Source organism: Sphingomonas yabuuchiae, from assembly GCF_001477495.1.
In the GTDB taxonomy this organism is placed as follows: Bacteria; Pseudomonadota; Alphaproteobacteria; order Sphingomonadales; family Sphingomonadaceae; genus Sphingomonas; species Sphingomonas yabuuchiae_A.
Map to the genome: position 1 here is coordinate 1 of NZ_LDTF01000008.1, position 50,243 is coordinate 50,243.

Annotated in this window: 38 protein-coding genes; 20 read left to right on the forward strand and 18 right to left on the reverse strand. The window is 65.9% G+C overall.

Annotated elements, in window-relative coordinates:
- The 3 genes from rpoB to NS355_RS02910 form a co-directional block, all read left to right on the forward strand.
- Positions 1 to 3,984 (forward strand): DNA-directed RNA polymerase subunit beta (gene rpoB, locus NS355_RS02900; protein ID WP_058744309.1); only part of this gene is annotated, 3,984 nt, incomplete at its 5' end.
- Positions 3,985 to 4,070: 86 nt separating this feature from the next.
- On the forward strand, positions 4,071 to 8,357 hold the full coding sequence (gene rpoC, locus NS355_RS02905) for a DNA-directed RNA polymerase subunit beta' (protein ID WP_058717489.1): 4,287 nt from the start codon (positions 4,071 to 4,073) through the stop codon (positions 8,355 to 8,357).
- 269 nt (positions 8,358 to 8,626) lie between these two features.
- Positions 8,627 to 8,809: a hypothetical protein gene (locus NS355_RS02910; RefSeq protein WP_058744310.1), complete on the forward strand. Its 183-nt coding sequence runs from the start codon at positions 8,627 to 8,629 to the stop codon at positions 8,807 to 8,809.
- A 62-nt stretch (positions 8,810 to 8,871) separates the two neighbouring features.
- Here NS355_RS02910 and NS355_RS02915 read toward each other — a convergent pair whose 3' ends face one another.
- Positions 8,872 to 9,876: a hypothetical protein gene (locus NS355_RS02915; RefSeq protein ID WP_058744311.1), complete on the reverse strand. Its 1,005-nt coding sequence runs from the start codon at positions 9,874 to 9,876 to the stop codon at positions 8,872 to 8,874.
- A 231-nt stretch (positions 9,877 to 10,107) separates the two neighbouring features.
- On the opposite strand from NS355_RS02915, the gene NS355_RS02920 reads away from it, so the two are divergent.
- Positions 10,108 to 11,790 (forward strand): hypothetical protein, encoded by a 1,683-nt coding sequence (locus NS355_RS02920; RefSeq protein WP_244489533.1) that lies wholly within the window; start codon positions 10,108 to 10,110, stop codon positions 11,788 to 11,790.
- A 3-nt stretch (positions 11,791 to 11,793) separates the two neighbouring features.
- On the opposite strand, the gene NS355_RS02925 is transcribed toward NS355_RS02920, so the two are convergent.
- From NS355_RS02925 to rplJ, 3 genes are all read right to left on the reverse strand, one after another.
- Positions 11,794 to 12,861, reverse strand: coding sequence for a DUF5694 domain-containing protein (locus NS355_RS02925; RefSeq protein WP_058744312.1), 1,068 nt, complete (start codon positions 12,859 to 12,861; stop codon positions 11,794 to 11,796).
- Between the two features lie 209 nt (positions 12,862 to 13,070).
- Complete coding sequence (rplL, locus tag NS355_RS02930) at positions 13,071 to 13,445, reverse strand: 50S ribosomal protein L7/L12 (protein WP_007403895.1); 375 nt, start codon at positions 13,443 to 13,445, stop codon at positions 13,071 to 13,073.
- Positions 13,446 to 13,514: 69 nt separating this feature from the next.
- Positions 13,515 to 14,036 (reverse strand): 50S ribosomal protein L10, encoded by a 522-nt coding sequence (gene rplJ, locus NS355_RS02935; protein WP_056437177.1) that lies wholly within the window; start codon positions 14,034 to 14,036, stop codon positions 13,515 to 13,517.
- A 440-nt stretch (positions 14,037 to 14,476) separates the two neighbouring features.
- Here rplJ and NS355_RS02940 point away from each other — a divergent pair, with 440 nt between their 5' ends.
- The 3 genes from NS355_RS02940 to NS355_RS02950 all read left to right on the forward strand — a co-directional run bounded on the left by NS355_RS02940 (position 14,477) and on the right by NS355_RS02950 (position 18,943).
- A complete protein-coding gene (locus NS355_RS02940; RefSeq protein WP_058744313.1) occupies positions 14,477 to 16,957 on the forward strand; it encodes a PhoX family protein in 2,481 nt (826 codons plus the stop codon).
- 95 nt (positions 16,958 to 17,052) lie between these two features.
- Positions 17,053 to 18,144: a lactonase family protein gene (locus NS355_RS02945; RefSeq protein ID WP_084787457.1), complete on the forward strand. Its 1,092-nt coding sequence runs from the start codon at positions 17,053 to 17,055 to the stop codon at positions 18,142 to 18,144.
- 100 nt (positions 18,145 to 18,244) lie between these two features.
- The gene (locus NS355_RS02950; RefSeq protein WP_058744315.1) at positions 18,245 to 18,943 is read left to right on the forward strand and encodes an HPP family protein; all 699 of its coding nucleotides are present in this window, start codon (positions 18,245 to 18,247) and stop codon (positions 18,941 to 18,943) included.
- A gap of 124 nt (positions 18,944 to 19,067) precedes the next feature.
- On the opposite strand, the gene NS355_RS02955 is transcribed toward NS355_RS02950, so the two are convergent.
- Positions 19,068 to 21,443 (reverse strand): TonB-dependent receptor, encoded by a 2,376-nt coding sequence (locus tag NS355_RS02955; protein WP_058744316.1) that lies wholly within the window; start codon positions 21,441 to 21,443, stop codon positions 19,068 to 19,070.
- A gap of 328 nt (positions 21,444 to 21,771) precedes the next feature.
- Here NS355_RS02955 and NS355_RS02960 point away from each other — a divergent pair, with 328 nt between their 5' ends.
- A complete protein-coding gene (locus NS355_RS02960) occupies positions 21,772 to 22,455 on the forward strand; it encodes a DUF47 domain-containing protein (protein ID WP_244489534.1) in 684 nt (227 codons plus the stop codon).
- Positions 22,456 to 22,465: 10 nt separating this feature from the next.
- Positions 22,466 to 23,479 (forward strand): inorganic phosphate transporter, encoded by a 1,014-nt coding sequence (locus NS355_RS02965; RefSeq protein WP_058744317.1) that lies wholly within the window; start codon positions 22,466 to 22,468, stop codon positions 23,477 to 23,479.
- Between the two features lie 356 nt (positions 23,480 to 23,835).
- On the opposite strand, the gene NS355_RS02970 is transcribed toward NS355_RS02965, so the two are convergent.
- The 3 genes from NS355_RS02970 to NS355_RS02980 are packed head-to-tail and all read right to left on the reverse strand — an operon-like array spanning position 23,836 to position 29,710.
- A complete protein-coding gene (locus NS355_RS02970; RefSeq protein WP_058744318.1) occupies positions 23,836 to 25,257 on the reverse strand; it encodes an efflux transporter outer membrane subunit in 1,422 nt (473 codons plus the stop codon).
- A complete protein-coding gene (locus NS355_RS02975; protein ID WP_058744319.1) occupies positions 25,254 to 28,448 on the reverse strand; it encodes an efflux RND transporter permease subunit in 3,195 nt (1,064 codons plus the stop codon). Before NS355_RS02975 ends, NS355_RS02970 begins: the two co-directional genes overlap by 4 nt.
- Positions 28,448 to 29,710 carry an efflux RND transporter periplasmic adaptor subunit gene (locus NS355_RS02980; protein ID WP_058744320.1) on the reverse strand — a complete coding sequence of 421 codons (1,263 nt, stop codon included), beginning with the start codon at positions 29,708 to 29,710 and terminating at the stop codon, positions 28,448 to 28,450. Before NS355_RS02980 ends, NS355_RS02975 begins: the two co-directional genes overlap by 1 nt.
- 260 nt (positions 29,711 to 29,970) lie before the next feature.
- On the opposite strand from NS355_RS02980, the gene NS355_RS18905 reads away from it, so the two are divergent.
- Entirely contained in the window at positions 29,971 to 30,129 is a 159-nt protein-coding gene (locus NS355_RS18905; protein WP_167345389.1) for a hypothetical protein, read from the forward strand.
- Positions 30,130 to 30,148: 19 nt separating this feature from the next.
- Here the strand turns inward: NS355_RS18905 and NS355_RS02985 are convergent, their stop codons facing one another.
- On the reverse strand, positions 30,149 to 30,418 hold the full coding sequence (locus NS355_RS02985; RefSeq protein WP_153008007.1) for a hypothetical protein: 270 nt from the start codon (positions 30,416 to 30,418) through the stop codon (positions 30,149 to 30,151).
- Here NS355_RS02985 and NS355_RS02990 point away from each other — a divergent pair.
- The 7 genes from NS355_RS02990 to alr all read left to right on the forward strand — a co-directional run bounded on the left by NS355_RS02990 (position 30,417) and on the right by alr (position 38,097).
- Positions 30,417 to 31,052 carry a YoaK family protein gene (locus tag NS355_RS02990; RefSeq protein WP_058744322.1) on the forward strand — a complete coding sequence of 212 codons (636 nt, stop codon included), beginning with the start codon at positions 30,417 to 30,419 and terminating at the stop codon, positions 31,050 to 31,052. The two genes, NS355_RS02985 and NS355_RS02990, sit on opposite strands and share 2 nt — an antisense overlap.
- Positions 31,053 to 31,165: 113 nt before the next feature.
- Positions 31,166 to 32,683, forward strand: coding sequence for a CoA-acylating methylmalonate-semialdehyde dehydrogenase (locus NS355_RS02995; RefSeq protein WP_058744323.1), 1,518 nt, complete (start codon positions 31,166 to 31,168; stop codon positions 32,681 to 32,683).
- 187 nt (positions 32,684 to 32,870) lie between these two features.
- Entirely contained in the window at positions 32,871 to 34,013 is a 1,143-nt protein-coding gene (locus NS355_RS03000) for an acyl-CoA dehydrogenase family protein (protein ID WP_058744324.1), read from the forward strand.
- 126 nt (positions 34,014 to 34,139) lie between these two features.
- Positions 34,140 to 35,189, forward strand: a complete 1,050-nt coding sequence (locus NS355_RS03005; protein WP_058744325.1) for an enoyl-CoA hydratase/isomerase family protein — start codon at positions 34,140 to 34,142, stop codon at positions 35,187 to 35,189.
- A gap of 10 nt (positions 35,190 to 35,199) precedes the next feature.
- Complete coding sequence (locus NS355_RS03010) at positions 35,200 to 35,976, forward strand: enoyl-CoA hydratase (protein ID WP_058744326.1); 777 nt, start codon at positions 35,200 to 35,202, stop codon at positions 35,974 to 35,976.
- Positions 35,977 to 36,009: 33 nt separating this feature from the next.
- Positions 36,010 to 36,996, forward strand: a complete 987-nt coding sequence (mmsB, locus tag NS355_RS03015) for a 3-hydroxyisobutyrate dehydrogenase (protein WP_275934707.1) — start codon at positions 36,010 to 36,012, stop codon at positions 36,994 to 36,996.
- A 72-nt stretch (positions 36,997 to 37,068) separates the two neighbouring features.
- The gene (alr, locus tag NS355_RS03020) at positions 37,069 to 38,097 is read left to right on the forward strand and encodes an alanine racemase (protein WP_058744328.1); all 1,029 of its coding nucleotides are present in this window, start codon (positions 37,069 to 37,071) and stop codon (positions 38,095 to 38,097) included.
- A gap of 50 nt (positions 38,098 to 38,147) precedes the next feature.
- Here the strand turns inward: alr and NS355_RS03025 are convergent, their stop codons facing one another.
- From NS355_RS03025 to NS355_RS03035, 3 genes are all read right to left on the reverse strand, one after another.
- Entirely contained in the window at positions 38,148 to 41,324 is a 3,177-nt protein-coding gene (locus NS355_RS03025) for a TonB-dependent receptor domain-containing protein (protein ID WP_244489535.1), read from the reverse strand.
- Between the two features lie 192 nt (positions 41,325 to 41,516).
- On the reverse strand, positions 41,517 to 42,689 hold the full coding sequence (locus NS355_RS03030) for an acetyl-CoA C-acetyltransferase (RefSeq protein WP_058744330.1): 1,173 nt from the start codon (positions 42,687 to 42,689) through the stop codon (positions 41,517 to 41,519).
- Positions 42,690 to 42,711: 22 nt separating this feature from the next.
- Positions 42,712 to 43,725: an alpha/beta fold hydrolase gene (locus NS355_RS03035; RefSeq protein WP_244489536.1), complete on the reverse strand. Its 1,014-nt coding sequence runs from the start codon at positions 43,723 to 43,725 to the stop codon at positions 42,712 to 42,714.
- A gap of 72 nt (positions 43,726 to 43,797) precedes the next feature.
- Here NS355_RS03035 and phaR point away from each other — a divergent pair, with 72 nt between their 5' ends.
- From phaR to hslU, 3 genes are all read left to right on the forward strand, one after another.
- Positions 43,798 to 44,361 (forward strand): polyhydroxyalkanoate synthesis repressor PhaR, encoded by a 564-nt coding sequence (gene phaR, locus NS355_RS03040; RefSeq protein WP_058744331.1) that lies wholly within the window; start codon positions 43,798 to 43,800, stop codon positions 44,359 to 44,361.
- A 242-nt stretch (positions 44,362 to 44,603) separates the two neighbouring features.
- Positions 44,604 to 45,146 carry an ATP-dependent protease subunit HslV gene (gene hslV, locus NS355_RS03045; protein WP_058744342.1) on the forward strand — a complete coding sequence of 181 codons (543 nt, stop codon included), beginning with the start codon at positions 44,604 to 44,606 and terminating at the stop codon, positions 45,144 to 45,146.
- Positions 45,147 to 45,158: 12 nt separating this feature from the next.
- Positions 45,159 to 46,454 (forward strand): ATP-dependent protease ATPase subunit HslU, encoded by a 1,296-nt coding sequence (gene hslU / locus NS355_RS03050; RefSeq protein ID WP_058744332.1) that lies wholly within the window; start codon positions 45,159 to 45,161, stop codon positions 46,452 to 46,454.
- A gap of 225 nt (positions 46,455 to 46,679) precedes the next feature.
- On the opposite strand, the gene NS355_RS03055 is transcribed toward hslU, so the two are convergent.
- The 6 genes from NS355_RS03055 to NS355_RS03080 all read right to left on the reverse strand — a co-directional run bounded on the left by NS355_RS03055 (position 46,680) and on the right by NS355_RS03080 (position 50,235).
- Positions 46,680 to 47,048, reverse strand: coding sequence for a hypothetical protein (locus NS355_RS03055; protein ID WP_058744333.1), 369 nt, complete (start codon positions 47,046 to 47,048; stop codon positions 46,680 to 46,682).
- Positions 47,048 to 47,476: a hypothetical protein gene (locus NS355_RS03060; RefSeq protein WP_153008008.1), complete on the reverse strand. Its 429-nt coding sequence runs from the start codon at positions 47,474 to 47,476 to the stop codon at positions 47,048 to 47,050. Before NS355_RS03060 ends, NS355_RS03055 begins: the two co-directional genes overlap by 1 nt.
- Positions 47,477 to 47,511: 35 nt before the next feature.
- Positions 47,512 to 48,228: a hydroxyacylglutathione hydrolase gene (gene gloB, locus NS355_RS03065; RefSeq protein WP_084787459.1), complete on the reverse strand. Its 717-nt coding sequence runs from the start codon at positions 48,226 to 48,228 to the stop codon at positions 47,512 to 47,514.
- A gap of 10 nt (positions 48,229 to 48,238) precedes the next feature.
- On the reverse strand, positions 48,239 to 48,655 hold the full coding sequence (locus NS355_RS03070; RefSeq protein ID WP_058744336.1) for a VOC family protein: 417 nt from the start codon (positions 48,653 to 48,655) through the stop codon (positions 48,239 to 48,241).
- Positions 48,656 to 48,745: 90 nt separating this feature from the next.
- Positions 48,746 to 49,510: a tetratricopeptide repeat protein gene (locus tag NS355_RS03075; protein ID WP_058744337.1), complete on the reverse strand. Its 765-nt coding sequence runs from the start codon at positions 49,508 to 49,510 to the stop codon at positions 48,746 to 48,748.
- Positions 49,507 to 50,235 (reverse strand): alpha/beta hydrolase, encoded by a 729-nt coding sequence (locus NS355_RS03080; RefSeq protein WP_058744338.1) that lies wholly within the window; start codon positions 50,233 to 50,235, stop codon positions 49,507 to 49,509. The genes NS355_RS03075 and NS355_RS03080 overlap by 4 nt, the downstream gene beginning before the upstream one ends.
- Positions 50,236 to 50,243 lie beyond the last annotated feature (8 nt).

The window sequence follows — 50,243 nt, forward strand, 5'->3', positions numbered from 1 at the left end:
AAGACGCTGCGCAGCGTCTTCCCGATCCAGGATTTCGCGGGCACCGCCTATCTCGACTTCGACGATTACGTCCTCGAGGACCCGAAGTTCGACGTCGAGGAATGCCGCCAGCGGGGCATCACCTATGCCGCGCCGATGCGCGTCACGCTGCGCCTGACCGCGTTCGAGGTCGACCCCGATACCGAAGCCAAGTCGGTCATCGATATCAAGGAGCAGGACGTCTACATGGGCGACATGCCCCTGATGACGGAGAACGGCACCTTCTTCATCAACGGCACCGAGCGCGTCATCGTCAGCCAGATGCACCGTTCGCCGGGCGTGCTGTTCGATCATGACCGCGGCAAGACCCATGCCTCGGGCAAGTATCTGTTCGCCGCGCGCGTGATCCCGTATCGCGGCTCGTGGCTGGACTTCGAGTTCGATGCCAAGGACATCGTCAACGTCCGTATCGACCGCAAGCGCAAGCTGCCAGTGACGGCGCTGCTCTATGCGCTGGGCATGAACTCGGAAGAAATCCTCAACTATTTCTACAACCGCCTGACCTTCGTGCGCGGCGACGGCGGCTGGAAAATCCCGTTCCAGGCCGAGAACTGGCGCGGCGCCAAGCCGATGTTCGACATCGTCGACGCCAGCTCGGGCGAGGTCGTGTTCCCGGCCGGTCAGAAGATCAGCCCGCGTGCCGCCAACAAGGCCGCGAAGGACGGCCTGTCGCAGCTGCTGATCCCGACCGAGGAAATCTTCGGTCGCTACTCGGCCTATGACCTCATCAACGAGCAGACCGGCGAAATCTACGTCGAAGCCGGTGACGAGATCAGCGCTGAAAACCTCGAAGCGCTGGACAAGGCGGGCGTCGACACGATCGAGCTGCTCGACATCGACCATGTCGCCACCGGCCCGTGGATCCGTAACACGCTGAAGGCCGACAAGGCCGAAGAGCGCGAGCAGGCGCTGTCGGACATCTACCGCGTGATGCGCCCCGGCGAGCCGCCGACGCTGGAGACGGCGGAGTCGCTGTTCGCGGGCCTGTTCTTCGATCCCGATCGCTACGACCTGTCGGCCGTGGGTCGCGTCAAGCTGAACATGCGCCTCGACCTCGATTGCCCGGACACGGTGACGACGCTGCGCACCGAGGACATCCTGGCGGTCGTCAAGACGCTGGTCGACCTGAAGGACGGCAAGGGCGAGATCGACGATATCGACAATCTCGGCAACCGCCGCGTGCGTTCGGTGGGCGAGCTGCTGGAGAACCAGTATCGCGTCGGCCTGCTGCGCATGGAGCGTGCGGTCAAGGAGCGCATGTCATCGGTCGACGTGTCGACCGTGATGCCGAACGACCTGATCAACGCCAAGCCCGCGGTCGCCGCGGTGCGTGAGTTCTTCGGTTCGTCGCAGCTGTCGCAGTTCATGGACCAGACCAACCCGCTGTCCGAAGTGACGCACAAGCGTCGCGTCTCGGCGCTCGGGCCGGGCGGTCTGACGCGTGAGCGCGCGGGCTTCGAAGTCCGCGACGTTCACCCGACGCACTATGGCCGTATCTGCCCGATCGAAACGCCGGAAGGCCCGAACATCGGTCTGATCAACTCGCTGTCGACCTTCGCCCGCGTCAACAAGTACGGCTTCATCGAGACGCCGTACCGCAAGGTGATCGACGGCAAGGTCACCGACGAGGTCGTGTACCTGTCGGCGATGGAAGAGCAGAAGCACACCGTCGCCCAGGCTTCGGCCGCGACGGATGCCGACAACCGCTTCACCGAGGACCTGGTCTCGGCACGTCAGGCGGGTGAATTCCTGATGGCGCTGCCCGATCAGATCACCCTGATGGACGTGTCGCCGAAGCAGCTCGTCTCGGTCGCCGCCTCGCTCATTCCGTTCCTGGAAAACGACGACGCCAACCGCGCGCTCATGGGCTCGAACATGCAGCGTCAGGCCGTGCCGCTGGTGAAGGCGGAAGCGCCCTTCGTCGGCACCGGCATGGAAGAGACCGTGGCCCGCGACTCGGGTGCGGCGATCGCGGCGAAGCGCGCCGGTATCGTCGACCAGGTCGATGCCAGCCGCATCGTGGTTCGTGCAACCGGAGAGGTCGATGCGGGCAAGTCGGGCGTCGACATCTACACGCTGATGAAGTTCCAGCGTTCGAACCAGTCGACCTGCATCAACCAGCGTCCGCTGGTGAAGGTGGGCGACGTCGTGAAGGCAGGCGACGTGATCGCCGACGGCCCCTCGACCGAGTTCGGCGAGCTGGCGCTGGGCCGCAACGCGCTCGTCGCGTTCATGCCCTGGAACGGCTACAACTATGAGGACTCGATCCTCATCTCCGAGCGGATCGTGAAGGACGACGTGTTCACGTCGATCCATATCGACGAGTTCGAAGTCATGGCGCGCGATACCAAGCTCGGGCCGGAAGACATCACCCGCGACATCCCGAACGTCGGCGAGGAAGCGCTGCGCAACCTCGACGAGGCGGGCATCGTCTATGTCGGCGCCGAGGTGGAGCCGGGCGACATCCTGGTCGGCAAGATCACGCCGAAGGGCGAATCGCCGATGACGCCGGAGGAAAAACTCCTCCGCGCGATCTTCGGTGAAAAGGCGAGCGACGTGCGCGACACCTCGCTCCGTCTGCCGCCGGGCGTGGCCGGTACGATCGTCGACGTGCGCGTCTTCAATCGTCACGGCATCGACAAGGACGAGCGCGCGATGGCGATCGAGCGCGAGGAGATCGAGCGTCTGAAGAAGGATGCCGACGACGAGCGCACGATCCTCAACCGGGCGACCTGGAGCCGCCTGCGCGAGATGCTGCTCGACCAGACCGCCACCGCCGCGCCGAAGGGCGTGAAGAAGGGCATCGTCATCGACGCCGAGGTGCTGGAATCGGTCGATCGTCACGAATGGTGGAAGTTCGCCGTCGCCGACGACGCGCGCCAGAGCGATCTGGAAGCGGTCAAGGCGCAATATGACGAAGCCGCCAAGCGGATCACGGACAAGTTCCATGACCGCCGCGACAAGCTGGAGCGTGGTGACGAGCTGCCGCCGGGCGTGCTGAAGATGGTCAAGGTCTTCGTCGCGGTGAAGCGCAAGCTGCAGCCGGGCGACAAGATGGCCGGCCGGCACGGCAACAAGGGCGTCATCAGCCGCATCCTGCCGCAGGAGGACATGCCCTTCCTCGCGGACGGTACGCCGGTCGATCTCGTGCTGAACCCGCTGGGCGTGCCGTCGCGCATGAACGTCGGTCAGATCTTCGAGACGCATCTGGGCTGGGCGGCGCGCAACCTGGGTATGCAGGTCGCGGCGCAACTCGAGGATTGGCGCGAAGCCAATCCCGACGCCAAGCCGGGCGCGGTGCCGGAAGCGGTTAAGTCGCGGCTCGTGGAAATCTACGGCGATCACTATGCCGAAGACATCCAGAACCGGGACGACGAGGAAGTGGCCGAGCTGGTCCAGAACATCCGCACCGGCGTGCCGATGGGGACCCCGGTGTTCGACGGCGCGCGTGAGAGCGACGTGTCGGAGATGCTGGAGCTGGCGGGTCTGCACACTTCGGGCCAGTCGGACCTGTTCGACGGGCGCACCGGCGATCAGTTCGACCGCAAGGTGACCGTGGGCATCATCTACATGCTGAAGCTCCACCACCTGGTCGACGACAAGATCCACGCGCGTTCGATCGGGCCGTACAGCCTCGTTACCCAGCAGCCGCTGGGTGGTAAGGCGCAGTTCGGTGGCCAGCGCTTCGGTGAGATGGAAGTGTGGGCGCTGCAGGCTTATGGCGCGGCGTACACGCTCCAGGAAATGCTGACGGTGAAGTCGGACGACGTAGTCGGCCGCACCAAGGTCTACGAAGCGATCGTCAAGGGCGACGACACCTTCGAGGCGGGCATCCCGGAGAGCTTCAACGTGCTGGTCAAGGAAATGCGCTCGCTGGGTCTCAACGTCGACCTCAAGTCGATGGAAGACGCCCAGGACGACGGTCTGGCCGAGGCGGCGGAGTAAGATCAGGGAAGCCGGTGAGGCCCATGCTCCACCGGCACCTTGTCTACCTCGCCCGATGAATTTTCCCTCCCTGTGAGGAAAGCAAGATGAACGAACTGACCAACTTCGCCAATCCGGTGGCCAAGCCGGAAACCTTCGACCAGATTCAGATCGGCATCGCGTCGCCCGACAAGATCCGTTCCTGGTCGTTCGGCGAAATCAAGAAGCCCGAGACGATCAACTACCGTACGTTCAAGCCGGAACGTGACGGCTTGTTCTGCGCGCGCATCTTCGGCCCGATCAAGGATTACGAATGCTTGTGCGGCAAGTACAAGCGCATGAAGTACAAGGGCATCGTCTGCGAAAAGTGCGGTGTCGAAGTTACGGTGTCGAAGGTCCGCCGCGAGCGGATGGGCCATATCGAACTGGCCGCGCCCGTCGCGCACATCTGGTTCCTGAAGTCGCTGCCGAGCCGCATCGGCCTGCTGCTCGACATGCAGCTCAAGCAGCTCGAGCGCGTGCTGTACTTCGAAGCCTATATCGTCATCGAGCCGGGCCTGACCCCGCTGGAGAAGTATCAGCTTCTCACCGAGGACGAACTGCTCGACGCGCAGGATGAATATGGCGAGGACGCCTTCTCGGCCGGCATCGGCGCCGAGGCGGTCCGCATCATGCTCGAGAATCTCGACCTGGAAGGCGAGAAGGTCGCGCTGCTCGAAGAGCTGGCGACGACCAAGTCGGAGCTGAAGCCCAAGAAGATCATCAAGCGCCTGAAGGTCGTCGAGAGCTTCCTGGAATCGGGCAACCGTCCCGAATGGATGATCCTGGAAGTCATTCCGGTCATCCCGCCCGAGCTGCGCCCGCTGGTGCCGCTGGACGGCGGTCGCTTCGCAACCTCGGACCTGAACGATCTGTATCGCCGCGTCATCAACCGCAACAACCGCCTGAAGCGCCTGATGGAACTGCGTGCGCCGGACATCATCGTCCGCAACGAAAAGCGCATGTTGCAGGAAGCGGTCGACGCGCTGTTCGACAATGGCCGTCGCGGCCGCACGATCACGGGCGCCAACAAGCGTCCGCTGAAGTCGCTGTCCGACATGCTGAAGGGCAAGCAGGGCCGCTTCCGTCAGAACCTGCTCGGCAAGCGCGTCGACTATTCGGGCCGTTCGGTCATCGTGACCGGCCCGGAGCTGAAGCTGCACCAGTGCGGCCTCCCGAAGAAGATGGCGCTCGAGCTGTTCAAGCCGTTCATCTACGCCCGTCTGGACGCCAAGGGTCTGTCGATGACCCTGAAGCAGGCCAAGAAGTGGGTCGAGAAGGAGCGCAAGGAAGTCTGGGACATCCTGGACGAGGTGATCCGCGAGCACCCGGTCATGCTGAACCGCGCGCCGACGCTTCACCGTCTGGGCATCCAGGCGTTCGAGCCGGTGCTGATCGAGGGCAAGGCGATCCAGCTTCACCCGCTGGTCTGCTCGGCGTTCAACGCCGACTTCGACGGCGACCAGATGGCCGTGCACGTTCCGCTGTCGCTCGAAGCGCAGCTGGAAGCGCGCGTCCTGATGATGTCGACCAACAACATCCTGTCGCCCGCCAACGGCAAGCCGATCATCGTGCCGTCGCAGGACATGGTGCTGGGACTGTATTACCTCTCGCTTGAGAAGCAGAAGGAACCGGGCGAGGGTATGATGCTGGCGGACATGGAGGAGGTCCATCAGGCCCTCTTCGCCGGTGCCGTCACGCTGCACACCAAGATCATCAGCCGCGTTCCGCAGACCGATGAGCAGGGCAACCAGTATCTCAAGCGCTATGAGACCACGCCGGGTCGCATGCTGCTGGGCGAGTGCCTGCCGAAGAGCCACAAGGTGCCCTTCGACATCGTCAACCGCGTCCTGACCAAGAAGGACGTCGGCGAGGTGATCGACGAGGTGTATCGCCACACCGGCCAGAAGGAGACCGTGCTGTTCGCCGACGCGATCATGGCGCTGGGCTTCCGTCACGCGTTCCGCGCCGGCATCTCGTTCGGCAAGGACGACATGATCATCGCGCCGGACAAGGATCGTCTGGTCGACGAGACGCGCGAGCAGGTGAAGGACTTCGAGCAGCAGTATCAGGACGGCCTGATCACGCAGCAGGAGAAGTACAACAAGGTGATCGACGCCTGGAGCCGTTGCGGCGACCAGGTGGCGAACTCGATGATGAACGAGATCAAGGCGGTTCGGCATTACGAGGACGGCCCGATGGAAGGCCGTGAGAAGCCGATCAACTCGATCTACATGATGGCCCACTCGGGCGCCCGTGGTAGCCCCGCCCAGATCAAGCAGCTGGCGGGTATGCGCGGCCTGATGGCCAAGCCGTCGGGCGAGATCATCGAAACGCCGATCATCTCGAACTTCAAGGAAGGTCTGACCGTTCTTGAATACTTCAACTCGACCCACGGCGCGCGTAAGGGCCTGGCCGACACGGCACTGAAGACGGCGAACTCGGGTTATCTGACCCGCCGTCTGGTGGACGTGTCGCAGGACTGCGTCATCATCGAAGAGGATTGCGGCACGACCCGCGCCCTGGAGATGAAGGCGATCGTGCAGGGCGGTTCGACCATCGCGTCGCTCGGTGAGCGTATCCTGGGCCGCACTACGGCCGAGGACATCGTCAACGCCAAGACCGGCGAAGTCATCATCGCATCGGGCGTCCTGCTCGACGAGCCGATGGTCGCGAAGATCGAGGCGGCGAACACCCAGTCGGTCAAGATTCGCAGCCCGCTGGTTTGCGAATCGAAGATCGGTGTCTGCGGTAAGTGCTATGGCCGTGACCTCGCCCGCGGTACGCCGGTGAACATCGGCGAAGCGGTCGGCGTCATCGCGGCGCAGTCGATCGGTGAGCCGGGTACGCAGCTGACCATGCGTACCTTCCACATCGGTGGTGCGGCGCAGCTGAACGAGCAGTCGAACCTGGAAGCGGCGGCCGATGGTACCGTCGAATTCCGCGACCTGCGCCTGATTACCGATCAGCGTGGCCGCCGCGTGGTTCTCAGCCGTTCGGGTGAGATCGCGATCGTCGACATGGACGGCCGCGAGCTCTCGGTCGACCGTATCCCCTATGGTGCGTATGTGCTGTTCGACGATGGCCACATCGTGTCCAAGGGCGACCGCATGGCCGAGTGGGATCCGTTCACCATGCCGGTGATCACGGAAAACCCCGGTACGGTGAAGTTCCAGGACCTGATCGAGGGCAAGACCCTGACCGAGCAGGTCGACGAAGCCACGGGTATCGCCCAGCGCGTCGTCACCGAGTACCGCGCCTCGACCAAGTCGAAGGAGGATCTGCGTCCGCGCATGACCCTGCTCGACGACAATTCGGGCGAGGCCGGTCGCTACATGCTGGCGCCGGGTGCGACGCTCTCGGTCGAGGACGGGGCGCAGGTGCAGGGCGGTGACGTTCTGGCCCGTGTCGCGCGTGAATCGGCCAAGACCCGCGACATCACCGGCGGTCTGCCGCGCGTCGCCGAGCTGTTCGAGGCACGCGTTCCGAAGGACTCGGCGATCATCGCCAAGGTCTCGGGCCGTGTCGTGTTCGGCAAGGACTACAAGGCGAAGCGCAAGATCGGCATCCAGCCCGAGGATGGCGGCGAGGTCGTCGAGTATCTGGTGCCGAAGTCGAAGGTGATCGACGTTCAGGAAGGCGACTACGTCAAGCGTGGCGACAACCTGATCGGCGGTTCGCCCGATCCGCACGACATTCTGGAGACGATGGGCGTGGAGCCGCTGGCCGAATATCTGGTCAGCGAAATCCAGGAAGTCTATCGACTCCAGGGCGTGAAGATCAATGACAAGCACATCGAGACGATCGTTCGTCAGATGCTGCAGAAGGTCGAGATCACCGACGGCGGCGACACCACGTTGCTGAAGGGCGAGCAGGTCGATCGCGAGGAAATGGACGCGATCAACGACAAGCTCGACGCGAACCAGGTCCGTGCGCAGGGCAAGCCCGTCCTGCTCGGCATCACCAAGGCGAGCTTGCAGACCCGCAGCTTCATCTCGGCGGCGTCGTTCCAGGAGACCACCCGCGTCCTCACCGAGGCGGCGGTCCAAGGCAAGCAGGACACGCTGATGGGCCTGAAGGAAAACGTCATCGTCGGCCGCCTGATCCCGGCGGGCACCGGTGCGGGCATGAACCGCCTGCGCGTGGCGGCCTCCAGCCGCGACGCCGCGCTCCGGGCGCAGCAGCGCAAGCTGGCCGAGGCGATTGTCGCACCGGTCAGTGCCGCCGAAGAACGGGCTGCCGAGCAGGCGCGTTCGGCGCGTGACGCTGGCGGCACCGGCAACGATCCGCTGGCTGAAGTCGCCCCCTCGGGTCACGGCACGGACGCTGATGCCGGTGAGTATCTGAACGACTGATCCGGCTAACGGATTGGAAATAAAGGGCCGCCGTCCGGGTAACTGGACGGCGGCTTTTTACCACCCGCCGAAGCGATCCTTGATCTGAAGCAGGCCGTCGGTTTCCGGCCATGATTTGTAACAGGAAAAACCGCGGTTTTGCGCCGAATGGAGGGCGCGCGAGGCCGGATGCAGGAACCGAAAGGCCCTCCCAACCATATACGAATATTGGAGAAGATCCCGGAGATGCGCGGGTTATTGGTGCATCGTCGGGACCCTGGAGACCTGAGATGACGTCGCCTGAGATTGACGAAGACTATTTTTACCAGCGTGCCGAAACCGAACTCGAACTGGCCCAGAAGGCGACCCACCCCGCTGCGGTGCGAGCACATTACATCATCGCCAACCACTATCTCGACCGGGTGTACAGCCAGCCGGACAGCGCACTGACCGCCGAGGTCGCCGCCGAATAGGCTGCTTAGACGTCAGGTTTTGCGGTCGGGCCTGTCGATCCCGATGCCCGGCCGCTCCTGCCTCACAAATCCGCAAAAGACCGGCGCGCCCGGTGCGCCGTAAGACCAGGAACGGTCGCTGCAAAAGCCAGCAGATCGCGTTCGAAAGAGGCGCGAGCGGCGATTGTTCTGCGGCCGTTTTCCATGAAGTCCGGTCGTTCCCGGTCATCCACATCCGCCAACCGCCTTTGCCACCGAGCCGCATCGGTGGCCGCATTGGCCCGGCGATTGACCGGCGGCACCGGCGGAGGCGCATTGCGGCCGAGTAAAGCACCGATCTTGGCGACGAAGCGGTCGAGATCCGTTTGCGTCCCATCGATGGTGCACTGTGCGGCCGCCGTTCCGCCATAGCAATCGAGATCATGCGCCGTCTCGGCATAGGTTGTCATACTGGCATAAGCATGGTCGAACGCTATCCGGCGCGCTGGGGGCCAGGCCCGTGCCCAGCCTGCGATCAGGCGTCGGCGGCTCTGATCTCGCAGCCTGGCGTGGTGGGCCGCGCATATCGCGCCACCTGCCCCACTCGAAATATCGTCGCAAATGGCGAAGGGCTTTTCCGCCATGGCTTGCAAATGCCCGATCCGGTCCTCGGTGGCGCTGGCCGCGTCGTCGATTCCACAAGCCATATGGATCGCCCGATCGATGTCGCGCGCGCCGCCCCAGCCATTGGCATAGGCGACGGCAAGGATGCCCGAGCCGGCGAAATAGGCGTCCGGCGTGTCGGCCTCTTCGTCCCGTTCCAGAATGGCGCAGCGCCGTGCCGCCACCGGATCAGCCTGGCGGCCGATACCATAGAGCAGCGCCTCGCTATTGCAGCCTTTCAGCGCCGCCGCTTGCGCCTTGTCAGGGCGTTCCGACGCGTCGGGTTCGCGATCGATCAAACGACGGCACAGCGCGCGCGACGGCGCAGCTTCGGCAAGATAGGGCGAATTCTTGAGATAGGATATGTCGGCGCTCGACCAGTCGTAGCGCGGTGTAGACGCTGCGATCAGCCAGGGCGTGCAGACGATCGCCAGCCAGCGCAGCATTCGGGTCGATGGAAAACAGGAAATATGGCGCATCGACACGAGGTAGGATCCGTGAACGATAGGGTGCCCGATATGTTCGCCCGCGCAGCCTTCGCGCACAAGGCCTTTCGCCTGAATCGATGCATATCCGTACCAACCCTCGACAGGGCCGCTTCGGGACCATAGGCGAGGGTAATGGCTGGACCTCTTTCCCCGCTTGCGCCGTCTTCATGGACAGGACGCGCCACCGGCATGGTGCCATTCGCGATCGCCTATGGATTGGCGATGCTGATATTCTTCCGCGTGCCGATCGCCAGCGGGTTCGACCTGGGTTTCGGAGAGCGCGGCGATGCGCTGATCGAGATGACGATCCTCGAACATTGGCGCAATGTCTGGTCGGGAGTGTCGTCGTGGAATAGCGGTTTCTATTTCCACCCTTATGGCGGCACGCTGGGCTATAATGACGGCTATTTCCTCTATGGCATCGTCTATAGCCTGTGGCGGCTGGTCGCGGACCCGTTCCACGCCGACACGCTGAACATCCTGACGTTCAAGACGATCGGCTTTTTCTCCGCTTATGCCCTGGTCGCGCGCACCCTGCGCTGGGGGCGGGGTGCGGCGGTTCTGGTCGCACTGCTGTGGACGATCGCCAGCAACATCCATCTCCAGGCGGTCCATGCCCAGTTGCAGAGTGTCGCGCTGCTGCCGCTCGCGATGATGCTGGCGATCGCTTGCGTCCGGGCGGAAGGGGCGGGGCGGCATGGTGCGGCGCGGGTCAGGGCAGTCGGGCTGGCCGCGCTGATGGCGGCGTGGCTGATGACGTCCTACTACATGGCCTGGTTCACCATCTTTTCGGTCTGTCTGTTCCTGTTGTGCTGGGGGGGGATGACCGGTCAGGCACGGCCCGCCGTCGCCTTTGGGCTGGTGCGCCGTCATGCGGGGACGATCGCGACCGGCTTCGCGGCCTTTGCCGTCCTGATCCTGCCCTTCCTGATCGTCTATCTGCCCAAGATGCGCGAGACGGGGGGCGAGGGGCTGGAGGACATGCTCGGCTATCTGGTCACGCCGGTCATTGACATGGTGAATGTGGGCCCGGGCAATTATATATGGGGCTGGCTGTTCGTGCCGCTCCACGCGCTGGTCCATCATCTGCTGCCCGACGATCCCGACCTGCCGCGCCGGGTGCTGGGCGGCGAGCATGAGGCGGGCTTTCCGCTGCTGATGGTCGCGCTGCTGCTGGTCGCGGCCTGGCGGATCGTCGTGCGGAAACGCGTGGGCCAGGCCGAGGCGCCAGTGACGTTGCGTGCCTTCACCCTGGCCATGATGGTCGCCTGGGTCCTGACCCTGCAATTCTGGTACGCCTCGCCCTGGCTGCTCGTGTTCGAACTGGTGCCGGGGGCCAAAGGGTTGCGCACCGTCTCGCGCTACCAGCTGTGGCTGACCCTGCCGTTCCTGCTCATCATCGTCGCGGGCTGGCGGGCGCAGGCGGCGCGGCTGCGGGCGGAGCGCCCGGCCTGGGCGGCGGCGATTGTCGCATTGCTGGTCGCCGAGAATCTGAGCGCCGAGACGCCCGCCCAGCTCAGCCGCGCCGAGCATCGTACCGCCCTGTTCGCCATTCCCCGGCCGCCGCGAGACTGCCACCTGTTCTACGTCACCGCATCACGGGTGACAGAGCCGCTCTACATCAGCGAAGAACTGCACAAGCTCTATCCCCACAATGTCGACGGCATGTTCCTGGCCGAGTTGTGGCGGGTGCCGACGATCAACGGCTTTTCGACCTTCAACCCGCCCGACTGGAACTTCGGCGATCCGCTGGCGGCGGATTATGATGCGCGGGTGGCGGCCTATGCGAGGCGGCATAAACTGCGCGGCGTTTGTGAACTCGACGTGCGGCGGGTGCAGCCTTGGTCGAGGCTGCAGGATCAACCCGAGTAGCGCCTATCGCAAAAAGGGGGCGACATTAACCAGCGTCACGTCGCGCATCTGGTTCAGATAAGCTTCGTAATAGGGTTTGTGCGACGCGCCGACGATCGCGATCATCCGCGTGCCGGGCGCGCGCGCCAGCACCTCGCGGATATTGGCCACCATGCGCAGGTTGCGGGTTTCCCAATAGGCGACATAACGCCGCCCATAACCCTGCGGTGACGGCTCGGTGAGCGCGGCCCCCCAGTCGGAGCGATAGACCAGATCGGCGGCCTTCGGCGCGTTCAGAGCACGATAGAGGGTCAGCAGCCCGTCGGGCTGGGCAATCCCCGCATAGAGCCGCTCGCTCTCGGCCTTGTGTGCCTTGGCGGCGGGATTGTCCCAGGCACGGGCGATCGCCTCGCCATATGCCTTGTCGTCGATCTTTGCGCCGACGAAGGACTGGTCGTCGACGCTCCAGACCCGCTCCAGCCCCGACCGCGCGGCGACCAGTTCGGTTTCGCTTTTCGTCGTGAGTCGGGCCTGCAGATCCTTCACCAGCGCCTGCGTCAGCCCGTCCTCCGCTCGTCGCTCATCAGCGGGCAGGCGGAACCACTGGACCATCGCCGAGGCCGGTTCCCCGGCGGCGAGGAAGATCAGCGCCAGGCGACGGCGCTGGGCGGGTGTCGGTGCTGTGGGCCAGGCGGCGAGCAGCTCTTCGGCCCTGGCATTGGCGGCAACAACGTCGAGCCCCGCTGCCCGTCCGGCGGCGCTCGGATCGAAGCAATAGGCTTCGACTTCCTCGGCATGACGTTCGCGCTGGTGGCGCATGGCATCGCATTGCAGCCCGGCGATACTCTCGCTGGCCACCGCAGTCGGCTTCCAGCGGATCAGGCGCGCGAGCAGCGGCTCGACCATTTCCGGCCGAAAGCTGGCGGGGAGGCCCGACAGATGCGGTGAGCCCAGTACGAGCACCTCGTTCGCGCGTCCGGCAGGCCGATCGGTCAGCGCGTCGGGGTGGAAAACAGGGCGATAGCGCTGGGCCTCCGCCATGCCCGCCAGCCCTGTCATGGCCGCCAAAAAGACAAAGCTGATCCGTCGCATCCGTTGCCCCCATATCCCCGGACACAGCCGCCATGCCATCCGACCAGCGACTGTATTATTGATATAGTACGGCATGATGATCGTTGGGGTCAATGGCATGATGGAGCCAGCCCCTTTCCAAAAGAAAAGGGCGACCCCCCTAAAGGGGCCGCCCTTGACTTTAGCTCGCCAAGCGAACGGGTGCGGCCGGTTGCCCAGCCGCAGTCCGATTACTTGAGCTCGACGGTCGCGCCGGCTTCTTCGAGCTGCTTCTTGATCTTCTCGGCCTCGTCCTTGGCAATGCCTTCCTTGACGGGCTTCGGAGCGCCTTCGACCAGCGCCTTGGCTTCGGTCAGGCCCAGGCCGGTGATCGCACGGACTTCCTTGATGACGTTGATCTTCTTGCCACCGTCGCCGGTGAGGATCACGTCGAATTCGGTCTTCTCTTCAGCGGCCGGAGCAGCAGCGCCGCCAGCAGCAGGAGCCGCGGCAACAGCAGCGGCGGCCGAGACGCCCCACTTCTCTTCGAGCATCTTCGAGAGCTCGGCGGCTTCGAGGACGGTCAGCTCGCTCAGCTGGTCAACCAGCGCGTTCAGGTCTGCCATGTTCTTATCTCCAATACGGGCCGGATGAAGTGGCCCGAGTGTGTCAGTTCAATCGTGTTCGCCCGAAGATCAGGCGGCTTCCTTGTCCTTGTCGGCATAAGCCGCGAGGACGCGGGCGATCTGCGCCGCGGGAGCCTGGGTGATGGTGGCCAGCTTCGTGGCAGGCGCCACGATGAGACCGACCAGCTTCGCCCGGAGCTCGTCCAGCGAGGGCAGAGTCGCCAGCGCCTGCACGCCTGCGACATCAAGGACATTCGCACCCATCGATCCGCCGACGATCTCGAACTTGTCGGTCGTCTTGGCGAAGTCCACGGCCACCTTGGCGGCGGCCACGGGATCGATCGAGCTGGCAATGCCGACGGGACCCGTCAGCATGTCAGCGACACCGGCATAGTCGGTGCCTTGGGCTGCGATCTTGGCAAGCCGGTTCTTCGAGACCTTGTAGGTCGCGCCGGCTTCCCGCATCTTCGTGCGCAGGGCCGTCGACTGGGCGACGGTCATGCCGTGGTTGCGGGTGATGACCACCACGCCAACCTCGTTGAAGTTGCGGTTCAGTTCGGCGACGGCCTGGCTCTTTTGATCGCGATCCATGCCATTCTCCATGGTTGGAACGGCCGCGAACGACCATCCCGGTTGCTTGACCGGGGGGTGAAACCACCCCTCGGGGTGTCCAGCGATGGGGAATGGGCAACCGACGCGTGAGAAACGCGGGGCAGACCGGGCGGGACCAGCGAGTGGCACGACCGGCAAAATCCTTTTCCCCGTCTCGGCAGGAGATTAAGCCAGGGCATATTCCCCGGCACCTGCTGTCTTGGACGGAATCCGAACGGGCAAGCCCATCCGGATGCGGGGGTGCCGTTACGCGGATCGAAGAGGCGAGTCAAGCAATCCCGCATCATGACGTGCATGTCATGCATGAGTCATGCATCAGTCACCGACATGACGCCGAAATGAAGCGCGCATGACTTGGTTCGGCGGCAAAGCCCCCATGCCTACCGCAGCGCTTCCCGCGCGGTATCGGGGGAAATTCCATGTCGGATATCAACAACATGGTCGCTTATGACGACGGCGACATCGACACCAACCGTTCGACCAACGCGCATATGAGCGACCTGATCGCCACCCGCCTGTCGCGCCGCCAGACGCTGCGCCATGGCGTGTCGGCCATGACCACCGCGCTGTTCGGCGGCGCGTTGCTGGCCGGTTGCGACGACGAGAATCCGCAGGCGGTCACCGCCACGGCGGCGGGCAGCACCGCCAGCGTCGCGGCGGGCCGTCCCGTCACGCTGACCGGCACGGTCGGCAGCGGCCAGGTTGCGAACGTCAACTGGAGCCAGACGGCGGGCCCGTCGGTCACGCTGACCAACGCCAACCAGCTGGTCGCCTCGTTCCGTGCACCCGCCGTTGCGACCGCGACGCAACTGGCGTTCAAGCTGGAGATCACCAGCCGCGACGGCCTGGTCACCAACAACACGGTGACGCTCACTGTCACGCCGATCACGCTCGACTTCACCGCCGTGCCGCACAGCCTGGCCGATATCGTGACCGTTCCCTCGGGCTATAGCGTCACCGTGCTCTATCGCCTGGGCGATCCGATCAGCAGCGCCGTCCCGGCCTTTGGCAACAACGGCAACGACACCAATTTCGCGCAGCGTGCGGGCGACCATCATGACGGCATGAGCTATTTCGGCCTCGCCGCCAGCGGGTCCAACCCCGATCCGAACAGCAGCACACGCGGTCTGCTGGTGCTCAACCACGAGAACATCACCCAGCTCTATCTTCACGCCAACGGCCCGACGCCCAGCCCGCGCCCCGAGTCGGAAGCGATCAAGGAGATCGAGTGCCACGGCGTCTCGGTGGTCGAGGTCACGCGTTCGAACGGCGCCTGGACCTATGTCCAGAATTCCGCGCTGAACCGCCGCATCACGCCCAACACCCCGATGGCGTTCAGCGGCCCGGTCAAGGGCGCAGCATGGCTCAAGACCGCCTATTCGACCGATGGCAGCAGCGGGCGCGGCACCATCAACAACTGCGCCAACGGCACGATGGCGTGGAACACCTATCTGACCAACGAAGAGAATTGGGCAGGCTATTTCCGCCGTACCGCGGGCGATGCCGCCGTCCGCGCCACGACCAACGCGAAGCAGAATGTCTCACTGGCCCGTTATGGCATCGGCGAGGGGCGCTCGGGCAATTATGGCTGGACCACGGTCACGCCGTCGGATTCGTCGAGCACCGTCTTCCGCCGCTGGAACGCGACGGCGAACGCCGCGCTGGCCGCCGATGGCACCGCCGACTTCCGGCACGAGCCGTTCCAGTTCGGCTGGGTGGTCGAGATCGATCCGTTCAACCCGAACTCGACCCCGCGCAAGCGCACCGCGCTGGGCCGCATGAACCATGAAGGCTGCCAGAGCGGCCGGATGATCGCGGGTGTCCGCCCCGCCTTCTACATGGGCGACGACGCGCAGAACGAATATATCTACAAGTTCGTCTCGACGACGCCGTGGAATGCCTCGGACGCCAGCGCCAGCGATCGCCTGGCGATGGGCGATAAATATCTGGACAACGGCACGCTTTATGTCGCGAAATTCAACGCGGACGGCACCGGCATGTGGATGCCGCTGGTCTATGGGCAGAACGGGCTGAACGCCTCGAACAGCGTCTATCCCTTCGCCGATCAGGCCGATGTCCTGATCAACACCCGCCTGGCCGCCGACGTGCTGGGGGCGACCAAGATGGATCGGCCCGAATGGACCGCCGTCAATCCGGCGACCGGCGAGATGTATTGCACGCTGACCAACAACGCCTCGCGCAAGCCGGTGGCCTCGGGCAATCAGACCGGCGTCGATGCGGCCAATCCGCGCGCCTATGTCGATGCGCCCTCGACTTCGGTCGGGAACCGCAACGGCCATATCATCCGTCTGCGCGAGACGAACGACACGACCGAGGCGACCAGCTTCACCTGGGACGTGTACGCGTTTGGCGCGGGGGCGGACCTCGATCCGACCAACATCAACCTGTCGGGGCTGGACGCGACCAACGATTTCTCGTCGCCCGACGGCCTGTGGTTCAGCCTGCCGAGCAATGTCGCAGGGCAGCAGACGCCGGTGATGTGGATTCAGACCGATGACGGCGCCTTCACCGACGTCACCAACTGCATGATGCTGGCCGCGATCCCCGGCCGGGTCGGCGATGGCGGCACCCGCTCGGTGACGAGCAGCGCGGGCGGGGCGAGCGCGACCGTCACCACGCGGATCGGCAAGGCGCCGGGCGTCACGCTGAAGCGCTTCCTGGTCGGTCCGAAGCAGTGCGAGATCACCGGCATCCATTCGACGCCGGACGGTACCTCGGTGTTCGTCAACATCCAGCATCCGGGCGAGGACGCCAGCAGCCCGGCCGCGCCGACCAGCAACTGGCCCGACAGCCAGGGTGGTTCGGCCTCGGCCACCATCCGTCCGCGCTCGGCCACCATCGTCATCACCAAGAATGACGGCGGCGTGGTCGCGATCTGATCGATTGATCGCATCATGAGCCCGGAGGGGGCGGGAAGCGATTGCCTTCCCGCCCCCTTTGGCGTTTGAAGGCTGCTCGACAAGGGACGGGCGGCATGACGACGACACGGCGAGACGTAATGGCGGGCGCGATCGCGGCCACGGGGCTGGGCATCGCGGGCGAGCCGCTGTTCGCGCGCGGGCCGGGACGCGACCGGCTGATCGCGGGCACCTATACGAATAAGGGCGGCAAGGGACTGTATCCCATCGTCGATGGACACGTCGGCACGCCGGTGACCGGGATCGTCAACGCCTCCTACGGCGTCGGGGGCGGGCCGAACGGCGCCTTCTATCTGCTGCGCGAACAGGCCGAAGGCCGCGTGACCGGCTATGGTCCCGGCTGGACGGCACGGGGCGGGGCGTCGACCGGCGGCGCGGACCCGTGTCATGTCGCGATCGACCGCGCTTCCGCCTGTCTGGCGGTGGCCAATTATTCCAGCGGCTCGGTTGCCTTCCACCGGCTCGACCGGCGGACGGGCACGCCGGGTGAGCCGGAACTCTTCCAGCATCACGGGACCGGCCCCAATACCGGGCGTCAGGCCGGGCCGCACGCGCATTGGGTGGGATTCAGCCCCGACCGGCGCTGGCTGCATTCGGTCGATCTGGGGGCGGACGCGATCTTCGCCTATCGCTTCGATCCCGTCGCGCGCACGCTCTCCGATCAGCGGATCGCGTGGCAGGCCCCGGCGGGTGTCGGGCCGCGCCACATGGTCCGCCATCCGACGCTGCCGCGTGCGTATGTGGTCTGCGAATTGGAGACCCGCTTGTTCGTCCTCGACGTGCTGCCCGACGGTAGCTTTCGGACCGCTGACGAGCGCGCGCTGGTGCCCGAAGGCGGCCCTGCCTCCTATGGCGCGCATATCGCGATCGATCGTGCGGGGCGGACGCTCTATGTCTCCAATCGCGGGGCGAACAGCATCACGTCCTTTTCCGTCGACGCCGGGGGCGGCGTCCGGGGGCTGGAGATTTCGCCCAGCGGCGGGGATTGGCCGCGCTTCTTCCTGTTGCGGGAGGATCGTGGAGAGATGCTCGTCGCCAATGAGCGTTCGGGCAGGGTGAACGTGTTCCGGATCGGTCGATATGGCTTGCTGACCGATACAGGACGCAGCCTCGCGATTCCCGGCGTGGTATTTCTGGCGGAGGCTTGACGCTCTCGCCATGACGACGGCCGGGTGATGAAGCGAACGTAACGCCGCCCCAAGCTTTTGACGGTGGCGGGAAGGGCGCCCTCTGCTTAGACAGCCCGTCATGCGCTTTTTCCAACCCCTGCTTGCCGGAGCCACGCTGTCCGGCCGCCTGCTCGCCTGTGTCGGGGCGGTCATCGGGATCGCGCTGACCATCATCGTGTGCGGCGGGCTGCCCGCGTTCGGTCCCGACCTGCCGATCATCGTGGCGCCGCTGGGGGCCTCGGCGGTGCTGGTCTTCGCGGTGCCCGCCAGTCCGCTGGCCCAGCCCTGGTCGGTGGTCGGCGGCAATGTCCTGTCGACGCTGGTCGGGGTGGCGATGTTTCAGGCCATCCCCTCGCTGCCCTTGGCGGCCGGATGCGCGGTGGGCGGGGCGATCCTGGTCATGTCGGTGACGCGCTGCCTGCATCCGCCGGGCGGCGCGGCGGCGCTGACCGCCGTGATCGGCAGTCAGGGAATCCATGCGGCGGGCTTTTCCTTCGCCTTCGCGCCGGTCGCGATCAACTCGATCGCGCTGGTGGCGATCGGCATGTTCTTCCACCGGGCGACGGGGCGCAGCTATCCGCACGAACCCGCGCTCGCCCCGCCGGTGAGCGACGCCTCGCGCATTCGGGCGGAGGATGTCGACGCCGCGCTGGAGGATATGCACGAGAGCTTCGATATCGCGCGCGAGGATCTGGACATGCTGCTCGCCCATGCCGAGCGCCATGCTCGGGCGAGGGCAAAGCCGGTGCGGGCAAAGCGCTTTTTGAGGGGCGGTTAAGGAGCCAGCCTCCGTTCACGCCGAGCGAAGTCGAAGCGCACGTGCAAGCCTTCGCCAACCACCCGACAAAAAAGCCCGCCCCTCACGAAGAGGGACGGGCCTTTGCGTCATAGGATAAACCCGATCAGCGATACTTGCCGGTGAACGACACGCCGATGATGCGCGGTTCGTTGAAAACGGCCGCCATATAATTCTCGATCACGCCCTTCAAGTTCTTCTCGTTCGTGATGTTGCGGGCGAAGACCGACAGACTCCAGTCGTCGTTCGGTGCGGAATAGCCGATGCTCAGGCCGCCCTCGAAATTGCCGTTCGAGGTGAACTCCTTGGTCCGGTACAGGACGAAGTTGGTATAGCCCTGCAGGTTCCAGTCGGTCGCGATGAAGGCCTTGCCGCCACCCTCCAGCGGCATGTCGTACTTGGCCGCCAGATTGACGTTATATTCCGGCGCGTTTGGCAGCGGGTTGCCGTCGATCTGCGCGAAATAGGCGTTGGCGCCGAACACGGTGCGGGTGACATACGGGTCGAGCACGGTGCAGACCTGTACGCCGTTCAGACCGCAGGTCTGGGCGAACACGCGCTTGTCGCGGATTTCCGAGTGCAGCAGGCTGACACCTGCCGACAGCGCCAGGTTGCGCACCGGCAACCACTGCGCATCGGCTTCCATGCCGTAGGCCACCGCCTTGTCGGCGTTGAACAGCACGCCGTTGCCGTCCGAGTCATTGCCGTTCAGCTGGATGCCCTTCACGCGGTACGCAAAGGCCGCCGCGTTCAGGCGCAACGTGTTGTCGAACAGCTTCGACTTGAAGCCGGTCTCGAACGACAGGTTGGTCTCCGAGTTCGCGGTGGTGAAGTCCGAGTTGAACACCGCCGAGCGACCCTGGATGGTCGGGCCACGGAAGCCCTGTGCCGCACGGACATAGACGTTCAGGTTCGGATTGACCTCGTACATGGCCGACAGGTCCCAGCTGGGCTGGGTATCCGACAGGCGCACGTCGCGGCGACCGGTATAGCGCACGCCGCCATCGGGGCGGCCCGGTGCCTTGAGCAGCTGGGTACGCTTGGTATCCTCGCTGATCCGGCCACCGGCGGTCAGGGTCAGGCGGTCGGTCGCCTGATAGCTGACCTGCCCGAACACGCCCCAGGACGTGTTGACGTTGTGCAGGCGGACCCAGTTGTCCGGGTTGTTGGTGTTCGGATTGCCGGGCGCGGCCGGGTTATAGGCAGGCAGCAGGAAGAAGCGACGCTGGTAGAAGTCGGTGACGTCGCGGCTGTCGAAATAGATGCCGCCGACCTGCCACTTGAACGCGCCGGTGCCGGTCGAGGCGAGGCGGACTTCCTGCGTCCACTGGTCGAGACCCCGGACCTGACCCTGGCTCAGGCCATAGCCGTTGGGCTGGCCATTGAACGGGAAGTTTGCCGCCGCGCCGCCATCGGTGTCGCCCTTGCTGAAACCGGCCGTGGTTTCATAGGCGGTGATCGAGGTCAGCTCGGCCGGGCCCAGGTCCCAGGCGGCACGCAGCGAGGCGCCTTGCGTATCATAGGACTGCGGATTGCCCTGACCTTCGTCATAGGCGACGCGGTCGCGCGGTTCGGCCGACACGTCGCGCGAACCCTTCTTCAGCGCCCCGCGATGGAACAGCGTGGAGGTGCCGTCATACCAGCGGGCATGGCCCGACAGGTTGAACGACAGCGTGTCGGTCGGCGTCAGGAGCAGCTGAAGGCGCACGTCGCGCTCGGTGAAGCCGCCCATGGCGTTGTTCTTCGGGGTCAGCGTGCCGTCCAGGCTGGTGCCCGCATAGGTGTTGTCGACCCAGTTGTCGCGGTGCTGCACCAGCGCCGACAGGCGGAAGGCCAGCACGTCGCGGATCAGCGGGCCGCCGACACCGGCATCCATGCTGATCGTGTTGTAGCTGCCGATCGAGGCGGTGGCGCGGCTCTGGAAGCTTTGCGTCGGCTTGATCGTGTCGAACTTGATGATGCCCGCGGTCGTGTTGCGACCGAAGAGCGAACCCTGCGGTCCGCGCAGCACTTCGACCTGGTCGACGTCGAAGATCGGGTTCGACTTCAAGACGACATGCTCCAGGACCACATCGTCCTGGATGATCGACACGGGCTGCGACGCGCCCAGATAGAAGTCGATATTGCCGAGACCGCGAATGTAGAAGCGCGGGAAGATACGGCCGGTCGTCGTCTCGGCATACAGGCCCGGCACACGGCCCGACAGCGCCAATATGTCCTCGCCGCCCTGCTGGAAGGTGCGCAGGTTCGAACCGCTGACCACGCCGACCGACACCGGCACGCGGTTCAGGCTTTCCGAACGGCGCTCGGCGGTGACGACGACGTCGCCCAGACCCTGCTGCTCGTCCGTCGCCGCACCAGTGGTGGCCGCACCCTGATCGGTGGCGGTCTGCGCGGCGTTGCTTTGGGCCATCACCGGCACGGTCGCCAGCGTTCCCCACGCAGCGCCCAGCAGCGCCGCGGTCTTGATAACCGATTTCATATAGTCCCCACGCTCCGGCGGACGGTTCATGCCGCCCGACTGATTAGATTCTCCCGGTAGGGCGGGCGGTTAACGGCGCATTATGGCGCTCGCGTGACAGAGGTGGTGCGGAAAAACCACAATGGCTCATGAATTTACGACCGGCGGCGGTCGCGGCCCGACCGCCGCGGCGCGGTCGCTCTGGACCCTGCTGTCACAGAGTTGTAACCGGGTTTTGCTTGACGGGGGGCCTGCGTCTGGTCAGGGGGGCGACATTCGTGCCATCCTGGCTTCATGACCTTTTCGCGGTCCGGCGTTTCGTCGTGGCCCGATCGGTCATGGCCGAAAGATGCGCACGGTTTCGGATCACTATCGGGGTTACCGACTGATGTTCGCCTGGTTCCAACGCCTCCTGCCGAAGACGGGAAATTTCTTCGAGCTGTTCGAGGCGCAAGCCGCCACTATCCTTGCGGGGGCCGAAGCCACCGTTCGGCTGTTCGACAGTCAGGGCCACACCGCCGACGAGATCGCCGTCGTCGCCGCGCGCGAGCATGACGCCGACGAGATCACGCGCCAGGTACTGACCTCGGTCCGCTCGACCTTCCTGACGCCGTTCGACCGTGCCTCGATCACCTCGCTGATCGGCTCGCTGGACGATACGATCGACGAAATGAACGCGGCGGCCACCGCGATCGGCCTGTACCGGCTGACCACCTTCGCGCCCGAGATGCGCGAGATGGCGTCGGTCGCGGTCGAGGCGGCCCGGCTGACCGTCGAGGCGATGCCGCTGATGCGCGATGTCGCGCGCAACGGCGACCGCCTCCATGCGCTGACCGAGGAACTGGTCCGGCTGGAAGGTCGTGCCGACGAAATCCATGCGGCGGGCCTGAAGCGCACGCTGGAGGAATGCGGCGAGCGCGACACGCTGCGCTTCGTCATCGAGAAGGAAGTGTACAAGCATCTGGAGCGCATTCTCGACGCGTTCGAGGATGTCGCCGACGAGATCGACGGCATCGTCATCGATCACGCCTGAGGCGCGGATCATGCACGAACTCGCCTTTCCGCTGCTGGCCGGCCTGATCCTGGTCGCGCTGGCGTTCGATTATCTCAACGGCCTGCATGACGCGGCCAATTCGATCGCGACCGTGGTGGCGACGCGGCTGTTGTCGCCGGTCGCGGCGGTGGTGTTCGCGGCGTTCTTCAACTTCGCGGCCTATTTCCTGACCGTCGCCTTCCCCAGCCTTCACAAGGTGGCGGAGACGGTCGGCAAGGGCCTGATCGCCCAGGACGTGGTGACGCCTGCCGTCATCTTCGGCGCGCTGGGCGGGGCGATGGCGTGGAACGTCATCACCTGGCTGCGCGGCATTCCGTCGTCGAGCAGCCATGCGCTGGTCGGCGGGCTGATCGGTGCGGGCGTCGCGCATGCGGGCATGGGTGCGGTCCAGTGGGCGGGTCTCAACAAGACGCTGCTCGCCATCGTGCTGTCGCCGCTGCTCGGCATGATGCTGGCGATGCTGGTCATGCTGCTGAGCAGCTGGGGCTTACGCCGCTCGACGGCGGGCGGGGCGGAGCGCAGCTTCCGTGCGCTGCACCTCGTCTCGTCGGCGGCCTATTCGCTCAGCCACGGGCTGAACGATGCGCAGAAGACGATGGGGATCATCACCGTCTTGCTCTATTCGACCGGCCGTCTGACCGGTCCGTTCGAGGTGCCGCACTGGGTCGCCATCTCATGTTACGTCGCGATGGCGCTGGGCACGATGACCGGCGGCTGGAAGATCATCGAGACGATGGGCAGCCGCATCACCAAGCTGTCGCAGCACCAGGGGTTCAGCGCCTCGACGGCGGGGTCGATCGTGATCTTCTGTGCCTCGGCGCTGGGCATTCCGGTGTCGACGACGCACACCATCACCGGCTCGATCATCGGCGCGGGCGTGGCGCGGCGCGCCTCTGCAGTGCGCTGGGGCGTGGCGGGGAATGTGGTGATCGCCTGGATCATCACCATCCCGGCCTCCGCCGTGATGGGGGCGGGGTTCTACCTGCTGACCCGGTTGTTCTGATTTGGGGAGGGCGACGCGTCCTCCCCTTTTTTTGTTCCTGCCGCCGTTCAGCCTGAGCGGTGTCGAAGGGGGCGGTAAGGCCCGCTCCAAAACCAGAACGACCACCCCGGCGGGGGCCGGGGTCCAGTCGCGGTGCGCCGTCGAGAGCGGGCCGTCATGGCCTCACACGCAACCGCGCCGTCATAGCGACTGGGCCCTGGCCTTCGCCCGGGGAACAAAAGAGTATCCAAGTGGAGGGTGGGGAGCGCCATCTCTGCGTCCTCCGCGCCTCTGCGCGAACGAAAATCCTGTGGTCTTCGACTTCGCTCGGCTGAGCAGATGTAGGGGCGAGCCTCGATCAGCCCGCCCCCAAACTCTCACGATCCCGTAACCGGCCCCCCGGCGGCCTGGAACAGGGCGACTGTATCGGTCATCCGCGCCGCCTTGGCCTGGATCAGCTGCGACCGGGCCTGCGCGTCCGTCGCGGTGGCGTTGAGCAGCTGCAGCGTCCCCACATCGCCCAGCGCCAGCTGACGCCGCGCGAAGGTTAGTGCCTGGCCCGCCGCATTGCTCGCCCGCTGGGCTGCATCCAGCGCCTGCGCGTCGGTCGAAAGGCCGGTCAGCGAGTCCGCGACATTGCCGAACGCCTGAAGCACCGCCTGGCGATATTGCGCCTTGGCCCCGTCCAGCGCGGCTTCCGCCGCCTTTTGCTGGTGGCGCAGCGCGTTGGCGTGGAACAGCGGCTGGGTGATGCCGCCGAGCAGCGCCCAGAAGGGGTTGCCGCTCTTGAACATGTCGCCGAAATTCTGCGCCGAGCCGCCCGCATTGGCCGACAGCTGGATGCTGGGCAGGCGTGCGGCGATCGCGGCGCCGACATCGGCCCCCGCGCCCTGCAACTGCGCTTCGGCGGCGAGCACGTCGGGACGGCGATGGACCAGCTCGGACGGGACAGTGGCGGGCAGCTCGGTCGGCAGGGTCAGCTGCGACAGTTCGGGCAGCGGCGGCAGCTCCGCGCCCGCCGGACGACCGATCAGCGTGGCGATGACGGTCCGCTGGGCCGCTTCGGCGCGGACCAGCGGGGGCAGGGCGCCCTCGGCGGTGGCGAGTGCGGCCTGCTGGGTCGCGACATCCGATGCGCCCACCGCGCCCAGCCGCTGACGCTGTTGCAGCGCGGCCAGGATGTCGCGATTGACCTTCACGGCGGTTTGCGCGGCGGCGACCTGTTCGGCCAGGCTCGCCCGCTCGATCAGTGCGGTGACGAGGTTCGCCGCCACCGTCATCCGCGCCGCGTCCAGCTGATGCCGCTGCACTTCGGCCCGCGCGACGGCGGAGCGGACCTGCGCCCGGTTCCCGCCGAACGCATCGACGTCGTAGGAGACGCTGACCTGTGCGGTGTGCAGCGTGTAGAGTAGCTGATTCTCATCGGCGACCGCCGAGGACAGCGAGTCCGACACGCGATTGCGCTGCGCCTGATAGCTCAGACTACCCTGCGGAAACAGCAGCGAGCCACGCGTCGCCCGCGCCTGTTCCCGTGCCTGCCGCAAAGCCGCTTCGGCAACCCCCACGTCATTGTTATGCGCCAGCGCCTCGGCGACCAGCGCGTCGAGCTGGGCGTTGCCGAAGGCGTGCCACCATTCGGGGGCGATGGTCGCCGACACCGTCTGCGCCGGCCCGGTGGCGGGGGCGATCACCGGTGCCGGGCTGAGCGGCGGCAGGCTGGCATGGGCGTCCAGGTCATGCGGGCCGGCCGCGCAGGCCGAGACGCAGGCGAGCAGCGGCAGGGTCAGGAAACGCTTCATGCCGGAACCCCGGATTCAGGAGTGGTGGTATCGTCCTGGTCGTCGACCATCGGATCATGCTTCTTCTTGCGCTGCGACAGCGGCAGGCGGGTCGAATAGCGGCTGATCAGCACCGGCAGGACCAGCAGGATCAGCACGGGCGCGAGCGTCATGCCGCCGACCACGACCAGCGCGAGGGGCTTCTGCACCTGGCTGCCGATGCCGTGCGACAGCGCGGCGGGCAGCAGGCCGATCGCGGCGACCAGACAGGTCATGACCACCGGGCGCAGGCTGTTCTTGACGGTGGTGGCCAGCGCATTTTCGCGCGGGGCACCCTCGTCGATGGCGTTGTTGAAGGTGGTGACGACGAGGATGCCGTCCATCACCGCGATGCCGAACAGTGCCACGAAGCCGATCGCCGCCGAGATGCTGAACGCCGTGCCGGTCAGCGCCAAGGCCAGCACGCCGCCCACGACCGCCATCGGGATGGCCGAGAAGGCGAGCAGGCTGTCGCGCATCGAGCCGAAATTGGCATAGAGCAGCAGCAGGATGAGCACGAGGCTGATCGGCACCACGATCTCCAGCCGGGCGATCGCGTTCTTCAGGTTGTCGAGCTCGCCTGCCCATTCCAGGTGATAGCCCGGCGGCAGATGGACATTCTGGTTGATCCGCGCCCGCGCTTCCTCGACCGCGCCGCCCAGGTCGCGGCCACGCACCGAGAATTTGATCGGCACGTACCGCTCCTGATGCTCGCGATAGATGAACGACGCACCGGTGGTCAGCTTGACGTTGGCGACCTCGGACAGCGGCACCTGGATGGTCCCGTTGCCGTCCGGGCTGGGCGCGCCGATCGTGATGTTGCGCACTGATTCCAGCGAGTCGCGCTGGGTCGGCTGCAACCGCACGATGATCGGGAAGTGGCGGTCGGTGCCGGGCTCGTAGAGATCGGCAGGCGACTGGCCACCGATGGCGGCGGCGACGGTCGAGTTAATGTCGTCGGGTGTCAGGCCATAGCGCGCGGCCTTGGCGCGATCGACGTCGATCCGCACGGTCGGCTGGCCCAAAATCTCGAACACGCCGAGATCCTCGATGCCCTTCACCTTGGCCATCTGCGCCTTGATCTGGTTGGCCAGCTTTTCCAGTGTGACCAGATCGGGGCCGAACAGCTTGATCGAATTGGCGCCCTTCACGCCCGAGGCGGCTTCCTCGACGTTGTCCTCGATGATCTGCGAGAAGGAGAAGTCTACGCCGGGATATTTCTTGGCGAGCCGGGTCGACAGTTCGTCGATCAGCTTCTCCTTGGTCATGCCGCTCGGCCAGGTGTCGAACGGCTTGAGCGGTACGAAGAATTCGACGTTGAAGAAGCCGGTCGCATCGGTGCCGTCGTCCGGGCGTCCATGGGCGGACAGGACCGCCGTGGTTTCCGGATAGGACGCGATGATCTTGCGCACCTCGTTGGTCACCTTCTCGCCCGCCTCCAGGCTGATCGAGGAGGGCAGGGTGGCGCGGATGTACATGTTTCCTTCTTCGAGGTGCGGCAGGAACTCGATGCCGAGCGAGCGCACGCCGACGACCGCCAGCACCATCATCAGCGCCGCGCCGCCCAGCGTCACCACCTTGTTGCGAAGCGCGAAGGAGGCGGCGGGTTCGTAGACCGCACGCAGCTTGCCGACGATGAAGGTCTCGGTCTCGGCCAGCTTGTCCGGCAGCAGCAGCGTCGAGAGCACCGGCGCGACGGTGAAGGTCGCGAGCAGGCCGCCGCTGATCGCATAGGCATAGGTCTTGGCCATCGGGCCGAAGATGTGGCCTTCGACACCGGTCAGGGTGAACAGCGGCAGGAAGCTGGCGATGATGATCGCGGCGGCGAAGAAGATGCCGCGGCTGACCTCGCTGGAAGCGCCCAGCACCGCGCCGAAGCGGCTGGCCAGGGTATAGCGGCCCTGGCCGTTCTCCACGGCGGCGGAGCGTTCGACCATGTGGCGGAAGATATTCTCCACCATGATGACGCAGGCATCGACGACGAGGCCGAAGTCGAGCGCACCGACCGAGAGCAGGTTCGCACTCTCCCCCTGCAACACCAGGATCAGGATGGCGAAGGCCAGCGCGAAGGGGATGGTCGCCGCCACGATGATCGCCGAGCGCAGATTGCCGAGGAACAGCCACTGGAGCGCGAAGATCAGGAGGATGCCGACCACCATGTTTTCCATGACGGTGTGGATGGTCAGGTTGATCAGGTCGGAGCGGTCATAGATCCGCTCCAGATGGACGCCGGGGGGCAGGACGCCGCTGTCGTTGATGTTGGCGACCTCGGCCTGCACGGCCTTGATCGTCGGCATCGACTGGGCGCCGCGCTGCATCAGGACGATGCCCTGCACGATGTCGTCGTCATTGTTGTACCCGGCGATGCCCATGCGCGGCGCGTTGCCGACCTTCACGGTCGCGACGTCCTTGATGAGCACGGGCGCGCCGCCCGCCTGGCCGACCAGCACGTTCTGGATCGCGTCGGGCGACTGGATCAGGCCGATGCCGCGCACGATCGCGGCCTGTTCGCCGAAGTTGATCGTCTGGCCGCCGACATTGCCGTCGCTCTTGGACAGCGCCGCCAGCACCTGCGCCACGGTGACGCCGTGGGCGTTCAGCCGGTTCTGGTCGATGACCACGTCATAGGCGCGCAGCTTGCCGCCCCAGCCGGTCACGTCGATCACGCCCGGAATCCGCTTGAACCGGCGCTGGAGCACCCAGTCCTGCAGCGTCTTCAGGTCCATCACCGAATAGCCCTTGGGCGCGGCGATGCGGTAGCGATAGATTTCACCCACCGGCGAGGTCGGCGACAGCGTCGGCTGTGCGCCACCGGCCAGCGGCGGCAGCTGGGACAGGCGGTTGATGACCTGCTGGCGCGCCTGTTCGTTGGTGTAATCGTAGGTGAACTGGATCTTGATGTCCGACAGGCCGAACAGGCTGATCGCGCGGATCGCGGTCAGATGCGGGATGCCCGCCATCTGGACCTCGATCGGGATGGTGACGTTACGCTCCATCTCCTCGGCCGACAACCCTTGCGTCTGGGTGATGACCTCGACCATCGGCGGAACCGGGTCGGGATAGGCCTCGATATTCAGGTTGATGAAGCCGATGACGCCAGCGACGATCATCGCGAAGAACAGGCCGACGATCAGCAGTCGCTGACGCAGCGCAAAGTCGACGATGCGGTTCATTATTCGCCGATCCCCGCTTCGTTGACGAACAGCGCGCCCGAGGTGACGATCTTCTCGCCCGGCTTCAGGCCCGAGGTGATGGTGACCAGGCCACCGGCGGAGTCGCCCGTCTGCACGTCGCGCGCGACCAGCAGGCCGTCGGGGCGCATGATCCAGACGCGGGCATTGTCGCCTTCATGGATGACGGCGGCGGCGGGAACGCGGATCGCCTCGCCCGCATTCAGATGCTTGATCGCGAAGCTGGCGAACATCTGCGGCTTCAACGCCTTGTCCGGGTTGGGGATCGAGGCGCGGACGGGCAGGCGGTGGGTCTGCGGATCGAGCGCGGCACCGACCAGGTCGATGGTGGCGTGGAAGACGCGGCCGGGCACGGCGGGCGTCGTCACCTCGACCGGATCACCGACGCGGACATTCTCCGCATCGCTCTCGGCCACCTGCGCGACCAGCCAGACGCGCGAGGGGTCGGTGATGGTCATCACCGGCTTGTCGCCGCCCTGCGAGACATATTGGCCCGGCGCGACATCGCGCGAGGCGACGACGCCGCTGATCGGCGCGACCAGCGTGGTGATGTCGTGGATGCCCGAGCCCTGGCCCGCATTTTCCAGCCGGTTGATCTCGCCCTGCGACTTGCCGAGGATCGCCAGCTTGTCACGCGCCGCGCCCAGCGAGGCGGCGGCGGTGCGCGCGGTCGCCTGCGCGGCGGCGAGGTCGGCCTTGGCCTGCTGATAATCCTTCAGCGCGCCACCGGCTGTCTCATAGATCTGCTGCTGCCGGTCGGCGTTGCGCTGCGCCGCGACCAGCTGCGCCTGTGCGTTCTGATACGCGGCGCGCGCCGAGAACAGGCCCGAGCGGGCATCGACGAAATCGCTGGTCTTGATCAGCAACAGCGGCTGGCCCTGGCGCACCACCTGGCCCGCATCGGCCAGCACGCGCACCACCTGACCGGCATAGGGCATCAGCACCGGGGTCGAGCGGGTCGCATCGACGGTGATCGCGCCGGTCGCCATCGTCTGGTCGCCCGATGCGCCCAGCCCGACGCGCATCGTCGGCATCGCGGCCAGCTGGTCCTTCGACAGGCGCAGCGTGCCGGGCGGCGGCGGGGCGGGGGGCGTTTCCTCCTTGTGCGTCAGCTTGCCGATGACCGTGAACAGGACCAGCGCCCCGATCAGGATAGCGGCGGCGATGCCGACCCAGCGCCATTGCTGCGTGGAGGACAGGCGGCGGGTCTCGGGTAGCGTTGCGTCGGCGGGGTTGACGTGCATCGGGCTCTTTCGGCGCAAGAAGGCGGATATTAGCCCGGCCGATAGGGGCAAATCCCTGACGCACCCCTTACGGGTTCCTTACGAGACGTTCATGATCGGCCACGTCCGGATCGCCCGGGAACCCATGGAAATTGTCCGAAAGGCCCGATTCCAAGAGCTTGGGGGGAGGCCGGTCGATATGACCACCCTGTCACCTGTCCGGAACAAAAGACACGATTCGTCGTTGAAAACCAACGGCTCGACATAAGGGAGGGTATAGGATGGCCAGTAGTCACATGCCGCCGCCACGGATTTCCGACATGCCGCGGGAGCAGCGCCTGGACGCGCTCTATCGGCGTGCGGCCGAGGATCGTGCCCGTTACATGGCAATGCGTACGCGCAAGCCCGGCCTGCTCGACCGGCTGCTTCACATGTTCTGATCGGTTTCCGTCGCGTGCGTCAGAGAAAGGTGCGACGCGCGCGACGACGTGGAACGGTCCGGGGACGCAGGCGCTTTTCGCGACGCATGTCGCTATGACCCAGCGCGATCATGACGATGACGAGCGAAGACAGCGCCGACACGGTCAACCAGATTTCCACCAGCGCGCCCGCCATGACCTCTCCCCCTGTTCCGAACCGCGCCAACGCATCTGCGTCCGATCCGATCCCTTTGCACATGGCAATATCCTTTGGTCGTGCCGCCGCCGCCGCGATATAGCTGCCCACCATGATCAGATCCGATCGCCGATCCTGGCCGCTGGCCATCTGGCTGGCCCTGCTGTCCGGTTATGTCGATGCCATCGGATTCCAGCAGCTTGGCGGCTATTTCGTGTCGTTCATGAGCGGCAATGGCACGATGCTGGCGGTCCGGCTGGCCGCGCCGCACGGCCCTTTGGCGGGGGCGGTCGCGATATTGGCGATGCTGTTGGCGCTGTTCGTCGTGGGCGTGTTGGTCGGCACGCTGATACGGCTGGCGCTGCCGCGCACCGGGCAGGTCGCGGTGCTGGTGCTGGTCGCTTTGCTGCTGGGCGGAGTCGCGGTGCTGGGCGACTGGGCCGCGCCCGCCATGGTGCTGGCGATGGGCGTGACCAACGCCACCTTCGAGCGCGACGGCGAGGTCAGCATCGGCGTCACCTATATGACCGGCACGCTGGTCAAGATCGGCCAGCATCTGGCGCAGACCGTCGCGGGGCGGGAGCGTTGGGGCTGGCTGCCCTATCTTATGCTCTGGTCCGGATTTCTGGTCGGTGCGGGACTGGGGGCGCTGGCCTTTCCGCTATGGGGGCTGGCCTCGCTGGCGGCGGCGGTGGCGGGCGCGCTGGTTGCAGCGGGGGCGGCGTGGCGGCTCTGTCCGGCGGCCTGACGCAAGCGGACACGGGCTCGCCGCCTTTTTGGTCGACCCGACTTGGATTTCACGCCCGAGCAATATAATTACAAGCGTGAGAGTCGGGCATCAGACCCGAAACAGGAGAGTTTATGCGCGTGATCGACCATAGGGTTGCCGGCGGACAGGCTGCGACCGACACCGCTTCGAGCCGCCCCGAAGAGCGCTGGGGCGATGTCTTCGACCCCAATAGCGGCCAGGTGCAGGCCCGCGTGATGCTGGGCGATGCCGCTTTGCTCGAAAGCGCCGTCGCCGCTGCGCAAGCCGCACAACCCGGCTGGGCCGCGACCAATCCGCAGCGCCGGGCTCGGGTGATGTTCCGGTTCAAGGAACTGGTCGAGCAGAATATGGACGCGCTGGCGCATCTGCTCTCCTCCGAACATGGCAAGGTCATCGCCGACGCGAAGGGCGACATCCAGCGCGGGCTGGAGGTGATCGAGTTCGCCTGCGGCATCCCGCACGCGCTGAAGGGCGAATATACGCAAGGGGCAGGGCCGGGCATCGACGTCTATTCGATGCGCATGCCGCTGGGCATCGGCGCGGGGATCACGCCGTTCAACTTCCCCGCGATGATCCCGATGTGGATGTTCGGCGTCGCCATCGCGTGCGGCAACGCCTTCATCCTGAAGCCGTCCGAGCGCGATCCCTCGGTCCCCGTCCGCCTGGCCGAACTGATGCGCGAGGCGGGCGCGCCCGAGGGCATCCTTCAGGTCGTCCACGGCGACAAGGCGATGGTCGATGCGATCCTCGACCATCCGGCGATTTCGGCGGTCAGCTTCGTCGGTTCCTCCGACATCGCGCATTACGTCTATCGGCGCGGCGTCGAGGCGGGCAAGCGGGTCCAGGCGATGGGCGGGGCCAAGAACCACGGCATCGTCATGCCCGATGCCGATCTCGACCAGGTGGTCGCCGACCTGTCCGGCGCGGCGTTCGGCTCGGCGGGCGAGCGTTGCATGGCGCTGCCCGTCGTAGTGCCGGTCGGGGACAAGACGGCCGATGCTTTGCGCGAAAAGCTGATCCCCGCGATCGACGCTTTGCGGGTCGGCGTCTCGACCGATGCACAGGCGCATTATGGCCCGGTCGTGAACGCCGCGCACAAGAAGCGGGTCGAAGACTGGATTCAGACCGGCGTCGACGAGGGGGCCGAGCTGGTCGTCGACGGGCGCGGCTTCAAACTGCAAGGTTATGAGGAAGGTTTCTTCATCGGCCCGTCGCTGTTCGACCGGGTGACGCCCGCCATGCAGAGCTACAAGGAGGAAATCTTCGGTCCGGTCCTCCAGATCGTCCGTGCCCCCGATTTCGAGACGGCGGTCCGCCTGCCCAGCGAGCATCAGTACGGCAACGGCGTCGCCATCTTCACCCGCAACGGCCACGCCGCGCGCGAGTTCGCCGCACGGGTCGAGGTGGGCATGGTCGGCATCAACGTGCCGATCCCGGTGCCGGTCGCCTATCACAGCTTCGGCGGCTGGAAGCGCTCGGCTTTCGGCGACGTGAACCAGCACGGCATGGAGGGCGTCCGCTTCTGGACCAAGGTGAAGACGGTGACCCAGCGCTGGCCGGATGGCTCGCCCGATGGCGGCAATGCCTTCGTGATCCCGACGATGGCCTAACAGCACGCCCCTCCCGTAGACGAGTTTCAGGTCGGTCATGCCCCCGGCATGACCTAAACGATGCGGGGCATCGTTTACCTGAAACTGGGATGGGGGAGGGAAAGCCACACGCGGCGGTCTCGGTGAGACTTCTTGCCCTCCCCAAACCCCTCCCGCCTGCGGGAGGGGCTTCAGAAGTGGAAGCAAAATGACCCAATTCGACCTGACCGACGAACAGCGCGAAATCCAGGAACTGGCGCGTCGTTTCACCGCCGACCGCATCACGCCGTTTGCGGCTGAGTGGGACGAGAAACACGTCTTCCCGCGCGACACGATCCGCGAGGCGGCAGAACTCGGCTTCGCCGCGATCTACGTATCCGAAGAATCCGGCGGCATCGCGCTCGGGCGGCTGGAGGCGGCGCTGATCATGGAGGCGATGGCCTATGGTTGTCCCTCAACCTCGGCCTTCATCTCGATCCACAACATGGCATCGTGGATGATCGACCGCTTCGGCGATACGGATGTGAAAGGCCGCTATCTGCCCGACCTCGTCACCATGGAGCGCATGGCGAGCTATTGCCTGACCGAGCCAGGTTCGGGCTCCGACGCCGCCGCGTTGAAGACGCGCGCGGTGCGCGACGGCGACCATTATGTCGTCTCGGGATCGAAGCAGTTCATTTCGGGCGGCGGTGAGAATGAGGTGTACGTCACCATGGTCCGTACCGGCGAGGACGGGCCGAAGGGCATTTCCTGCCTGGTGATCGACAAGGACACAACCGGCGTCTCCTTCGGCGCAAACGAGCGCAAGCTGGGCTGGCATTCGCAGCCGACTCGGCAGGTGATGTTCGACAATGTCCGCGTGCCGGTCGCCAATCGGCTCGGCACCGAGGGCGAGGGCTTCCGCATCGCGATGATGGGGCTGGACGGCGGGCGGCTGAACATCGGCGCCTGCTCGCTGGGCGGTGCGCAGCGCTGCCTCGACGAGTCCATCGCGTACGTGAAGGACCGCCGCCAGTTCGGCAAGGCGATCGCCGAGTTCCAGAATACCCAGTTCACCCTAGCCGACATGGCGACCGAGCTGGAGGCGGCGCGCGCGCTGCTCTACCTCGCCGCCGCCAAGGTGACCGACAACGCACCCGACAAGACCCGCTTCGCCGCCATGGCCAAGCGCCTCGCCACCGATACCGGATCGTCGGTGGTCGACCGCGCGCTGCAACTGCATGGCGGCTATGGCTATCTGATGGACTATCCGATCGAGCGTTTCTGGCGCGACCTGCGGGTGCATTCGATCCTGGAGGGCACGAACCAGGTGATGCGGATGATCGTCGGGCGGGATTTGCTGAAGGATTGACCGTCACATTGGCACCACCCCGGCGAAGGCCGGGGTCCAGTTGCCATTAGGCCGATGGCGCGCCACGTAGTGAGCGGCATCTGGGCCCCGGCCTCCGCCGGGGTCGAAGAAGATAGAAGGACGGGCATGACCCAGGATCTGATCGTCACCCGCGAAGGCCCGGTCGGGCGGCTACGGCTCAACCGGCCCAAGGCGATCCATGCGCTGACCCGTGACATGTGCGAGGGCGTTTTGGCCGCGCTGGAGGAATGGCGCGGGGACTTGGGCGTCGAGGCGGTTATCATCGACCATGCCGAGGGGCGCGGCTTCTGCGCGGGCGGCGACATCCGCCTGCTGGCGGAAAGCGGTGCGGGCGATGGCGAAGCGGCGCGGGGTTTCTTCCACAGCGAATACCGGATGAACCACCGGCTGTTCACCTATGCCAAGCCGATCGTCGCGGTCATGGACGGTATCACCATGGGTGGCGGCGTCGGCATCTCGGCACCCGCCCGGTTCCGGGTGGCAACCGAGAATACCCGTTTCGCCATGCCCGAGACGGGCATCGGCCTGTTCCCCGATGTGGGCGGCGGCTGGTATCTCTCGCGCCTGCCCGGGCGGATGGGCGAGTTCCTCGCACTGACAGGCCACCGGCTGGATGGAGCGGAAGCGCATGCGCTGGGCCTCGCGACCCATTATCTGTCGTCGTCCGCGCTGGACGAGGCCAAGGCCGCGATTACGTCTGCGCCACAAGAGATTGCCGCGACGCTCGACCGCCTCTCCACGCCCGCGCCCGAGGCCAAGATCATGGCGCATGCCGCCGAGATCGACCGGCTGTTCGCCGCCGACACGCTGGAAGAGATCATCGCCGCGTTGGAAGCGGACGACGGCGAATGGGCGGCGCAACAACTGGCCGTGCTGCGCACCAAATCGCCGCAGGCCTGCAAGGTCTCGCTACGCCTGCTCCACGAAGGCAGGCTGACCACCGATTTCGCCGACGAGATGCGCCGCGAATATGGCGTCGCCTCCCGCGTCGTCCAGCGCCCCGATTTCGTCGAAGGCGTCCGCGCGCTGATCGTCGACAAGGACAATGCGCCCCGCTGGAATCCGCCCACGCCCGAAGGCGTGACCGACACGATGATCGAGCATATCTTTGCACCCATGCCCGAAGGGCAGGCCTGGACCCCCGACGACCGCTGAGAAGGACGCCATGACCGACTATAACACCCTGATCGTCGAGCGCCGCGAGGCGGTGACCCTGGTGACGCTGAACCGGCCGCAGGCGCTGAACGCGCTGAATGCCGAGCTGCTGTCCGAACTGCTGGACGTGATGCGCGCCTATGATGCCGATCCCGAACAGCGCTGCGCCGTCATCACCGGGTCGCCCAAGGCCTTCGCGGCCGGGGCCGACATCAAGGAGATGCAGGAGATGGACTTCGCCGCCATGTATGGGCGGAACCACTTCACTGGTTGGGACGACTTCACCCGCACGCGCAAACCCATCATCGCGGCGGTGGCGGGCTATGCGCTGGGCGGCGGGTGCGAGCTGGCGATGATGTGCGACTTCATCCTCGCCGCCGACACCGCGAAGTTCGGCCAGCCCGAGATCAAGCTGGGCGTGACGCCGGGCATGGGCGGATCGCAGCGTCTGGCCCATGCGGTCGGCAAGGCCAAGGCGATGGAGATGTGCCTGACCGGCCGGATGATGGACGCCGAGGAAGCCGAGCGTTCCGGCCTCGTCGCGCGGATCGTCCCGGCCGCCGATCTGGTCGAGGAGGCGCTGAGGACCGCGGCCACCATCGCGGGCATGGCCCCGATCGCGGCGCGGGCGAACAAGGAAATGGTCAACGCCGCCTTCGACATGGGGCTGGCGCAGGGCGTGCAGTTCGAACGCCGCCTGTTCCACGGCCTGTTCGGCTCGGCCGACCAGAAGGAAGGCATGGCCGCCTTCGTAGAGAAGCGCGCGCCCGTCTGGACGAAAGGCTGATGGGACTCACGCCCCTCCCGCAGGCGGGAGGGGATGGGGGAGGGTAAGGCCGCAAGCGATACGCTCGGTGAGACACCTTGCCCTCCCCAAACCCCTCCCGCCTGCGGGAGGGGCTTACAAAAAGAACATGTTAGGAGAGCAGACATGGCGCGGATCGCCTTTATCGGCCTGGGCAATATGGGTGGCGGGATGGCCGCCAACCTCGCAAAGGCGGGGCATGACGTCCGCGCCTTCGACCTGTCGGCGGAGGCGCTGGCCGCAGCGAAGGCGGCGGGGTGCCTGCCCGTCGACAGCGCCGTCGCCGCGATGGACGGGGTCGAGGCGGTCGTGACCATGCTGCCCGCCGGAAGCCATGTCGAGCGGGTCTATGCCGATGCCGTGTTCGCGGCAGCACCGCCGTCCGCGATCCTCATCGACTGCTCGACCATCGACGTCGCCACCGCGCGCCGCGTTGCCGAGGCGGCGGGAGGAAAGGGCATGATGGCGGTCGACGCCCCCGTGTCGGGCGGGATCGCGGCGGCCAAGGCGGGGACGCTGACCTTCATGGTCGGTGGTTCGGAACAGGCCTTTGCCCGCGCCGAGCCGTTCCTGTCCGCCATGGGCCAGGCGGTGATCCATGCGGGCGGCAACGGCGCAGGCCAGGCGGCCAAGATCTGCAACAACATGCTGCTCGGCGCGACGATGATCGCGACTTGCGAGGCGTTCGTACTGGCCGAGAAGCTGGGGCTGGAGGCGCAGACCTTCTACGACATCGCATCGGTCTCGTCGGGGCAGAGCTGGTCGATGACCAAATATTGTCCCGTCCCCGGCGTCGGACCGGAGACGCCCGCCGATCACGACTATCAGGGCGGGTTCGCGGCGGCGCTGATGCTGAAGGACCTGAAATTGGCGATGCAGGCGGCCCAGGATGCGGGCGCGACCACGCCGATGGGTGAGCGGGCGGCGGAGCTTTACGCGGCCTTTGTCGGCGAAGGGCAGCCGCCGGTGGACTTTTCGGGGATCATCCGAACCCTGCGCTGAACAGGGTAGGGGCAAGGAAAAGGCCGTCGCGCCTTTTCCCCCTGACCAATGCGGCCTAAAGCCCGGAGGGTGATGGAAATACCCGCTCCCCTCCGCCTGCGTGTCGACCGCGATGCGCTCGTTTCCAACTGGCAGGCGCTCGACCGGTTGAGCGGGGCGGCGGCGTGCGGCGCGGCGGTCAAGGCGAACGGTTATGGCCTCGGCGCGGGGCTGGTCGTGGAAACGCTGGCCAATGCCGGGTGTCGCGATTTCTTCGTCGCCAACTGGGCCGAGGCGCAGGGCTTGGCGCCGCTGGGCGTCACGCTGTCGGTCCTGCACGGATTGCGCGTAGAAGACTTGCCCGCCGCCAGGGCCGGGTTCGCCCGCCCGGTGCTGAGCACGCCGGACCAGATCGCCCGTTGGCGCGACAGCGGCGGTGGCGTGTGCGACGTGATGGTCGATACCGGCATGAACCGGCTGGGCGTGTCGGTTCAGGCGGTGCGGGACGGCCTGCTCGATGGCCTGACGATCGAGACGCTGATCAGCCACCTCGCCTGCGCCGACGAGGATGTCGCGATGAACGGGCAGCAGCGCGAGGCCTTTGCCAGCCTGAGGGGGCGGACCGGCGCACGACGCATGAGCCTCGCCAATTCGGCGGGAATCGGGCTGGGCGCGGATTATCATTTCGACCTGACGCGGCCGGGCCTCGCCCTGTACGGCGGCCTGCCGCGCCCCGACATGGCGGGGCACCTCCGCCAGGTCGCGTGGCCCGAAGCGCAAATCCTCCAGCGCCGCCTTGTGCCTGCGGGCGAGACGGTCGGCTACAACGCCACCTGGACCGCGCCCGCCGATACCGAGGTCGCGATCCTGAACCTGGGTTATGCCGACGGCTATCGCCGCGCCCTGTCCGGGCTGGGGGCGGCGGTGGTCGATGGTGAGAGACTGCCCGTGCTGGGTCGGGTCTCGATGGACCTGCTGGCGGTCGACGTGACCGCGCGTCCCGACCTGGGCGAAGGCGATTGGCTGGCCATGGACTATGATCTGGCCGCGGCCTCCGCCGCATCGGGCGTGTCGCAATATGAGCTGCTGACCGGCCTCGCCCAGCGTTTCGCGCGGGCATAAAAAAGGGGCCTTCCCGAAGGAAGGCCCCGATCAACTTCGATCCGCTGGGATCAGAAGTTGGCCTTGAACCCGGCATAGAAGAACCGGCCGATATTGTCGTACGGATCGCCCGCCGCCGTACCGATCAGATCGTAGGGCGGCTTCACGTCGGTCAGGTTGTCCACGCCGACATAAAAGCGGAAGCGCTCGGTGGCGTTGAAGCCGACCTGGACCGAGTGGTAGAACGCTTCGGGATAGTAGACGACTGGGAAGGCGTCCGGGTTACGCGCCGGACGGCCGTCATAGCTGTTCTGCGTCTCATACTCGGCTGCGACCGTCGACTTGCCTTCGTACCGCAGGCGGTACTGAAGGTCGAAGGTTTCGAAGTTCAAGTTGCCGACGAACTGGCCGCGCCAGTTGGAAAAGCCCAGTTCGCTCTTGTAACGATCGCGGAAGGTCGGATCGCCCACATCGGTATAGCCGTTGTTCTGCGCGACATAGCTGGCCAGGACGCGAAGGCTCAGGGTGCCGGTGTCGCTGATCTTCGTACGGTACGACAGGTCGAAGTCGATGCCCGAGGTTTCCAGCTTGGCGAAGTTGAAGCCCTGCGAGAAGAACGACGGACCCGTCGGGGTCAGCGGAACGGTGGTGCCGCCATGGATCACGCTCGACTGACCGGCGAACGTGCCGTTCGGATTGCGGATGACGGCGGCGCAATACTGGTTGTTGATGCCGCTGGGATTGTCATAGCACTGGTTGATCAGCGTCTGCGCCGCCAGCGAGACGATCGCGTCCTTGATCGTGATGTTGTAGTAATCGACCGTGAAAGACAGGCCACGGATCGCCTGCGGCTGGAACACCGCACCGATGGTGAAGCTATTGCTCTTTTCGGCGTTCAGGTTCGGGTTGCCGCGATTGACGCCCGCGATGCTGGCCGCCGTGCCGTTGGTGAACGGTTCGGTCGTGCCGTTGAACGTCTGCGTCGTCGGCACACCCGCTGCCGCGCAGTTCCGGGCGCGGTTCGGGTTGTTGTTGATATTGTTCTGGCTGCACGGATCCGAGGGTTGGGCAAAGGTCTGGTTGTTGGCGGTGAACAATTCACCCAGCGACGGCGCACGGACCGAGCGGGCATAGCCGCCACGGATCGTGATGTCGCGGATCGGTGACCAGATCGCATTCAGATTGTACGTCCAGGGCGTTCCGGCATTGCCGACATTGTAGTGCGACACGCGGGCAGCGCCGGTCAGCGTCAGCTCGTGGAAGAACGGACGATCGGCCAGCAACGGCACGCTGAGTTCGCCGAACGCTTCCTTGATGTCATAGGCGGGCGGCGCGAACGTCGGGATGGCGTTCAGGAACGTCGCCCCGCTGGCGGTCAGATCGTCATACTTCGAGTATGCCGTCTCGCGACGATATTCACCGCCCAGCGAGAAGGTGACGTCGCCGCCCGGCAGGCGGAACAGCTTGCCGTTGACGAAGCCCAGCAGGTCGAACTGCTCGGCCTTCTGCTTGCGCGTCGAAGTGACCGAGAAATAGTTCAGCGCGGCTTGGCTGACTTGGCCCTGACCGAACAGGTTGACGGGCACGCAGGCCGCGTCGTCATTCGCGGTCGAGGCATCGGCATTGATACCGCACACGATCTGACCGGCAGCGTTGCGCACGGCGTTGATCGAGTTGTTGTACTTCTGCGTGACGTAGTTGCCTGCGGTCCGGTAGAAGGTGTCGAGGCGGCCATAATTGGCCGACACTTCATAATGCCACCCCTGCGCGAAATCACCCTCGACGCCGCCGACGATGCGGAAGGTCTCACGCGTGTGATCTTCGCCGCGACCGCCGAAGTCGACGTTGAAGCGCTGCGCGGTGAAGGTCGTTGCTCCCGGCGCCAGCGCCTGCTGCAGCGTCGAACGGGCCTGATCCGTCAGATACGGATTGTTGATGCTGAAGGTGTTGGTGGCAAAAGTCGGCTGACCTTCCTGCAGCGACTTGATGCGCACATATTTGACTTCGACGAACGGCTTGAAGGCGTCGGAGATGTCGAAGTGTGCCAGCAGGTTGCCCGAAGCGCGTTCCATGCGAGGCTGCAACATGCCCAGCAGCCGCAGCGTCGACCCACGGCCGCCGACGCAATTTGTCGACGCAGGACGAAGGTCCGTAATGCAATTGTTCGCCGTAAGCGTGCCGTCCGGGTTGAACGCAAAATTCCGACCATATTGCGCCAGTGCGTTGGAGCTACCCACATTGGCGATGCCGGTGCAGGTAAAGGCGCGACGGGCGGCGAAGGCTGCGGCGGACTCGCCTGTGGCGGCAACCGTCGGACAGCTCGAGGCGAACATGCCGCCTTCCGAGATCGTACCGTTGCGGATGTTGCTCAGAAGGTTGGTGTCGGGAATGCCGTCACCGGTCGACGGCTCGCCGCCGGTCCGGATCACGCCGCCATTCGGGTTGAGCTGGGGGCCGGTATTCTGCACCGCGTTGAACTGGCGACGGCCGGAGAATGCGCCGGTGATGTCGTCACGATCGGTGAAATAGACGACGTCCGAGAAGGAATATTCGGCCGAAGCGGCGATGTTGCCACGACCCTCGGCAAAATTCTTACCGGCGGTCAGTGCGCCGAAATAGGAGCCGCGCGTTCCGTGGCTGGAAATCCCGCTCTGGCCCGTGGCGCGAATGCCCTCGAAGTCGCGCTTCAGGACGAAGTTGACGACGCCCGCCATGGCGTCCGAGCCGTACACGGCCGAGCTGCCGCCGGTCACAACGTCGACGCGCTCGAGCAGGTCGGTCGGAATGGTGTTCGTGTCGATCACGAAGCTGCCCGGCTGTGCGGTCACGTGACGGCGACCGTTGACAACCACCAGGGTGCGCTGCGTGCCCAGACCACGAAGATCGAGCAGGTTCAGGCCGGAAGTGCCGATGAAGCGGGTCGAGTTCGCCTGGCTGTAGGTCGTGCGCAGCGCCGGCAGCTGGTTGAGCGAATCACCCAGGTTCAGGTTGCCGGTCGAGGTCAGCAGTTCGGCGGTGACCGATGTGACGGGGGTCGGCGAGTCCAGGTTCGGACGAGCCAGACGCGATCCGGTGACGATGACGTCGCCCGCAGCCTGTTCGCTACGTTCGGCGACGTTGGGATCGGTGGCGGCATCCTCTTGCGGTTGCGTCGCGGTGGAGCCCGAGGTGGCGGTCTGCGCGAACGCGGCGACCGGCATCAGGACCAGGGTGCTGGCCAGCGCAGAGGCTCCCAGCAGGGTACGCATATTCATTCTTTACCCCCAATATGACGGATCGTTCATGTCCGTTCATCACAGGGAAAGAAATTTCCGACGGGAAAACAAGCGCCGTCGGAACGCTTTCTGAAAATTACGTCACCATAGTTGCAGGGATGTGACAGCTTCGACACATCCCTGCAATGTAACCATTAATCGCGAAATTTTCGCAAAGTGGCGTGTTTATCGCTCAACACACATGGCGATGCCCATGCCGCCGCCGATGCACAAAGTCGCCAGGCCCTTCTTGGCGTCGCGCTTCTGCATTTCATAGATCAGGGTGGTGAGAACGCGCGCGCCGCTGGCCCCGATCGGGTGACCCAGCGCGATCGCGCCGCCATTGACGTTAACCTTCTCCGGATCGAGGCCCAGTTCCTTGCCGACCGACAGGGCCTGGGCGGCGAAGGCTTCGTTGGCTTCGATCAGGTCGAGGTCGCCGATGGTCCAGCCCGCCTTTTCCAGCGCGCGCTTGGTGGCGGGGACGGGGCCGATGCCCATGACCGACGGATCGACACCCGCCGAGGCCCAGCTCTTGATCGTGGCGAGGATCGGCGTGCCCCGCTTTTCCGCTTCCTCGCGGCTCATCAGGACGATGGCGGCGGCGCCATCGTTCAGGCCCGAGGCGTTGGCGGCCGTGACCGTGCCGTCCTTCTTGAAGGCGGGGCGGACGCCCGACACGCTCTCGATGGTCGCACCGGCGCGGATATATTCGTCGTCGGCGATGACCGTATCGCCCTTGCGGCCCTTGATGGTGACGGGCGCGATCTCATCCTTGAAGCGCCCCTCGCCACGCGCCTTTTCGGCCAGATTCTGCGAGCGGACCGCGAACTGGTCCTGCTGGTCGCGGGTGACCTGATACTGCTCGGCAAGGTTCTCGGCCGTGATGCCCATGTGATAGCCCGCAAAGGCGTCGGTCAGGCCGTCATGCACCATGGTGTCGACCATGGTCAGCGGGCCCATCTTGGTGCCGCCGCGCATCGTCTGGGCGTGCGGCGACAGCGACATCGACTCCTGGCCACCAGCCACCACGATGGTCGCATCGCCATTGGCGATCGCCTGAAGCCCCAGCGCCACGGCGCGCAGGCCCGAGCCGCAGACCTGGTTGACGCCGTAGGCGGGGACTTCCTTGGGGATGCCCGCCGCCATCGACGCCTGGCGGGCCGGGTTCTGGCCTTGCGCGGCGGTCAGCACCTGGCCGAGAATGACCTCGGACACGTCCTCGCCCTTGATGCCCGCCTGTTCCAGCGCGGCGGTGATCGCCACCCGGCCGAGTTCGTGCGCGGGCGTGGTGGCAAAGGCGCCCAGGAAGCTGCCCACGGGGGTACGCTTGGCGGCGGTAATGACGATCTCGGTCATGAAGGCTCCTTTAGGTTCGGATCTATCTAGGTGTTGGGAGGGCGGTGATCCAGTCGGCGAGCGGCTGCCAGAGCTGTCGCTCCGCACGGCCGCCGACGACCATGCCGACATGGCCCGTGCCCCCCGCTCGCCGGTCGGACAGGCCGATGGCGGTGGCGGCGGGGACGATCCGGTCGGCGGTGGCGATGAATTCCACGCTAGGGGCGTCGCATTGCGCGGGTGTGACGGTCGCCCCGGCGACGCGCCATTGTCCCCGGCCGGGACGATCCTGGGCGATGAGTTCCTCGAACAATTCGCGGCCAAAGGCGTGGGGCAGGGGCGCGCCCTGATTGGCCCAGTCCTCCAACCGGACGAAGCGGCGGGCGGCATCGCTGCGTGGATCGAGTTCGGCGAAGGCGGCATATTTGGCGATGGTGCGTGCCGGATCGAGCCGCCAGAAACCCGCCTGCAACGCCTCCATCGGGACGAGGCCCAGCGCTTCGGAGGTCGGCTTGATCGCGGCCCATTGCGCGGCCATCGCGGCTCGGGCTTCGTCGCCATAGCCGGTGAAATGCCATGGTGCGGCGATCGCGGCCAGCCCGGCGACCCTGCTGCGCGCCGCCGCCGCCATGGCGAGCGTTCCGCCCAGGCAATAGCCGACCAGCACCGGCGGCTGTGGGAAGGTGGCAATCAGGGGCAGCAGGAAGCGTTCGACATGGCGCGCAACGTCGATGTCGCGGTCCTTCGCGCCGGGTATCCCCCAGTCGACCAGCCAGGGATGGAAACCTCGCCCGCGCAGCCAGCGGATCAGCGAGCGGTCGCGCGCCATGTCGAGGATCGAGGGCGGGTTGATCAGCGAAGGGATGAACAGCACCGGCCGCCCTTCGCCGCCGGCATCGCGCAATCTCACCCGGCCGCGCCGACGCCGGACGGGCAGGGCGCGCATCGGCCGCTCGCGCTTCGCCTCCTGAAACCGGCGAAGGCCCGCCAGTGCGGCCTGCGCCAGTTCAGGGTTTTCCGCAGCCTCGCTGCGCAACATCGCCAGGAACAGCGGCAATGGTCGCGGACCATGTTGCGATGCGAAATCCAAGGCGTTAGGCTGCGGCAAAACCATGAAAGGCGGGGGTCCATGAAGAAGCAGGCATCGGACGGCGTCGTGATCGTCAAGAAATACGCGAACCGGCGGCTCTACAACACCGAAACCTCCTCCTACATCACGCTCGATCATCTGGCGGGCATGATCCGCGCGGGTCGTGATTTTAAGGTCGTCGACGCCAAGACCGACGAGGACATCACCCATAATGTCCTGACCCAGATCATCATGGAAGAGGAAAGCCGGGGCGAAACCATGCTGCCGGTGAATTTCCTGCGCCAGCTCATCTCGATGTACGGCGATTCGATGCAGGCGATGGTGCCCGGTTATCTGGAAGCGTCGATGGACAGCTTCCGCCGCAACCAGGAACAGTTCAAGTCGGCGGTCGAGGGCGCGTTCGCGAACACGCCCTTCGCTGACATGGCCAAGCGGAATCTGGCGATGTTCGAGGCTGCGACGCAAGGGTTCAAGGCCGCCACGCCTGAGACGGCTCCCACCTCGACGCCAGCGGCCCCGTCCGCCAGCAAGGATGCCGAGATGGCCGCGCTAAAGGCCGAACTAGCGGCGTTGAAGGACAAGATCGAGAAGCTGAGGGAATAGGTCCAATCCTCCCCGGCAAGGGGAGGGGGACCGCCGCGAAGCGGTGGTGGAGGGGGCGTGCCGCTAACGGCGACCTGTGAGGAAGTCCCCCTCCGTCAGCGCTACGCGCTGCCACCTCCCCGTACCGGGGAGGATATGCATCGCCTTTCACTTCGCTCGGGAAAAACACACCACCATCCCCTCCATTGAACCCACGCATCCTCGACTCCATATCGCCGCGCATGAGCGGGAATGAACACGCCATGCCCACCTGGCATGGCACGACGATTTGCTCGGTGCGCCGTGGCGGCCGGGTGGTGGTGGCCGGAGACGGTCAGGTTTCGATGGGCCAGACGGTCATGAAGCCCAATGCGCGCAAGGTCCGGCGGCTGGGCGATGGCTCGGTCATCGGCGGCTTTGCGGGCGCGACGGCGGATGCCTTCACCCTGTTCGAGCGGCTGGAGGCCAAGCTGGAGCGCCACAACGGTCAGTTGCTGCGCGCGGCGGTCGAGCTGGCCAAGGACTGGCGCACCGACAAGTTCCTGCGCAACCTGGAAGCGATGATGATCGTCGCCGACAAGGACGTGACGCTGATCCTGACCGGCAACGGCGACGTGCTGGAGCCGGAGAACGGCATCTGCGCGATCGGCTCAGGCGGCAATTACGCCCTCGCGGCTGCGCGAGCGCTTGTCGACTATGAACAGGATGCCGAGACGATCGCGCGCAAGGCGATGGCGATCGCCGCCGATGTCTGCGTCTATACCAATGACCGCGTCACGCTCGAAGCCATCGACGGCGCGCAGTAAGTCAGGGCTCTCATGAACGACCAGTTGACCCCCAAGGCGATCGTCGCCGCGCTCGACGCGCACATCATCGGCCAGGCCGACGCCAAGCGCGCCGTCGCCGTCGCCATGCGCAACCGCTGGCGTCGTCAGCGCCTGGGCGCGGATCTGCGCGACGAGGTGACGCCCAAGAACATCCTGATGATCGGCCCCACGGGGTGCGGCAAGACCGAGATCAGCCGCCGTCTGGCCAAGCTGGCCGATGCGCCGTTCGTGAAGGTCGAGGCGACCAAGTTCACCGAGGTCGGCTATGTCGGTCGCGACGTCGAACAGATCGCGCGTGACCTGGTCGAGGAAGCGATCCGCCTGGAAAAGGAACGCCGTCGCGTCGCGGTGAAGGACAAGGCCGAAGAGGCGGCGATGAACCGCCTGCTCGACGCGCTGGTCGGCAAGGATTCGAGCCAGGCGACGCGCGAGGCGTTCCGCCAGCGTTTCCGCGACGGCCATCTCGACCAGACCGAGATCGAGATCGAACTGGAGCAGGCGCAGGCCACGCCGTTCGAAATCCCCGGTGCCGCGCCGCAGATGATCAACCTGTCCGAGATGATGGGCAAGGCGTTCGGCAGTCAGCCGCTCAAGCGCCGCAAGCTGACCGTGTCGGCCGCCTGGACCAAGCTGGTCGAGGAAGAGGCCGACAAGCGCCTCGATCAGGACGAGGTCAGTCGCGCCGCGCTGGCCGATGCCGAGGCGAACGGAATCGTCTTCCTCGACGAGATCGACAAGATCGCGGTCAGCGACGTGCGCGGCGGTTCGGTCAGCCGTGAGGGCGTGCAGCGCGACCTGCTGCCGCTGATCGAGGGGACGACGGTCGCAACCAAATATGGCCCGATGAAGACGGACCATATCCTGTTCATCGCGTCCGGCGCCTTCCATGTCGCCAAGCCGTCTGATCTGCTGCCCGAGCTTCAGGGGCGTCTGCCGATTCGGGTCGAACTGAAGGCGCTGACCGAGAGCGATTTCGTCGCGATCCTGTCGGACACCAAGGCGTCGCTGCCCGCGCAATACAAGGCGCTGATCGGCACCGAGGGGGTGGAGATTTCCTTCACCGAGGACGGCATCGCCGCCATCGCGCGTATCGCGGCGGAAGTGAACGGCCAGGTCGAGAATATCGGCGCACGGCGGCTCCAGACGGTGATGGAGAAGCTGTTGGAGGAGATCAGCTTCGAGGCGGAGGATCGCCAGGGTTCGACGCTGACCGTGGACGGCGCCTATGTCGACCAGCAGCTGTCGGCGGTGGCGCGGAATACGGATCTGAGCCGGTTCGTCTTGTGATCGGGGTGGGGGCTCGGTGAGACACCGGGCCCTCCCCCATCCCCTCCCGTAAACGGGAGGGGAGCGGCAAGACCAGATGTTATGCCTCTATTCCGACGTGTCTTGGCACGCCCCTCCCGCAGGCGAGTTTCAGGTCGGTCATGCCCCCGGCATGACCTAAACGATGCGGGGCATCGTTTACCTGAAACTGGGATGGGGGAGGGCGGGAGCCCCAATCACTCCGCCCTATTTCTTCACCCGATCATACGGCACGAACCCATCGAAGAAACACCATGCGCCGGGGATCGACATCCCTTGTTGCAACACCCGGAACCGGTCGTTCCGACAGACCTGCGATCCCCAGCGGTCGATCAGCAGCGTGTTGAACGGCTGAATGCCTGCGCACTGGCCGCGCACCTGGGCACGCCAGATGCGGCGTCCCGCATTGATGACGATCACGTCCTTGTCGGCGATCACCGGTCCCGACATGGTCGTGCTGGTGTCGACGCATTGCACCGGTGGACCCGCGACACGTCCCGCAAAGGGGTCGGACTTGGCCGCTGACAGAGTCAGGGTCAGGCCCAGGGCGGCGGCGATGGTGGCCTTGCTGCGCATCAGCCCTGCTTCCGATAGGGGATGAACTCGTCGAAGCTGCAACTGCCGGTGAAGAAGCCGGAGGTGCGGTCGACCGTCTGCGCGATGTCGCCCGAACAGAGCTGGCCCGTGGTGGTGCGGGTCACGAAGATGTTGTTGCCCGACCCGCCGACATCGCTGCATCCGCCCGCGGTTCGGCTGACATATTTCAGGCGCGGGGACACGGTGTAGACTAGGGTCGGGCCGTAGGACCGCACCTGTTGAGTCCGATACTGGCTGATGCACTGGGTCGGAGCGCCCGGCGTCAGGCCGCGCAGCGCCTTGTCGAGATCCGCGCGCTCGGTCTGGGCGCGCTGTTCGACCTGCGCCTTTTGCGCCGGGGTCAGCGTACAGGCGCTCAAGCCCGCCATGGGGATCAGAACAGATAACAACGTCACGATACGCATCATTCCGTCTCCGTCTAAACGCCCCTGTAGCACTTGGCTTAACCCTTGAACGCGTCCTTGGCTGCACGACGCTGCGCCAGTTCGTCCGCATCGACCGAGCGGAGGAAGGGGTTGGTGGCCCGCTCCAGCGCGATGGTCGTCGGAATGGTCGGCTCGCCCTGTTCGCGCATCGCGACGACATCGGCCAGCCGCTCGGCGATGGCGTCATTGTCGGGCTCGGCGGCGGCGGCGAAGCGGGCGTTGGACAGGGTGTATTCATGGCCGCAATAGACGCGCGTGTCGCCCGGCAGTCCCGCGAACCGACGCATATTGGCGTGCATCTGCGCCGCCGTCCCCTCGAACAGCCGCCCGCATCCCATGGCGAACAGGGTGTCGCCGGTGAAGATCGTCGCCCGGTCGGCAAGGTGAAACGCGATATGGCCCGCCGTATGGCCCGGCACCGACCAGATGGTCGCGACGGCATCGCCGACCGTGATGGTGTCGCCCTCGTCCAGCAGCGTGTCGAGCCCGTCGATCTTCGCCGCCTCCGCCGCCGGACCCGCGACGCTGGCCCCTTGCGCCTTCAGCGCGGCGCCGCCGCCGACATGATCGGGATGCCAATGGGTCAGCCAGACCTGATCGATCGTCCAGCCACGCGCCGCCGCCGCCGCTGCGACGGGCGAAGCCTCGCCGGGGTCGAGCGCGACGGTCTGCCCGGCGTCATGGATCAGCCAGGCATAATTGTCGGAGAGGACGGGGACTCGAACGATTTCCATGGAGAGCCTCTTACCAGCTTCCGACATTGGGCATCGAGAGCCAAGGTTCGGCGGGAGGCAGCGCACCGTCCTGCAACAGTTCGATCGAGATGCCGTCGGGCGTCTTGACGAAGGCCATATGTCCGTCGCGTGGGGGACGATTGATGATGACCCCGGCCTCCATCAGCCGCTGGCATGTCTGGTAGATATCGTCGACGCGGTAGGCGAGATGCCCGAAATTGCGACCGCCGGTATAGATTTCGGGGTCCCAATTATGGGTCAGCTCGACCTCGGCGCGGCCTTCGTCACCGGGGGCGGCGAGGAAGATCAGCGAGAAGCGGCCGCGTTCATTGTCCACACGGCGCACTTCCTTCAGGCCCAGCAACTCGAAGAAGCGGATGCTGGCGTCCAGGTCGCTGACGCGGATCATGGTGTGGAGATAGCGCATCGGTGATTCTGCCTGTTCAACGGAGCCGCTCGGGCGGGGCGGCCATGCTACCCCTATCGGGGAAGCATGACCTTTACGTGCGATAAGGGATTAGCGGGACGGGAATTGCGAGAGCGCCTTGGCCGTCTCGGCGCGGATCGGGCTGTCCGGCGGGGCGAGACGGGCGGCCTCGCTCCACGCCTTGCGCGCGCCCGTTTCGTCGCCCGCGACGGCGGCGATGTTGCCCGCCTCCAGCTGGACGCTGGCATCGTCGGCGGAGCGGGCCAGCGCCTGGCCGATGTCCTTCTGCGCGCGCGGCAGGTCGTTCATCCGCCGCGCCAGCGTCGCCGACAGCAGCCAGGCGAGCGGATCGGAAGGTGCGTTGGTCAGCGCGGCATCCAGGTCGACGCGCGCGGCGGCCATCTGTCCGCCCGCGACCGAAGCGCGCGCGCGGTCGAGCTGCGCCTCACCCAGCGCGAAGCCGCTCAGCTCGCCCGCCGCCAGCGCGGCATCCAGCGCGGCGCGGGCATGGGTGGCGTCCCCGGCGGCGAGAAAGGCATTGCCCGCCTGCGCCCAGTAATTGGCGGCGCGCACGTCATGTGCGGTCTCGGCGGCGCGGGCGGCCTGTTCGAAGGCGCTGGCCGCCGCGCTCCAGCTGCGCTCGGTGGCAAAGGCCAGCCCCAGGCATTGCTGCGCGAAATAGTCTCCGCCCGCCAGCCGCCATTTGCCCGCCTCGACCTTCGCGGCGGCGGGATTGGTGTCGGCGAGCGATACGCAGCGCTGATAGCGCGCCTCGCGCGGGTCGGTGGGCAGGGGCGGCGTCTTGGCGGGGGCCGACTGGACGGCGGCGGCGAGCGCCAGGGGGAGCAGGATCATAGGCGGTGCAACACGTCCTCGACGGCCCGGATCAGCAGCGCGATATCGGCATCGCGCGACAGCCGGTGGTCCCCGTCCTTGATCAGGAGAGTCTGCACATCGGCTGAACGGAACAGCTGCGCCAGATGGGTGGTCCGCTGCCAGGGGACATCGGGGTCCGCCATGCCCTGAAGCAGACGCACCGGTCCGTCGAACGCGATGGGTCCGAACGTCAGGCGATTGGCCTCGCCCGACGACCAGAAGCGGCGGGTATAGACGGTGGGGGCGGGGCCATAGGGATTGGGCCGCTCCAGCCGTCCGGCCTGGAGGATCGTCATCTTCTCGTCTTCGGAAAAGCCCCAGTCGGTGAAGTCGGGCGCGGGCGCGATGCCGACCAGCGCCTGGACCTGTTCGGGGCGTGCCTTGGCGGCGAGCAGCATCAGCCAGCCGCCCATCGACGATCCGACCAATATGGCGGGCCCCTTCACCACATCGTCGAGCATCGCGACCGCGTCGTCCCGCCAGTCGGCCAGCGCCTGATCCTCGAACGCGCCCTCCGACTCGCCGCAGCCGCCATAGTCGAAGCGCAGGAAGGCCCGGCCGTTCGCCTGGGCCCATGCCTCCAGCGCCAGCGCCTTCGACCCCTGCATGTCCGAGGCATAGCCGGGCAGGAAGACGATCGCGGGGCCGGTCCCCGGCGTCCAGTGATGGGCGAGCTGGGGGCGGGGTGTGGGCGTGTCGGTCATGACCGGGA

What these genes read in the sequence shown, in the direction of transcription:
- alr (WP_058744328.1), top strand. Translation starts at nt 37,069, where the DNA reads ATGGAAATACCCGCTCCCCTCCGCCTGCGTGTCGACCGCGATGCGCTC.
- NS355_RS02975 (WP_058744319.1), bottom strand. Translation starts at nt 28,448, where the DNA reads ATGAACCGCATCGTCGACTTTGCGCTGCGTCAGCGACTGCTGATCGTC.
- NS355_RS03025 (WP_244489535.1), bottom strand. Translation starts at nt 41,324, where the DNA reads ATGCGTACCCTGCTGGGAGCCTCTGCGCTGGCCAGCACCCTGGTCCTG.
- NS355_RS03055 (WP_058744333.1), bottom strand. Translation starts at nt 47,048, where the DNA reads ATGCGCAGCAAGGCCACCATCGCCGCCGCCCTGGGCCTGACCCTGACT.
- NS355_RS03030 (WP_058744330.1), bottom strand. Translation starts at nt 42,689, where the DNA reads ATGACCGAGATCGTCATTACCGCCGCCAAGCGTACCCCCGTGGGCAGC.
- NS355_RS02925 (WP_058744312.1), bottom strand. Translation starts at nt 12,861, where the DNA reads ATGCGACGGATCAGCTTTGTCTTTTTGGCGGCCATGACAGGGCTGGCG.
- NS355_RS02960 (WP_244489534.1), top strand. Translation starts at nt 21,772, where the DNA reads ATGCGCACGGTTTCGGATCACTATCGGGGTTACCGACTGATGTTCGCC.
- NS355_RS03010 (WP_058744326.1), top strand. Translation starts at nt 35,200, where the DNA reads ATGACCGACTATAACACCCTGATCGTCGAGCGCCGCGAGGCGGTGACC.
- NS355_RS02955 (WP_058744316.1), bottom strand. Translation starts at nt 21,443, where the DNA reads ATGAAATCGGTTATCAAGACCGCGGCGCTGCTGGGCGCTGCGTGGGGA.
- gloB (WP_084787459.1), bottom strand. Translation starts at nt 48,228, where the DNA reads ATGGAAATCGTTCGAGTCCCCGTCCTCTCCGACAATTATGCCTGGCTG.
- NS355_RS03060 (WP_153008008.1), bottom strand. Translation starts at nt 47,476, where the DNA reads ATGATGCGTATCGTGACGTTGTTATCTGTTCTGATCCCCATGGCGGGC.
- rplL (WP_007403895.1), bottom strand. Translation starts at nt 13,445, where the DNA reads ATGGCAGACCTGAACGCGCTGGTTGACCAGCTGAGCGAGCTGACCGTC.
- hslV (WP_058744342.1), top strand. Translation starts at nt 44,604, where the DNA reads ATGCCCACCTGGCATGGCACGACGATTTGCTCGGTGCGCCGTGGCGGC.
- NS355_RS03080 (WP_058744338.1), bottom strand. Translation starts at nt 50,235, where the DNA reads ATGACCGACACGCCCACACCCCGCCCCCAGCTCGCCCATCACTGGACG.
- NS355_RS02940 (WP_058744313.1), top strand. Translation starts at nt 14,477, where the DNA reads ATGTCGGATATCAACAACATGGTCGCTTATGACGACGGCGACATCGAC.
- rplJ (WP_056437177.1), bottom strand. Translation starts at nt 14,036, where the DNA reads ATGGATCGCGATCAAAAGAGCCAGGCCGTCGCCGAACTGAACCGCAAC.
- NS355_RS03005 (WP_058744325.1), top strand. Translation starts at nt 34,140, where the DNA reads ATGACCCAGGATCTGATCGTCACCCGCGAAGGCCCGGTCGGGCGGCTA.
- NS355_RS02970 (WP_058744318.1), bottom strand. Translation starts at nt 25,257, where the DNA reads ATGAAGCGTTTCCTGACCCTGCCGCTGCTCGCCTGCGTCTCGGCCTGC.
- NS355_RS03000 (WP_058744324.1), top strand. Translation starts at nt 32,871, where the DNA reads ATGACCCAATTCGACCTGACCGACGAACAGCGCGAAATCCAGGAACTG.
- mmsB (WP_275934707.1), top strand. Translation starts at nt 36,010, where the DNA reads ATGGGGGAGGGTAAGGCCGCAAGCGATACGCTCGGTGAGACACCTTGC.
- NS355_RS02945 (WP_084787457.1), top strand. Translation starts at nt 17,053, where the DNA reads ATGACGACGACACGGCGAGACGTAATGGCGGGCGCGATCGCGGCCACG.
- NS355_RS02920 (WP_244489533.1), top strand. Translation starts at nt 10,108, where the DNA reads ATGGTGCCATTCGCGATCGCCTATGGATTGGCGATGCTGATATTCTTC.
- hslU (WP_058744332.1), top strand. Translation starts at nt 45,159, where the DNA reads ATGAACGACCAGTTGACCCCCAAGGCGATCGTCGCCGCGCTCGACGCG.
- NS355_RS02995 (WP_058744323.1), top strand. Translation starts at nt 31,166, where the DNA reads ATGCGCGTGATCGACCATAGGGTTGCCGGCGGACAGGCTGCGACCGAC.
- NS355_RS02950 (WP_058744315.1), top strand. Translation starts at nt 18,245, where the DNA reads ATGCGCTTTTTCCAACCCCTGCTTGCCGGAGCCACGCTGTCCGGCCGC.
- NS355_RS02965 (WP_058744317.1), top strand. Translation starts at nt 22,466, where the DNA reads ATGCACGAACTCGCCTTTCCGCTGCTGGCCGGCCTGATCCTGGTCGCG.
- NS355_RS02990 (WP_058744322.1), top strand. Translation starts at nt 30,417, where the DNA reads ATGATCAGATCCGATCGCCGATCCTGGCCGCTGGCCATCTGGCTGGCC.
- NS355_RS02980 (WP_058744320.1), bottom strand. Translation starts at nt 29,710, where the DNA reads ATGCACGTCAACCCCGCCGACGCAACGCTACCCGAGACCCGCCGCCTG.
- phaR (WP_058744331.1), top strand. Translation starts at nt 43,798, where the DNA reads ATGAAGAAGCAGGCATCGGACGGCGTCGTGATCGTCAAGAAATACGCG.
- NS355_RS02915 (WP_058744311.1), bottom strand. Translation starts at nt 9,876, where the DNA reads ATGCTGCGCTGGCTGGCGATCGTCTGCACGCCCTGGCTGATCGCAGCG.
- NS355_RS03075 (WP_058744337.1), bottom strand. Translation starts at nt 49,510, where the DNA reads ATGATCCTGCTCCCCCTGGCGCTCGCCGCCGCCGTCCAGTCGGCCCCC.
- rpoC (WP_058717489.1), top strand. Translation starts at nt 4,071, where the DNA reads ATGAACGAACTGACCAACTTCGCCAATCCGGTGGCCAAGCCGGAAACC.
- NS355_RS18905 (WP_167345389.1), top strand. Translation starts at nt 29,971, where the DNA reads ATGGCCAGTAGTCACATGCCGCCGCCACGGATTTCCGACATGCCGCGG.
- NS355_RS02910 (WP_058744310.1), top strand. Translation starts at nt 8,627, where the DNA reads ATGACGTCGCCTGAGATTGACGAAGACTATTTTTACCAGCGTGCCGAA.
- NS355_RS03070 (WP_058744336.1), bottom strand. Translation starts at nt 48,655, where the DNA reads ATGCGCTATCTCCACACCATGATCCGCGTCAGCGACCTGGACGCCAGC.
- NS355_RS02985 (WP_153008007.1), bottom strand. Translation starts at nt 30,418, where the DNA reads ATGGTGGGCAGCTATATCGCGGCGGCGGCGGCACGACCAAAGGATATT.